The sequence below is a fragment of the Pseudomonas monteilii NBRC 103158 = DSM 14164 genome (assembly GCF_000730605.1).
GTDB lineage: Bacteria > Pseudomonadota > Gammaproteobacteria > Pseudomonadales > Pseudomonadaceae > Aquipseudomonas > Aquipseudomonas monteilii.
Genome location: NZ_BBIS01000008.1, coordinates 1 through 56,409 on the forward strand (window position 1 = coordinate 1; position 56,409 = coordinate 56,409).

The window sequence follows — 56,409 nt, forward strand, 5'->3', positions numbered from 1 at the left end:
GATCTCAAGAGCTGCGCAAATGCCGGATCAATCGCCCGGGTGATCGCGCAAAAACACCAGATGATCAGCCTTGGACTGCTCGGCACTGTAGTAGTACCCCTGCACATCAAACTGCTTGAGCTGCTCCGGGTCGCTGATGCGTTGCTGGATAACAAAGCGGCTCATCATGCCGCGGGCTTTCTTGGCGTAAAAGCTGATGATCTTGTACTGGCCGTTCTTCAGGTCCTTGAAGTCGACGTTGATCACCCGGGCCTTCAATGCGCTGCGTTTCACCGCACTGAAGTACTCGTTGCTGGCCAGGTTCAGCAGCACGTCATCACCCTGCTCGGCCAGGGCCTGGTTCAGCCATTCGCTGATGCGTGTGCCCCAGAAGGCGTACAGGTCCTTGCCGCGGGCGTTGGCCAGCTTGGTGCCCATTTCCAGGCGGTATGGCTGCATCAGGTCGAGCGGGCGCAGCAGGCCGTAGAGGCCCGAGAGCATGCGCAGGTGGTTTTGCGCATAGCTGAAGTCGTCTTCACCCAGGCTCTCGGCGTCGAGGCCGGTGTATACGTCACCCTTGAACGCCAGCAGCGCCTGCTTGGCATTGGCCGGGGTGAAGTCCGGGGTCCAGCTGCCGAAGCGGGCGGCGTTAAGGCCGGCCAGCTTGTCGGACAGGTGCATCAGTTCGCTGATCTGCGCTGGCGACAGTTCGCGCAGCTGCTGGATCAGTTCCTGAGAGTCGTCCAGGTACTGGGGCAGGGTGAAACGCTCGGTCACAGGCTTGGTGTCGTAATCGAGGGTCTTGGCGGGGGAAATCACCGTCAGCATCGGGTCGGCTCCTGGCATCGTTGGCCGTGGATTCTACGGGGTGGGCGGTGCAAGTCCAAACTATGGCGACGATAGTCACAGACCATGGGGCGGTGCAGGCGCTATAGTTCGCGTTTTGCCGTTGCGGAGCCTTCCACCGTGCGCATCGCCTTTGCCTTGCTGGCTGCTCTGTTGAGCTGTGCCGTGCAAGCCGCCCCTTCACCCCAGGTCAGCCTGGACCGCAGCCTGTGGCCCGAACAGCTGGATAGCCCCGCGCTGTTCGATGTGGCCTCGCGGGCCGAGATTCTTTCGTTCGCCCAGGTGCTGCATGAGAGCGAATTGCTGGACGATGCGGCGCTGGCGGCACGGCTGGGGTTGCGGCAGATCAATCTGCAGAAGGTGCGCCAGGTGCGGGCGCGCATGTGGCAGCGGTTATCGGAAGGTTATCAACAGGCTCAGCGCAGTTGCGAGCAGGATGCATCGTTTTGCTATCCGGTAACTTCCATGGCGGATTTACGTACTCAGGCGGCAACGTTCGCTGCTGATGTCGGCCCGTTCTATGCCGGTTGGATCGAACCGAGCCATCAGTTCCATGTGCGCTACCTGGACGAACAGCTGCGCAAGGCGGCACTGCTGCCGCAAACCAGCAGTGAGGTCGAGCGGCTGTCTTCGCGCGAGCGCAATGGTGATGAGCTGAACGACCGCATGTTCCTGCTGACCTTTGTCGGTGGGCCCGGACCTGACGGTGGTAGTACCGACTTACTGGCGGATTATCTGCGCCGGCAAAAGCTGAAGGGCACGTTCTTCGTGCTCGGAAACCGCCTGCAACAGCGCCGCGATGCCGGACCGGCGAATGCCTTGCGCCAGCTCTATAGCGGGCAGTGCGTGGGCCTCCAGGGTTGGGAATACCGCTCACACGCGCAATGGACAGGCTGGCAGGATTCGCTGCGCCGCAGCCAGGCGCGGATTCAGGCCGACCTGCCGGGCCAGTATGTACCGCTGTTCCGCCCGCCTTATGGTCAACGTCGTGCCGATGGCGAGGCCTTCATGGCTAGCCAGCAGTTGCGGGTATCGCTGTGGGATATCGATGCCCAGGACGATGGCGCTTTGAGCGCCGAGGCCTCGGCGCAGCGGGTGCTGACCTTGATGCTGTTGTGGCGCAAAGGGGTGATCCAGTTCCACGACAGCCTGCCCAAGGCCCAGCCGGCGGTGGAATGGTTGCTGCGCAATACCGCCCAAAGCGGGATTGGCTGGGAAGATTGCCGGGAATATGGATATAGCGAACAAGGGGTATGACTTCTGAGCGTAGCCCCCTCTGGCCTCGCCGCCAAGGCCTCTTCGTCAATCGGAAAAATAAACTTCAAAAAGACGTAAAAATGCTTTTTTCGGTCATGGTTTTTGCGGTATGAAGAAACCAGACAGCCGATTCCTGCAGCACAGGTGGCGTCATCCAGGCCCACCTAGGCAGGTTCGCTTCCCGCCCGTAACAACGCGGATACGGGGAGAGCGGCAGTCACTTTGCGGCGCAACAGACCGCGCCGTATGGCTTCGACATAAGGTGACCGAGTATGGATGACCAAGGACGCAACCCTTCCTCCAGCAAGCCAATCCTCTATGTGCTCGATACCAACGTCCTGATTCACGACCCCAACGCGTTACTCAACTTCGAGGAGCACCACGTCGCCATCCCGATGACGGTGCTGGAGGAACTCGACAAACTCAAGACTGGCAAACAGACCATCGCCGCGGAATGCCGCCAGGCCATCCGCCTGATCGACCAGACCCTTGGTGACGCTTCGCCCAGCGATGTCGAGCAGGGCGTACCGATCCAGCGTAACAAGAGTGGGCCCAAGGGCTTCCTGTCGATCCTGATGAGCCCGCGCAACGAACCGAGCAAGTTGCTGCCGGAAAACCTCAACGACAACATCATCATCAACACCCTGCTCGACGTACGCAGCCGGCGCACCGACCTGGACGTGGTGCTGGTCACCAAAGACATCAACATGCGCCTGAAGGCGCGCGCTTGTGGCATTGCGGCCGAGGACTACAGCACGGACCAGCTGGTCGATGACGTGTCCTTGCTGTCCAAGGGCTACCATTCGGTTACCGGCTCGTTCTGGGACCGCGTCAGCAAAGTCGACACCCGACAGGAGCGCGGCCGCACCTGGCATCGGGTGCAGATGATCGACAACCTGCCGGCGGTGCACATCAACGAGTTCATCATCGATGAGCAGGGCTTCGTCGGCTGGATCAAGGGTATCCGCAACGACGAGCTGCTATTGCTCGACCTGCACCAGGAGCCGCTGCTGCACCAGGAAGCCTGGGGCCTGAAGCCTCGCGATATCCATCAGAGCCTGGCGCTGTTCGCCCTGCTTGACCCGGACATCCACCTGGTCAACCTGACAGGCGCCGCCGGTTCCGGCAAGACCATTCTGGCCCTGGCCGCGGCCATCGAGCAGACCATGGTCAGCAAGCGCTATCGGCGCATCATCGCCACCCGCAGCGTGCAGGGGCTGGACCAGGAAATCGGCTTCCTGCCGGGCACCGAGGCCGAGAAGATGGAGCCTTGGCTGGGTGCCATCACCGACAACCTCGAAGCCTTGCACATGGATGACGAAAGTACCCATGGCAGTGTGGAGTACATCCTCGAACGCGTGCCGCTGCAGTTCAAGTCACTTAATTACATTCGTGGCCGTAGCTTCCAGCAGAGCCTGATCCTGATCGATGAGTGCCAGAACCTCACGCCGCACCAGATGAAAACCATCATCACCCGTGCAGGCTCCGGTTCCAAAGTGGTCTGCCTGGGCAACCTGGCGCAGATCGACACCCCCTACCTGTCCGCGACCAGCTCGGGCCTGACCTACCTGACCGAGCGCTTCAAGGACTTCCCCCATGGCGTGCACATCACCCTGCAGGGTGTGCCACGTTCGGTGCTGGCCGAGTACGCCGAGTCGCATCTGTAACCCTCACCGCCGGGCGGTTCGCCGCCCGGCCTCTTCACGCTTGAACCCACTGCTCAAACCTGACCCACAGGTTTACACTGGCTGTTCCCTTCACAGGAGCAGAGCAGTGCTGACACATCTTGATTCCCAGGGGCGGGCCAACATGGTCGACGTCACTGAAAAGGCCGTGACCGAGCGCGAGGCCACCGCCGAGGCGCGGGTACGCATGCTGCCGCAGACCTTGCAGATGATCGTCGACGGTGAGCACCCCAAGGGCGACGTGTTCGCCGTGGCGCGCATCGCCGGGATCCAGGCGGCGAAGAAAACCAGCGAGCTCATCCCGCTGTGCCACCCACTGATGCTGACCAGCGTCAAAGTCGAACTCAGTGCCGAAGGGCAGGACGCGGTGCGTATCGTCGCCCGTTGCAAGCTGGCCGGGCAGACCGGCGTGGAGATGGAAGCGTTGACTGCTGCCAGCGTTGCCGCGCTGACGATCTATGACATGTGCAAGGCGGTGGACAAGGGCATGGTCATCGAGCAGGTGCGTCTGCTGGAAAAGCTCGGTGGCAAGAGCGGGCACTACAAGGTGGAGGCATGATGAAGGTCAAGGTGATGTACTTCGCCCGTTACCGCGAACAGCTGGGCGTGGATGCCGAGCGCGTGGAAGGTGCGTTCAATGTGCTCGACGATGTGCGTAAGGCGTTGGTGGCCAAGGGTGGGAAGTATGCGCTGCTGGCTGAGCAAAACGTGATGTGTGCGCGCAACGAAGAGCTGTGCAGGCTCGATGAGCCGCTGGAAGAGGGCGATGAAGTGGCGTTCTTCCCGCCGGTGACCGGAGGCTGAGCATGGCGGTGCGAGTGCAGGACGGTGCGTTCGACCCCGGGGCCGAGGTCAATGCCATGCATGCGGCCAATGTCGGCGTGGGTGCGGTGGTCGGGTTTGTCGGCTACGTGCGGGATTTCAACGACGGTCGCGAAGTGGCAGGGATGTTCCTGGAGCACTATCCGGGGATGACCGAAAAGGCCTTGGCCAAGATCGTGGTGGAGGCCGAGCAGCGCTGGCCGTTGCTCAAGGTGGAGGTGCTGCACCGCATAGGGGCGCTGGAGCCGGGCGAGCCGATTGTGTTCGTGGGGGTGGCCAGTGCCCATCGGCAGGCGGCGTTCGATGCCTGCAACTTCATCATGGACTACCTGAAGACCCGGGCGCCGTTCTGGAAGAAGGAGAATACCCAGGAAGGGCCAAGGTGGGTGGAAGGGAAGCAGAGTGACCAGGATGCGGCGGGGCGCTGGTAGATAGGATATTGATGGCCGGGGCTTTGCCCCGGTTCGCGGGTAAACCCGCTCCTACCGGGACTGCGCATGACCTGAGGACAGCGCAGTACCTGTGGGAGCGGGTTTACCCGCGAAGAGGCCGGCACAGGTTAATGGTGCTTGCGCGGCACCGGCTTCAGCAGCTCATCCGGCGGCATCTCACACTTGATCTTGCGCCCCAGCAGTTCTTCGATCGCCGGCAGCTGGTAGGAGTCATCCTCCCCGGCAAAGCTGATAGACACGCCGCTGGTCCCCGCGCGGCCTGTGCGGCCAATGCGATGCACGTAGTCATCCGGGTCTTCCGGCAGGGTGAAGTTGATCACGTGGCTGATGCCATCGATGTGAATGCCGCGCCCCGCCACATCAGTCGCCACCAGCACGGTAATGCGCCCTTCGCGGAAGTTTTCCAGGGTACGAATGCGCTTGTGCTGCGGCACGTCGCCCGACAGCTGGGCGGCATTGATGCCGTCGCGCACCAGTTTTTCCTCGATGCGCCGCACTTCGTCCTTGCGGTTGGCAAACACCATCACCCGTTCCCATTTGTTCTGGGTCACCAGGTTGTACAGCAGCTTGTACTTGTCGCTGCCGGCCACGGCATACACGTGCTGCTCGACCGTTTCGCTGGCCACGTTCTCCGGCTCGATCTCGACGATGGCCGGGTTGGTGGTCCACTGCTTGGCCAGGTTCATCACGTCGTCGGTGAAGGTGGCCGAGAACAGCAGGGTCTGGCGCTCGCTTTTCGGCGGCGTCTGGCGAATGATCTGGCGTACCTGCGGGATGAAGCCCATGTCGAGCATGCGGTCGGCTTCGTCCAGCACCATCACCTCGACCATGTCCAGGTGCACTTCGCCGCGCTGGTTGAAGTCCAGCAGGCGACCCGGGGTGGCGACCAGGATGTCGCAATGGCGCGCTTCCAGGGCCTTGAGCTGCTTGTCGAAGTCCATACCGCCGACGAAGCTCATCACGTTCAGACCGGTGTACTTGGTCAGGGCGATGGCGTCCTTGGCGATTTGCACCACCAGCTCGCGGGTGGGCGCGATGATCAGCGCGCGCGGTTCACCCATGTAACGCTCTTTGGGCGGCGGCGTCTGCTGCAGCTGGGAAATGATCGAAATCAGGAACGCAGCGGTTTTGCCGGTACCGGTCTGCGCCCGGCCAATGGCGTCCTGGCCACGCAGGGTGTAACCCAGCACCTGCGCCTGGATCGGCGTGCAGTACGGGAAGCCCAGGTCGTGGATGGCGTGCATCAGCTCGTTGGACAGCTTGAAGTCGTGGAAGCGGGTTTTGCCTTCCTGCGGCTCGACCACGAAGTCTTCCGGCTTCCACAGGCTGGCCTGCGGCTTGGGCTTGCGCTCGCGACGCGGTTTTTCCTTGGCCGAGGTGTCGGCGGTTGGCGTAGCGGCGGTGGGCTGTTCGGCCTTTGGGGCAGGTTTGGCGCGTGGAGCGGCCGGTTTGGGCGCGGGCCGGGCCTCTGCAGCAGGGGCGGGCGCAGGCGGCGTCACACTGGCAGCAGGAGCGGCGGCCTGTGGCGCGGCGTCTCCCTTGCCGAATATTTTCTTGAGTGCCTTGAGCACGATCGTCTCATCAACTGGTTAAGGAATGTACGCCGGGCAGTGTAAAGCAAGAACCGGGCGCGGCGTAGTGGAATAGCCCTACAACTACAGGCGGTGCTGGCTTATTGCAGTTGCTTGGCCAGCCATTCGTGGATGTCGTTCAGCTCCTCGACCACCACTTCGTGCTCCATCGGGTACTCGTGCCAGCGGGCGGCCACGCCCCAAGTATTCAGGTACTCGAAGGCGGTGCGGCCCATGGACGGGATTACCACTGGGTCGTGCACGCCGTGCAGGCACAGAGCAGGGGTGCGTTGCTGGCACGCACTCAACTGGTGCTGGTCGTTGAAGGTGGGGGCATAGGTGGACAGGGCAATCACCCCGCCCAGTGCTTCTTGCCACTTTATATAGGCAGTGTGCAGCACCACCGCGCCACCCTGGGAGAAACCGGCCAGGAAGATACGCGACAGGTTGATGCCTTTGGCCTGCTCGGCCTTGATCAGGGCAATCACCTGTTCGGCCGATTCCTCCAGCTGCGCTTCGTCAATGGCGCGGGCCGGGGTCATGGCCTTGATGTCGTACCAGCTGGGCATGGCGTAGCCGCCATTGATGGTCACCGGGCGGGTTGGGGCCTGGGGCATGATGAAGCGGGTGCTGAGCAGGCGCTCCTGCATGAATTCGGCCACAGGTAGGAAGTCGTAACGGTCTGCACCCAGACCGTGCAACCAGATCACACAGGCATCAGCGGTTTTCTGCGGTTCGAGAATCAGCGGGTTGGTCATGACTGCTCCGAAAGTGTGCGGGTCTTGTTATGGCGTGCGTGAAAAGAAGGCACTAGAAATGATTGTCGGAAAAAGAATGTCGCAACGATACAACTTTCCCTACTTGACGAGCGCTTAAACGCTACAGCCGCGAATTTTGGTACGCGCTTTGCAATTCAACCTGTGATGCAAAGGGCAGGCCGTGACGGTAACACCCTTTGCACGCGAAGGCTGTCATAGAACAGCCCATTGCGCCAATTGACCCAATAACAAGCCAATACGGGTCGGATACGCCTCAAAAGGGTGCGGTGCAATTCCGGCTCGATACAACAAGAGCGATTTGGAGGTTGTGAATGAAGATGTTGAAAACCACCCTGGCAGTCCTGACCGCTGCCGCCGCGCTGGGCGCCGTGAGCAACGCCCAGGCTGGCGCCACCCTCGATGCGGTAAAGAAGAAGGGCTTCGTCCAGTGTGGCGTGAGCGACGGTCTTCCGGGCTTCTCGGTCCCTGATGCGCAGGGCAAGATCGTCGGTATCGACGCCGATGTGTGCCGCGCCGTGGCCGCCGCCGTGTTCGGCGATGCGACCAAGGTCAAGTTCAGCCAGCTCAACGCCAAGGAACGCTTCACCGCCCTGCAGTCGGGCGAAGTGGACGTGCTGTCGCGCAACACCACCTGGACCAGTTCGCGCGATGCCGGCATGGGCCTGGTGTTTGCCGGTGTTACCTACTATGACGGCGTAGGCTTTTTGGTCAACAAGAAGCTGGAAGTTTCCAGCGCCAAGGAGCTTGATGGCGCGACCATCTGTATCCAGGCCGGTACCACCACCGAGCTGAACGTGTCGGACTTCTTCCGCGCCAATAACCTCAAGTACACGCCGATCACCTTCGACACCTCGGACGAAAGCGCCAAGTCGCTGGAGTCGGGCCGTTGCGACGTGCTGACCTCGGACAAGTCGCAGCTGTTCGCCCAGCGCTCCAAGCTGGCCGCGCCGACCGAGTACGTGGTGCTGCCGGAGACCATCTCCAAGGAACCGCTGGGCCCGGTGGTGCGTAAAGGCGACGAGGAGTGGTTCAGCGTCGTCAAGTGGACCCTGTTCGCCATGCTCAACGCCGAAGAGGCGGGCATCACCTCGAAGAATGTCGAGGCCGAAGCCAAGGCCACCAAGAACCCGGACGTCGCCCGCCTGCTGGGCGCGGACGGTGAGTACGGCAAGGACCTCAAGCTGCCCAAAGACTGGGTAGTGCAAATCGTGAAGCAAGTCGGCAACTACGGCGAAGTGTTCGAGAAGAACCTGGGCCAGAGCACCGACCTGAAGATCGACCGTGGCATGAACGCCCTGTGGAACAACGGCGGCATCCAGTACGCGCCACCTGTGCGCTGATGGCTGCACCCTGCGGCGGCATCCCGCCGCCGCAGGCTGTTCGAATCCCTACTGTCCGGGGCATTTCATGCAAAATCAAATCGGCGCACCCAAGGGCTTGTCCCTTAACGATCCGCGTGTGCGCGCGTGGCTGTTCCAGATCCTCACGATCGTTTTCGTGGTCGGCCTGGGCTGGTACCTGTTCCACAACACGCAAACCAACCTGCAACACCGGGGGATTACCTCGGGCTTCGACTTTCTCGACCGCAGTGCCGGCTTCGGCATCGCCCAGCACCTGATTCCCTATGTGGAATCCGACAGCTATGCGCGGGTGTTCGTCATCGGCCTGCTCAATACCCTGCTGGTGACCTTCATCGGTGTCATTCTGGCGACGATCCTGGGCTTCATCATCGGTGTGGCGCGGTTGTCGCCTAACTGGATGATCAACAAGCTGGCGACCGTGTATGTGGAAACCTTCCGCAACATTCCGCCGTTGTTGCAGATCCTGTTCTGGTACTTCGCCGTGTTTCTGACCCTGCCGGGACCGCGGGGCAGCATCAACATCGACGACACCTTCTTTATCAGTAACCGTGGCCTGAACATGCCCGGCGCTTCGATGGCCGACGGCTTCTGGCCGTTCGTCGTTGCCTTGACCGTGGCGGTGGTGGCGATCGTGGTGATGGTGCGTTACGCCAACAAGCGCTTCGACGAGACCGGCGTGCCGTTTCACAAGTTCTGGGTGGGGCTGGCGTTGTTCGTCGCCATTCCGGGCCTGAGCGTGCTGCTGTTCGGCAGCCCGGTGACCTGGGAAGTGCCGCAACTGAAAGGCTTCAACTTCGTCGGTGGCTGGGTATTGATCCCCGAGCTGCTGGCGCTGACCCTGGCCCTGACGATCTATACGGCCGCCTTCATCGCCGAAATCGTGCGTTCCGGCATCCGTTCGGTCAGCCACGGCCAGACCGAAGCCGCACGCTCGTTGGGCCTGCGCGAGGGGCCGACCCTGCGCAAGGTGATCATCCCCCAGGCACTGCGGGTGATCATTCCGCCGCTGACCAGCCAATACCTGAACCTGGCGAAGAACTCGTCGCTGGCGGCCGGTATCGGCTACCCGGAGATGGTCTCGCTGTTCGCCGGTACCGTGCTCAACCAGACCGGCCAGGCCATCGAGGTGATTGCGATCACCATGAGTGTCTATCTCGCCATCAGCATCAGCATTTCGCTGCTGATGAACTGGTACAACAAGCGCATTGCGCTGATCGAGCGGTGAGGATACGCCCGTGAATGCCCATGTTTTCAAACCCGACATGCCGCCACCGGTGAAAACCGTCGGCGTGCTCGCATGGATGCGTGCCAATCTGTTTTCCAGCTGGCTCAACACGCTGCTGACCCTGTTTGCCATCTACCTGGTGTGGTTGATCGTGCCGCCGCTTATCCAGTGGGCGTTGATCGACGCCAACTGGGTCGGCACCACCCGCGCCGACTGCACTAAGGAAGGCGCCTGCTGGGTGTTCGTGCAGCAGCGCTTCGGCCAGTTCATGTACGGCTATTACCCGGCTGAGTTGCGCTGGCGCGTGGACCTGACCGTGTGGCTTGCCGTGCTCGGCGCTGCACCGCTGTTCATCAAGCGCTTCCCGCGCAAGGCCTTCTATGGCTTGGGGTTCCTGGTGCTGTACCCGATCCTGGCCTACACCCTGCTGCATGGCGGCGTGCTTGGGCTGGAAACCGTGGCTACAAGCCAGTGGGGCGGGCTGATGCTGACCTTGGTGATCGCCACCGTGGGTATCGTTGGCGCCTTGCCGCTGGGCATCCTGCTGGCCCTGGGCCGGCGTTCGCGGATGCCGGCCGTGAAGGTGGTGTGCGTGACCTTCATCGAGTTCTGGCGCGGGGTGCCGTTGATCACCGTGCTGTTCATGTCGTCGGTGATGCTGCCGCTGTTTCTGCCTGAAGGCATGAGCTTCGACAAGCTGCTGCGGGCGATGATCGGCGTGATCCTGTTCCAGTCGGCGTACATCGCCGAAGTGGTACGCGGGGGCCTGCAAGCCATTCCCAAGGGCCAGTACGAAGCCGCTGCGGCCATGGGCCTGGGCTACTGGCGCGCGATGGGCCTGGTGATTCTGCCGCAGGCGCTCAAGCTGGTTATTCCCGGCATCGTCAACACCTTCATTGCCCTGTTCAAGGACACCAGCCTGGTGATCATCATCGGTCTGTTCGACCTGCTGAACAGCGTCAAGCAAGCCGCCGCCGACCCGGCCTGGCTGGGCATGGCCACCGAGGGCTATGTGTTTGCCGCCCTGGTGTTCTGGATTTTCTGTTTCGGTATGTCCCGCTACTCCATGCACCTGGAGCGCAAGCTGGACACTGGCCACAAGCGTTAGGAGTTTCGAAATGAGTGAAGCGATCAAGCAGCCTGCTGGCCCCGAAGGCATCATCCAGATGCAGGGTGTGAACAAGTGGTATGGCCAGTTCCATGTGCTCAAGGACATCAACCTGAACGTGCGCCAGGGCGAGCGTATCGTACTGTGCGGGCCGTCCGGCTCGGGCAAGTCCACCACCATCCGTTGCCTCAACCGCCTGGAAGAACACCAGCAGGGGCGCATCGTGGTGGATGGCGTGGAACTGACCAACGACCTCAAGCAGATCGAGGCCATCCGCCGCGAGGTGGGCATGGTGTTCCAGCACTTCAACCTGTTCCCGCACCTGAGCATTCTGGAAAACTGCACCCTGGCGCCAATGTGGGTGCGCAAGATGCCCCGGCGCAAGGCTGAGGAAATTGCCATGCACTACCTGGAGCGCGTGCGCATTCCAGAGCAGGCGCACAAGTACCCGGGGCAGTTGTCCGGTGGCCAGCAGCAGCGTGTGGCGATTGCCCGTGCGCTGTGCATGAAGCCGAAGATCATGCTGTTCGACGAACCGACCTCGGCGCTGGACCCGGAAATGGTCAAGGAAGTGCTCGATACCATGGTGGGCCTGGCCGAGGATGGCATGACCATGCTCTGTGTAACCCACGAAATGGGCTTTGCCCGCACCGTGGCGAACCGGGTGATCTTCATGGACAAGGGGGAGATCGTGGAGCAGGCGGCGCCGGATGACTTCTTCGACCGGCCGCGCAGTGACCGGACCAAGTTGTTCCTCAGCCAGATCCTGCACTGATGCAAATGGGGCCGCTAAGCGGCCCCATTTTTTACTTCTCTTCTTGCGTGGCAGCCGGTGCCGGCGGCGGCCGCAGCCCCACCTCGGCAATCAGCTTCAACTGATGCCCATTGCGCATCACCTCGATGGTGATCTTCTCGTTAGGCTTGATCCGCGCCACCTGGTTCATCGACTTGCGCCCGTCGCCGGCCGGTTCGCCGTTGATGCTCAGAATCACATCACCCAGTTGCAGCCCGGCCTTGGCCGCCGGCCCTTCGCGGAAGATGCCCGCCACCACGATACCCGGGCGGTCCTTCATGCCGAACGACTCGGCCAGCTCCTGGCTCAGCGGCTGTACTTCGATGCCCAGCCAGCCACGGATCACCTGGCCATGCTCGACGATCGACTTCATCACCTCCAGCGCCAGTTTCACCGGGATGGCGAAGCCGATGCCCTGCGAACCGCCCGACTTCGAGAAAATCGCGGTATTGATGCCGATCAGGTTGCCATTGGCATCGACCAAGGCGCCCCCCGAGTTACCCGGGTTGATTGCGGCGTCGGTCTGGATGAAGTCTTCGTAGTTGTTCAGGCCCAGCTGGTTGCGGCCGGTGGCACTGATGATACCCATGGTGACGGTTTGGCCGACGCCGAACGGGTTACCGATGGCCAGCGACACATCGCCGATGTGAATGGTGTCGGAGCGGCCGATGGTGATGGCCGGCAGGTTCTTCAGGTCGATCTTCAGCACTGCCAGGTCGGTTTCCGGGTCGCTGCCGATCACTCGGGCCAGGGTTTCGCGGCCATCCTTCAAGGCCACGACGATCTGGTCGGCCCCGCTGGTGACATGGTTATTGGTCAGCAGGTAGCCCTCGGGGCTCATGATCACTGCCGAGCCCAGGCTCGACTCCCAGCGGCGCTGCTTGGGCAGGTTGTCGCCGAAGAAGCGGCGGAACTGTGGGTCTTCGAACAATGGGTGGGCGCTTTTGTTCACCACTTTGGTGGTGTACAGGTTGACCACCGCAGGCGCGGCCAGCGTCACCGCGTCGGCGTAAGACACCGGGCCCTGCATGATGCGAGTGGTTTGCGGCGCCTGTTGCAGGTTGACGTCCTGGCTGGGCAGGCCGACCCATTCCGGGAAGCGCTGGATGATCAGCATGGCGATCAGCACGCCGGTGAGCAGGGGCCAGCCAAAGTAACGAAACGCCTTGAACATGAACGAATCCTGGAAAGAGCAGGGGCCATTGGCCGCGCAGTGGGGCATGAGCGCGCGCGATCATACACCGGTTCCCCCAGTGCCGGCGACGGCCCATAATGGCCGGCATTATACGGGCGTTGCGCCCGAGAAAAGCGCAGTTTTCGAGGAGATTTTCATGGCCGTCGCTCTCAACACCCTGGTCGAGGAAGCCGAACGCTACTTGGGCAGCGCGAAGATCCAGGATTATTGCCCCAATGGCCTGCAGGTCGAAGGCCGGCCACAGGTCAGCCGCATCGTCAGCGGTGTTACCGCCAGCCAGGCGTTGCTGGATGCCGCAGTCGAGGCCGAGGCCGACCTGGTACTGGTGCACCATGGTTACTTCTGGAAGGGTGAGAACCCGTGCATCACAGGCATTCGTCAGCGTCGGCTGAAGACCCTGCTGAACAACGATATCAGCCTGCTGGCCTTTCACCTGCCGCTGGATGTGCACCCGGACGTCGGCAACAACGTGCAGCTGGCACGGCAACTGGACATCACCGTCGAAGGGCCGCTGGACCCGGAAAACCCCAAGGTGGTGGGACTGGTCGGCTCGCTGGTCGAGCCGATGACCGCGCGCGATTTTGCCCGACGGGTGCAGGAAGTGCTGGGGCGTGAGCCGTTGTTGGTGGAAGGGGAGCAGATGATCCGTCGGGTCGGCTGGTGCACCGGTGGCGGGCAGGGTTACATCGAAACGGCGATTGCGGCCGGAGTGGACCTGTACCTGACGGGTGAGGCATCCGAGCAGACCTACCACAGTGCACGCGAGAACGGCGTCAGCTTCATCGCGGCCGGGCACCATGCCACCGAGCGATATGGCGTGCAGGCGTTGGGTGATTACCTGGCGCGGCGGTTTGCCGTGGAGCACCTGTTCATCGACTGCCCGAACCCCATCTGAGATCGGTGTTGCCTTCTTCGCGGGCATGCCCGCGAAGGGCCGCAGGGCGGCCCCCGTTTCAGCCCAAACCCCCAGTCATATCGTTAGACCTTTTCGATCTAGCCCGGCTCCTAAATAGAAGAAGCCGCTGTGATAAAGTGGCTCGCTCGAACACGGCCCGCAGGCCGTCCATAAGATCGTTTTTCGTGAGTAGCCATGGTCGACAAACTGACGCACTTGAAACAGCTGGAGGCGGAGAGCATCCACATTATCCGCGAGGTGGCCGCCGAGTTCGATAACCCGGTGATGCTGTACTCGATCGGCAAGGATTCCGCCGTGATGCTGCACCTGGCGCGCAAGGCCTTCTTCCCAGGCAAGCTGCCGTTCCCGGTGATGCACGTCGACACCCAGTGGAAATTCCAGGAGATGTACAGCTTCCGCGACAAAATGGTCGAGGAAATGGGCCTGGAGCTGATCACCCACGTCAACCCCGAAGGTGTGGCGCAGGGCATCAACCCGTTCACCCATGGCAGCTCCAAGCACACCGACATCATGAAAACCCAGGGCCTGAAGCAGGCACTGGACAAGCATGGTTTCGACGCCGCCTTCGGTGGCGCGCGCCGCGACGAAGAGAAGTCGCGGGCCAAGGAGCGTGTATATTCGTTCCGGGACAGCAAGCACCGCTGGGACCCGAAAAACCAGCGCCCCGAGCTGTGGAACGTGTACAACGGCAAGGTCAACAAGGGCGAGTCGATCCGCGTCTTCCCGCTGTCGAACTGGACCGAGCTGGACATCTGGCAGTACATCTACCTCGAAGGCATCCCGATCGTGCCGCTGTACTTCGCCGCTGAGCGCGAAGTGATCGAGAAGAACGGCACCCTGATCATGATCGACGACGAGCGCATCCTTGAGCATCTCACCGATGAAGAGAAAGCGCGCATCGTCAAGAAGAAGGTGCGTTTCCGTACCCTCGGTTGCTACCCGTTGACGGGTGCTGTCGAGTCGGAAGCCGAGACCCTGACGGACATCATTCAGGAAATGCTCCTGACCCGTACGTCCGAGCGCCAGGGCCGTGTCATCGACCACGATGGCGCCGGTTCCATGGAAGACAAGAAACGCCAAGGCTACTTCTAATTTCAGGGTTACTCCATGTCGCACCAATCTGATCTGATCAGCGAGGACATCCTCGCCTACCTGGCCCAGCACGAGCGCAAGGAACTGCTGCGCTTCCTGACCTGCGGCAACGTTGACGACGGCAAGAGCACCCTGATCGGGCGCCTGCTGCACGACTCGAAGATGATCTACGAGGACCACCTCGAGGCCATCACCCGTGATTCGAAGAAAGTCGGCACCACCGGCGAAGAAGTCGACCTGGCACTGCTGGTAGACGGCCTGCAGGCCGAGCGCGAGCAGGGCATCACCATCGATGTCGCCTACCGCTACTTCTCCACCGCCAAGCGCAAGTTCATCATCGCCGACACCCCGGGCCACGAGCAGTACACCCGCAACATGGCCACCGGTGCGTCCACCTGCGACCTGGCGATCATCCTGGTCGATGCCCGCTACGGCGTGCAGACCCAGACCCGCCGCCACAGCTACATTGCTTCGTTGCTGGGCATCAAGCACATCGTGGTCGCGGTCAACAAGATGGACCTCAAAGGCTTCGATCAGGACGTCTTCGAGTCGATCAAGGCGGATTACCTGAAGTTTGCCGACGCCATCAACCTGACCCCGAGCAGCCTGCACTTCGTGCCGATGTCGGCGCTCAAGGGCGACAACGTGGTCAACCACAGCGAGCGTTCGCCGTGGTACGCCGGCCCTACGCTGATGGAAATCCTCGAAACCGTCGAAGTGTCGGCCGACCGCAACTTCACCGACCTGCGCTTCCCGGTGCAGTACGTGAACCGCCCGAACCTGAACTTCCGCGGCTTCGCCGGTACCATCGCCAGCGGCGTGGTACACAAGGGCGACGAAATCGTCGTGCTGCCGTCGGGCAAGAGCAGCCGCGTCAAGTCCATCGTCACCTATGAGGGTGAACTGGAAAACGCTGGCCCAGGCCAGGCCGTTACGCTCACCATGGAAGACGAGATCGACATCTCCCGTGGCGACCTGCTGGTACACGCCGACAACGTACCGCCGGTGACCGACCAGTTCGACGCCATGCTGGTGTGGATGGCTGAAGAGCCAATGCTGCCGGGCAAGAAGTACGACATCAAGCGCGCCACCAGCTACGTGCCGGGCTCGATTGCCAGCATCACCCACAAGGTCGATGTGAATACCCTTGAGCAGGGCGCTGCCAGCGCACTGCAACTGAACGAGATCGGCCGCGTCAAGGTGGCCCTGGACGCTTCGATCGCCCTGGACGGTTACGACAGCAACCGCACAACCGGTGCGTTCATCGTCATCGACCGCCTGACCAACGGCACCGTTGGCGCCGGCATGATCATCGCCCCGCCAGTACTGCCACACGGCAGCACCGGCCAGCATGGCAAGCAGGCTCACGTGTCGACTGAAGAGCGTGCACTGCGCTTCGGTCAGCAGCCAGCCACCGTGCTGTTCAGCGGCCTGTCCGGCGCTGGCAAGAGCACCCTGGCCTATGCCGTGGAGCGCAAGCTGTTCGACATGGGCCGTGCGGTGTACGTGCTCGACGGCCAGAACCTGCGCCACGACCTGAACAAGGGCCTGCCGCAAGACCGCGCCGGCCGCACCGAGAACTGGCGCCGCGCCGCCCATGTGGCGCGCCAGTTCAACGAAGCCGGCCTATTGACCCTGGCCGCGTTCGTGGCCCCGGACGCCGAAGGCCGTGAACAGGCCAAGGCCTTGATCGGCAAAGACCGTCTGGTAACCGTCTACGTTCAGGCTTCGCCGCTGGCTTGCCGCGAGCGTGACCCGCAAGGCCTGTACGCGGCCGGTGGCGACAACATCCCGGGTGAAAGCTTCCCGTTCGATGTGCCGCTGGATGCTGACCTGGTGATCGACACCCAGTCCACCAGCGTGGATGAAGGCGTGAAGCTGGTGCTGGACGTGCTGCGTCAGCGTGGCGCGATCTAAGCGCCGGCCTGCAATAAAAAACCCGCTTCGGCGGGTTTTTTTATGCGCGTAATCCTGGTTTGTGCGGTGCCTGTAAGAGCAACTGCCATGCTGACAATCTGAAAGTTTTCACAATCAGTGTAGGAGCGGCTTTAGCCGCGAACACCGGCAAAGCCGGTGCCATGCACCGCTGTTCACAAAGGTTCTTCGCTAGCCTCAAGGCTGGCCATGGAGTCGTCCCTGGGGACGAGCTTTCTGTCTTTCTCGACTATCTGATATTCCTCAGTCAGTACCCTGCGTGTGGAAATAACCCGAGCAACATCTTGTTTGGTTGGGCTGGTGCCGCGAGGAGGACCATCGCTCAGCCCCCAGCCGCCTGCACCAGGCCCGCCGCCCCCTCCACCAATCAGCCTCAGTTCTGCCGCTGTGGGCGCTTGTGCGCTTATATATAGCGCCTCATCGAGATAATACGTGTTGTCCCGTGCCATGTAGGTTCTCCAAGTCACTACATGGGCCAGCTTTACGTATGCCGAATTCGCTGCATGTCAGCTGCGGCCTGTCAATCGGCAGGAAGCTTCTCGGTATTCGGAAAAATCTGTCTCAGATATGTTTTTCCGACACAGGTATCACCCGTCTTTCCTTCACCGCCTTGTAGGAAAAACTCGAATAGATCTCCTTCACCCCCGGCAACCGCTGCAGCACTTCCCGAGTAAATTCCCCGAACGACTCCAGGTCCCTTGCCAGGATTTCCAGCAAAAAGTCATAGCGCCCGGAGATGTTGTGGCAGGCCACGATTTCGGGAATTTCCATCAGCCGCTGCTCGAACGCCAGCGCCATGTCCTTGGTGTGCGAGTCCATCATGATGCTGACGAACGCAGTCACGCCAAACCCCAGCGACTTGGGCGAGAGGATGGCCTGGTAGCCGGTGATGTAGCCGTTGTCTTCCAGCAGCTTGACCCGTCGCCAGCAGGGTGAGGTGGTCAGTGCCACCTGGTCGGCAAGTTCGGCGACGGTTAGGCGGGCGTTGTCCTGCAGGGCGGCAAGCAGGGCGCGGTCGGTGCGGTCGAGGCTTGAAGGCATGTTTTGCCCTCCTGGTCCGTTATTTATTGTTTTTGTTCCAGCATGCACGCAGATGCGTGGGCTACTTTGGAAAAAATCGGGCAGCTCGGTGGCATAAGCTTATAGCAAACCACAAGAGGCTGTTGCCATGCGCGACTCCCATAACAACACCGGTTTTTCCACGCGGGCCATTCACCATGGCTACGACCCGCTTTCCCATGGTGGTGCGTTGGTGCCGCCGGTGTACCAGACCGCTACCTATGCCTTCCCCACGGTCGAATACGGCGCTGCGTGCTTCGCTGGGGAGGAGGCGGGGCATTTCTACAGCCGCATCTCCAACCCCACCCTGGCACTGCTGGAACAACGCATGGCTTCACTGGAGGGCGGTGAGGCGGGGTTGGCATTGGCGTCGGGCATGGGGGCCATTACCTCGACGATCTGGACCATGCTGCGGCCTGGTGACGAGCTGATCGTCGGGCGCACGCTGTACGGCTGCACCTTCGCCTTCCTGCACCATGGCATTGGCGAATTCGGCGTGAAAATCCGCCATGTCGACCTGAACGATGCCAAGGCCCTGAAGTCGGTGATCAACAGCAAAACACGAATGATCTACTTCGAAACGCCGGCCAACCCCAACATGCAACTGGTGGATATCGCCGTGGTGGCCGAGGCGGTGCGCGGGCATGATGTACATGTGGTGGTCGACAACACCTACTGCACGCCCTACCTGCAGCGGCCGCTGGAGCTGGGAGCGGACCTGGTGGTGCATTCGGCGACCAAGTACCTCAGTGGCCACGGTGATATCACTGCCGGCCTGGTGGTGGGACGCAAGGCGCTGATTGACCGTATCCGCCTGGAAGGGTTGAAGGATATGACCGGGGCGGTCCTGTCACCCCACGACGCAGCGCTGCTGATGCGCGGGATCAAGACCTTGGCTCTGCGCATGGACCGACATTGCGCCAATGCCCAGCAGGTGGCGGAGTTTCTGGCTCGGCAGCCGCAGGTGGAGCTGATTCACTACCCGGGGTTGCCGACGTTTGCCCAGTACGAGCTGGCGCAACGCCAGATGCGTTTGCCGGGCGGCATGATCGCTTTCGAGCTCAAGGGCGGTATTGAGGCAGGGCGGCGCTTCATGAATGCGCTACAGCTGTTTGCACGGGCGGTGAGCCTGGGGGATGCCGAGTCGTTGGCACAGCACCCGGCGAGCATGACGCACTCCAGTTACACGCCGCAAGAGCGGGCACATCACGGGATATCGGAGGGGTTGGTGAGGTTGTCGGTGGGTCTGGAGGATGTGGAGGATCTATTGGCGGATGTCGAGCAGGCATTGCAGGCTTGCAAATAGGTAAACCGAAAAAGGCCTCTTGCGAGGCCTTTTTCATGCTCAGCGGATTAACGCTTGAGCCCGTAGCTCTCATCCAGCATTCCCGGCGAGTTCGGCGCTTTCGGCGCATAGTCGCGTGGCACTTCGGCGGTGTCTTTCGGCGGGGTCAGGCGGTCACGTGGGCCTTGCGGCGCTTCGGAGTGCAGTGCAGCCAGCAGGCGTTGGCGAGTGACTTCATCCAGGGCCAGGCTGTTGGCGCCTTCGGCCAGGTGATCCTGCACGTCCTGGTAGCTTTGGGTCAGTTTCTTGACCAGCACGGCGGTGCTGTTGAAGTGGGTGACCACTTCGTTCTGGTAGCTGTCGAAACGCTTCTGGATGTCATCCAGCTGACGCTGGGTGCTGCTCGGCGCGGCATTGGGCAGCAGGCGAGCGACGACGAAACCGACTACCACGCCGATGACCAGGGCCAGGGTTGGCAACAACCAAACAAGGAGCGAGAGTTCCACGAGTCCTTCCTCTATAAACGGCTTTGCTTTACGTTAACGGCTCAGACCTGCGCTGTATACCGCGAGCGATCGCAAATCAGAACAGAATTCCTCACCTAGACGAATCGACCCCTCCCGAGGTCACGGAGTAGTGCCTTGCTTGTCCGCGAAACCCCCTTGTTCATCGATGGCCCCAGCGGCCAGCTGGAAGCCTTGTACCTCGATGTGGCCGATGCCCGTGGCGCGGTGCTGATCTGCCACCCCAACCCGGTCCAGGGCGGCACCATGCTCAACAAGGTGGTCTCGACCCTGCAGCGCACCGCCCGCGATGCCGGTTACGTCACTCTGCGTTTCAATTACCGTGGCGTTGGCCAAAGCGCCGGCAGCCATGACATGGGCGCAGGCGAAGTGGCCGATGCCGAGGCTGCTGCGGCCTGGCTGCGCGAAAAGCACCTGGGCCTGCCGCTGGTGCTGATGGGTTTCTCGTTCGGCGGCTTTGTCGCCACCAGCCTGGCCGGCCGCCTGGAGGCTGCAGGCACCGAGTTGCAGCACCTGTTCATGATCGCCCCGGCAGTCATGCGCCTGACGGCCGAATTCCCGCTGCCGCAGCGCTGCCCGATCACCGTGGTGCAGCCGGATGCCGACGAAGTCGTTGCGCCGCAGCTGGTTTACGAATGGTCCGACAGCCTGTCGCGCCCCCATGAGCTGCTGAAAGTGGCAGAATGCGGACACTTCTTCCATGGCAAGCTGACCGATCTGAAGGATCTGCTGCTGCCGCGCCTTTCGAACTGAGCCAAGCCTGAATAAGCGAACACCCATGACCACGCGCATTCTTACCGGTATCACCACCACCGGCACTCCGCACCTGGGCAACTACGCCGGCGCCATCCGCCCGGCGATCCGTGCCAGCCAGCAGCCCGGTGTCGACTCGTTCTACTTCCTGGCCGACTACCATGCCCTGATCAAGTGCGACGACCCGCTGCGCATCCAGCGTTCGCGCCTGGAAATCGCCGCGACCTGGCTGGCCGGTGGCCTGGACCCGGACAAAGTGACCTTCTACCGCCAGTCCGACATCCCGGAAATCCCCGAGCTGACCTGGCTGTTGACCTGCGTTGCTGCCAAGGGCCTGCTGAACCGTGCCCATGCCTACAAGGCCTCGGTGGACAAGAACGTCGAGGCCGGCGAAGACCCGGACGCTGGCGTCACCATGGGCCTGTTCAGCTACCCGGTGCTGATGGCTGCCGACATCCTGATGTTCAACGCCAACAAGGTGCCGGTCGGTCGCGACCAGATCCAGCACGTGGAAATGGCCCGTGACATCGGCCAGCGCTTCAACCACCTGTTCGGCCAGGGCAAGGACTTCTTCGCCCTGCCGGAAGCGGTGATCGAGGAAAGCGTGGCAACCCTGCCGGGCCTGGATGGGCGCAAGATGTCCAAGAGCTATGACAACACCATCCCGTTGTTCACTAGCGCCAAGGATATGAAAGACGCCATCTCGCGCATCGTCACCGACTCGCGCGCCCCAGGCGAAGCGAAAGACCCGGACAATTCGCACCTGTTCACCCTGTTCCAGGCCTTCTCGACGCCAGCGCAATGCGCCGAGTTCCGCGAAGAGCTGTTGCAGGGCCTGGGCTGGGGCGAGGCCAAGCAACGCCTGTTCCAGCTGCTCGACGGCCAGTTGGCCGAAAAACGCGAGTACTATCACCAGTTGATCGCCCGCCCGGCGGACCTGGAAGACATCCTGCTGGCCGGCGCTGCCAAGGCCCGCAAGATCGCCACGCCATTCCTCGAACAACTGCGCGAGTCCGTAGGCCTGCGTTCGTTCCGCAGTGGCGTGCAGGCCAATACCGAAGTGAAGAAGAAAGCCGCCAAGAGCGCGCGTTTCGTCAGCTTCCGTGATGAAGATGGCAGCTTCCGCTTCCGCCTGCTGGCCGCCGACGGTGAGCAACTGCTGCTGTCGCGCAGCTTCGCCGATGGCAAGAGCGCTGGTGCCGTGAGCAAGCAACTGCAGCAAGGTGGCGAGGCCGATGTGCGTGTCGAAGGCCTGGGCTTCGGGTTGTGGCTGAACGGTGAGCAAGTTGCCGACGGGCCGCAGTTCGACAGCGCCGAGGCCCGTGATGCGGCCATTCAAAGCCTGCGTGATGCCCTGGCCCCCCAGCAGGACTGAGGCATTTCACTTGTAGGAGCGAGTTTACTCGCGAACACCGGCAACGCCGGTGCCATCCAGCGCAAAGCTGTACTGGATGAGGCATATTGACGCAAGTCTCATTGCCATTAAGCGGGCCTGTCGCTACAGTGACGGCCCGTTTTTTGTTGCCTCGCTAACGAATCATGACTCCCTTAGAACGCTATCAAGCAGATCTGAAACGTCCCGACTTCTTCCATGACGCGGCGCAGGAAACTGCGGTGCGTCACCTGCAGCGCCTGTACGACGACCTGGTGCACGCGCAGAACAACAAGCCGGGCGTGTTCGGCAAGCTGTTCGGCAAGAAGGAGCAGGCCCCGGTCAAGGGCCTGTACTTCTGGGGTGGGGTAGGGCGAGGCAAGACCTATCTGGTCGATACCTTCTACGAAGCGCTGCCGTTCAAGCAGAAGATGCGTACGCACTTCCACCGCTTCATGAAGCGTGTGCACGAGGAAATGAAAACCCTCAAGGGCGAGAAGAACCCGCTGACCATCATTGCCAAGCGTTTCAGCGAAGAAGCCAAGGTAATTTGCTTCGACGAATTCTTCGTGTCGGACATTACCGACGCCATGATCCTCGGCACCTTGATGGAAGAGCTGTTCAAGAACGGCGTGTCGCTGGTGGCTACCTCCAACATCGTGCCGGACGGCCTGTACAAGGACGGCCTGCAACGTGCGCGCTTCCTGCCGGCCATCGCCATGATCAAGCAGTACACCGACGTGGTGAACGTCGACAGCGGCGTCGACTACCGCCTGCGTCACCTGGAGCAGGCCGAGCTGTTCCACTTCCCGCTCAACGATGCGGCGCACCAGAGCATGCGCGCCAGCTTCAAGGCACTGACCCCTGAATGCACCCAGGCGGTCGAGAACGACGTGTTGATGATCGAGAACCGCCCGATCAATGCGCTGCGTACTTGCGATGACGTTGCCTGGTTCGACTTCCGCGCCCTGTGCGACGGGCCGCGTAGCCAGAACGACTACATCGAGCTGGGCAAGATTTTCCATGCCGTACTGCTGAGCAACGTGGAGCAGATGGGCGTTACCACCGACGACATCGCCCGCCGTTTCATCAACATGGTGGACGAGTTCTACGACCGTAACGTCAAGCTGATCATTTCGGCCGAGGTCGAGCTGAAGGACCTGTATACCGGTGGGCGTCTGAGCTTCGAGTTCCAGCGCACCCTGAGCCGGTTGCTGGAGATGCAGTCGCACGAATTCCTGTCGCGCGCACACAAGCCATAAGATTGCTGGGGCCGCAACGCGGCCCCATTGGTCTCAAGCCTCTTGCATGAACTGCTGCCGGTATTGGTTCGGCGACAACTCGGTGTGCTGACGGAACAGCCGCGCAAAGAAACTGGCATCGTCATAACCGACCTCATAGCTGATGGTCTTGATGCTCTTGCGTGTACTCGACAACAACCCCTTGGCTGTCTCGATCCGTAGCCGTTGCAGGTAGTGCAGCGGCTTGTCGCCCGTCGCACCCTGGAAGCGGCGCATGAAGTTGCGGATGCTCATGCCGTGGTTGCGGGCCACATCCTCGAAGCGGAACTTGTCGGCGAAGTGCTCTTCCAGCCAGTGCTGGATCTGCAGGATGATCAGGTCCTGGTGCAGCTTCTGCCCGCCAAAGCCCATACGCCCCGGGGTGTAGTTGCGCTGGACTTCGTAGAGGATGTCGCGGGCCACGGCGCGGGCCACGTTGGCGCCGCAGAAGCGTTCGATCAGGTAGATGTACAGGTCGCAGGCCGAGGTAGCGCCGCCCGCGCAATAGATATTGTCGGCGTCGGTCAGGTGCTTGTCCTGGTTCAGCCGGATCTTCGGAAAGCGCTCGGCAAAGCTGTTGAAGAAGCGCCAGTAGGTGGTCGCCTCCTTGCCATCGAGCAGGCCGGACTCGGCCAGCCAGAACACACCACTGGCCTCGGCGCACAGCACCGCGCCGCGCGCATGCTGGTCGCGCAGCCACGGTAGTACCTGTGGGTAGCGTTGCAGCAGGTTGTCGAAGTCGTCCCAGTAGGCCGGGAGGATGATCACGTCGGCATCGTCCAGGCCACCGTCGACCGGTAGCTGCACATTGCTGAAACTGTCCACAGGCTGGCCGTCGGGGCTCACCAGGCGGATTTCGAACATGGGCTGCAGGCCCAGGCCCAGCTGCTTGCTGTAGCGCAGGCTGGCGAGGTGGAAGAAATCCTTGGCTTGCATCAAGGTCGAAGCGAACACCTTGTCAATGGCCAGGATGCTGACGCGCCGCAGCGACGCGGAGGGTTGGGTAAACATCATTGTCATTGTTCTTATAGGGTAGAGTGGTCAATCACCGGCTGGATCGTCTTATTTTTTGGCGATGGTGTCTACCCCGGTACAGCGCGCGGCCTCTTCGCGGGGTTACCCGCGAAGAGGGCGTTACAGGATTGCTCAAGGCGCAGGGTTGGGCTGCTCCTGGTGAATCGCCTCGATCCCTGCCAGCAGCTCGTCGCTCAGGTTCAACTCAATGCTGGCCAGGTTGCTCTCCAGTTGCGCGAGGCTGGTCGCGCCAATGATGTTGCTGGTCACGAAAGGCTGCCGGGTCACGAATGCCAGGGCCATCTGCGCCGGGTCCAGGCCATGCTCGCGGGCCAGTTGCACGTAGCGGCTGCAGGCCGCCACGGTCTGCGGGTTGGAATAGCGGGCAAAGCGGCTGAAGAGGGTCAGGCGGGCATTCTCCGGCCGTGCACCGTTCTCGTATTTGCCCGAGAGCATGCCGAAGGCCAGCGGCGAGTAGGCCAGCAGGCCGCACTGCTCACGGATGGCCACTTCCGCCAGGCCCACCTCGAAACTGCGGTTGAGCAGGTTGTAAGGGTTCTGGATCGATACCGCCCGTGGCCAGCCACGGCTTTCGGCCAGTTGCAGAAACTTCATGGTGCCCCACGGTGTTTCGTTGGACAGGCCGACGTGGCGGATCTTGCCCGCACGCACCTGTTCGTCGAGTACTTCGAGGGTTTCTTCCAGCGGGGTGAAGTGGTCCTGTGGCAGGTGCTGGTAGCCCAGCTTGCCGAAGAAGTTGGTGCTGCGCTCCGGCCAGTGCAACTGGTACAAGTCGATGCGGTCGGTCTGCAGGCGCTTCAGGCTCTCGTCCAGTGCTGCGACGATGTGCTGACGGTTGTGTTTGAGCTGGCCGTCGCGAATGTGGCTGATGCCGTTGCCGGGGCCTGCGACCTTGCTGGCCAGCACCCAGTCGTCACGGTCGCCTTGCTCACGGAACCAGTTGCCGATGATGCGCTCGGTGGCTGCGTAGGTTTCCGGGCGGGGCGGCACCGGGTACATCTCGGCGGTGTCGATGAAGTTGACCCCGGCGGCCTTGGCCCGGGCGATCTGTTCGAAGGCTTCGGCCTGAACGTTCTGTTCGCCCCAGGTCATGGTGCCCAGGCACAGGGCGCTGACGTTGAGGTCGGTACGGCCGAGCTGGCGGTATTCCATCAGGTAGACACTCCTTGGCAAAGAAGCCCATCAAAGCAGGTTGAAATTTTTCGCGCAATCTGGATAATTCGGCCCCTCTCCGTGTGGCGGAAGTGATGCACCACCACGCAGGAAGAACCCCGTCGAACATTGGCGTGCCCGACCCGAGCCCCCAAAAGCGTCAGCGTTCGGCTGCGCGCTTGCCCTTGGCAAGCTGTGCACTATCCAGTAAGATTCGCCGTCTATTTTTCGCTGGGCGGCCTCTGAGGCTTTAGAGAATGAAAACTTTTACTGCTAAACCGGAAACAGTAAAGCGCGAGTGGTTCGTAGTTGACGCCGCTGGCCAGACCCTGGGTCGTCTGGCTACCGAAATCGCTACCCGTCTGCGTGGCAAACACAAACCAGAATACACCCCTCACGTTGACACCGGCGACTACATCGTCGTTATCAACGCCGAGCAGGTTCGTGTGACTGGTGCCAAGTCTTCCGACAAAATGTACTACTCCCACTCCGGTTTCCCGGGCGGTATCAAGGAAATCAACTTCGAGAAGTTGATCGCCAAGGCCCCAGAGCGTGTTATCGAAACCGCGGTCAAAGGCATGCTGCCTAAGAACCCGCTGGGTCGCGACATGTACCGCAAGCTGAAAGTGTACGCGGGTGCTGCTCACCCACACACTGCTCAGCAGCCTCAAGAACTGAAGATCTAACGGGAAGGTTCATTATGTCGGCGACTCAAAACTACGGCACTGGCCGTCGCAAGACCGCAACCGCTCGCGTATTCCTGCGTCCGGGTACTGGTAACATTTCCATCAACAACCGTTCTCTGGACGTGTTCTTCGGTCGCGAAACCGCTCGCATGGTTGTTCGCCAGCCACTCGAGCTGACCGAAACCGTTGAGAAGTTCGACATCTACGTCACCGTTTCCGGTGGTGGTGTCAGCGGTCAGGCCGGTGCGATCCGTCACGGTATCACCCGCGCTCTGATGGAATACGACGAAACCCTGCGTGGCGCTCTGCGTCGTGCTGGCTACGTCACCCGCGATGCTCGTGAAGTCGAGCGTAAGAAAGTGGGTCTGCGTAAAGCGCGTAAGCGTCCTCAGTACTCCAAGCGTTAATACCGCTTCGGCAGTCGAGAAAAGCCCGGTTCCTTGGAACCGGGCTTTTTTTTTGGCTTGAACTAACCTGTCAGCATGTCAGTGGCCGCTTGTCGCATAGACGCAGATCAAGCAAAACGCGGGTTGTCGCCTCTTGCGGGGTAATCACCTTGTCAGTGTGTGGATTTGTTTCTTACCATGGCGGCCAATTTTTAGTGCCATTGACACAACCTAAGTACAAGCCTGGTTCAACAGGCCAAGCAAGCTGATGGGAGAGGACTGAATGAGCAATGACGGCGTCAACGCAGGCCGGCGCCGCTTCCTCGTAGCCGCGACATCCGTGGTCGGGGCAGCGGGAGCAGTGGGGGCTGCGGTACCGTTCGTGGGGTCATGGTTTCCCAGTGCCAAGGCGAAAGCCGCGGGTGCACCGGTGAAGGTCAATATCGCCAAGGTCGAGGCCGGGCAGCAGATGGTGGCCGAGTGGCGTGGCCAGCCGGTGTTCATTGTGCGGCGAACGGAGGAAATCCTCGGTAACCTGAAAAAAATCACCGGCGACCTTTCTGATCCAGAGTCCAAGGCCTCGGTGCAGCCGGCCTACGTCGACCCTGAGGTTCGCTCGATCAAGCCGGAAATCCTCATTCTCGTCGGCCTGTGCACGCACCTGGGTTGTTCGCCCACCTTCCGCCCGGAAGTGGCGCCTGCTGATCTCGGTCCAAAGTGGGTAGGGGGCTACTTCTGCCCGTGCCACGGCTCTCACTACGACCTCGCTGGTCGCGTCTACAAGTCGCAGCCGGCACCTCTCAACCTGCCAGTGCCACCGCACTCTTACGAGTCGGACGAGATCATCGTCATCGGCGTCGACCAGGAGAACGCATGATGAGCAAGTTCATGGACTGGATTGATGCTCGCTTCCCCGCCACCAAGATGTGGGAAGACCACCTGAGCAAGTATTACGCGCCCAAGAACTTCAACTTCCTGTACTTCTTCGGCTCCCTGGCGCTGCTGGTGCTGGTCAACCAGATCGTCACCGGCGTATGGCTGACCATGAGCTTTACGCCCTCGGCGGAAGAGGCATTCGCCTCGGTCGAGTACATCATGCGTGACGTGGAATACGGCTGGATCCTGCGCTATTTGCACTCCACCGGTGCGTCGGCGTTCTTCATCGTGGTCTACCTGCACATGTTCCGTGGCCTGCTGTACGGCTCCTACCAGAAGCCACGCGAACTGGTCTGGCTGTTCGGTATGCTGATCTATCTGGCGCTGATGGCTGAAGCCTTCATGGGCTACCTGCTGCCGTGGGGGCAGATGTCGTACTGGGGTGCCCAGGTGATCATCTCGCTGTTTGGCGCCATTCCGGTGATTGGCGACGACCTCACTCAGTGGATCCGTGGCGACTACCTCATCTCGGGTATCACCCTGAACCGCTTCTTCGCCCTGCATGTGGTCGCACTGCCCATCGTCATCCTCGGCCTGGTGGTGCTGCACATCCTTGCCCTGCACGAAGTGGGTTCGAACAACCCCGATGGCGTCGACATCAAGAAGAAAAAGGACGAAAACGGCATTCCGCTGGACGGCATCCCGTTCCACCCGTACTACACCGTCAAGGACATTGTTGGCGTGGTGGTGTTCCTGTTCGTGTTCTGCGCGGTGGTGTTCTTCTTCCCTGAAATGGGCGGTTACTTCCTGGAGAAACCGAACTTCGAGCAGGCCAACGCCTTCAAGACGCCTGAGCACATTGCGCCTGTGTGGTACTTCACACCGTTCTACGCCATTTTGCGTGCGGTACCTGACAAGCTGATGGGCGTCATCGCCATGGGTGCGGCCATCGCCGTGCTGTTCGTGCTGCCCTGGCTCGACCGCAGCCCGGTGCGTTCCATGCGTTACAAGGGCTGGATCAGCAAGGTCTTCCTGCTGGTGTTCTGCGTGGCCTTCGTCATTCTCGGCGTGCTGGGCGTACTGGCGCCGACACCTGGGCGCACCTTGCTGTCGCAGGTATGCACGGTGTTGTACTTCGCCTACTTCCTGCTGATGCCGTTCTACACAAGGCTCGAGAAGACCAAACCGGTTCCGGAAAGGGTGACTGGCTGATGAAAAAGTTGATTGCAGTATTTTTGCTGGCAGTGATGCCTGCCTTTTCGTTCGCTGCCGAACCCGGCCTGGAGCTGGACAAGGTCGATATCGACCTGACCGACAAGGCCGCCATGCAGGACGGTGCGCGCACCTTTGCCAACTATTGCATGGGTTGCCACAGTGCCAAGTTCCAGCGTTACGAGCGTGTGGCCGATGACCTCGGCATCCCTCACGAACTGATGCTGGAGAAGCTGGTGTTCACCGGTGCCAAGATTGGTGACCACATGCAGATCGGCATGAAGCCCAGTGACGCCAAGACCTGGTTTGGCGCCGCGCCGCCCGACCTGACGCTGGTGGCTCGGGTGCGCGGTACCGACTGGCTGTACACCTACCTGCGTAGCTTCTATGAGGACCCGTCGCGGCCTTACGGGGTGAACAACAAGGTGTTCCCGAACGTTGGCATGCCCAACGTGCTGGTCGGCCTGCAAGGCAATCAGGTGATTGGTTGCAAGCAGGTGCAGACCGTAACCGATGGCAAGAAGCAGTTCGACCCATTGACCGGTAGCCCGATCACCCATGAAGCCTGCGACCAGCTGACCATTACGCCGAAATCCGGTACCCTGACGACCGAGCAGTTCGACGAGAAGGTCAAGAACCTGGTGACCTTCCTGGCCTATTCGGCCAACCCGGTCAAACTGGAAAGCCAGCGCATCGGTACCTATGTGTTGCTGTACCTGGCTTTCTTCTTCGTATTCGCCTACTTGCTCAAGCGTGAATACTGGAAGGACGTGCACTGATCACGCAGTAGTTTCTGGTTGTTGAACGCGCCCGGGGCGCCCCTAGCAGAAATGCCGGGGGGCGCCCCGGGCGCGTTTTCATTTACAGTTGCATAAGCATCCCGTGCGAGGAGCCGCTACATGGGCGCAACCAACAGGTTAGCCTGCTATTCCGACCCCGCTGATCACTATTCTCATCGGGTACGCCTGGTGCTAGCCGAGAAGGGCGTCACCGTACAGGTCATCGATGTCGACCCCGCCCGCCTGCCGCCCAAGCTGGTCGAGGTGAACCCTTACGGCAGCGTGCCGACCCTGGTCGACCGTGACCTGGCGTTGTATGAGTCGACCGTGGTGATGGAATACCTGGAGGAGCGTTACCCGCACCCGCCGCTGCTGCCGGTGTACCCGGTTGCGCGCGGCAACAGCCGCTTGCTGATGCACCGCATTCAGCGCGACTGGTGTGCCCTGGCCGATACCGTGCTCGATTCACGCAGCAGTGAGGCTGCCAGAACCGAAGCGCGCAAGGCCTTGCGCGAAAGCCTGACCGGCGTTTCGCCGCTGTTCAATGAATTCGCCTGTTTCATGAGCGATGAGCAAAGCCTGGTCGATTGCTGTCTACTGCCCATACTCTGGCGTTTGCCGGTGTTGGGTATCGAGTTGCCGCGGCAAGCCAAGCCGCTGCTGGATTACATGGAGCGTCAGTTCGCCCGCGAGCCTTTCCAGGCGAGCCTGTCCTCCGTAGAACGTGAAATGCGCAAGCTTTAAGGAGCCGTTGATGAACTCCAGTCGCCCCTATCTGGTTCGAGCACTGTACGAGTGGATCGTCGACAACGATTGCACGCCCCATATGCTGGTCAATGCCGAATTCCCGAAAGTTCAGGTGCCGGATGGTTTCGCCAGTGATGGCCAGATTGTCCTGAATATCTCGCCAAGTGCCGTGCGCCACCTGCACATGGACAACGAAGCGGTCAGCTTCGAGGGCCGTTTCAGTGGAGTGGCCCACTCGCTGTTCGTGCCGGTTGGCGCCATTCTGGGTATCTATGCCCGCGAAAATGGCCAGGGCATGGTCTTCGAGCTGGAGTCGCCAATGGATGGCGACGAGCTGGAAGACGATGACGTGCAGCCGGACGACGACGGGCCGCCAGAGGGGGGTGGGCAGCCGCCACGCCCAAGTGGCCGACCGAGCCTGAAAGTGGTCAAGTAACAAAAAAGGCGATCCAACCGGATCGCCTTTTTCTTTGTTGCAACGCGGGATTACAGGTCGCTGATGGTGCGTACCTGGTCCTTGTTGATGCGGGTGCGCTTGCCATCGAGTTGCTGGAATTCGTAGAAACCGGCGTCGCGGTCGAACTTCGGTGCATCGACAGCCTGGATTTCACGGCCATCGTTGAGGGTAATCAGGCTTGGGGTGGAGCAGCCGGCCAGGGTGGCGAAGGTGCCGATCAACAGGGCAGGCAGCAGAAACGTTTTCATGCGGTGTTTCCTGGGTATCTGAAAAGACAAGTGTTGTGTCTGCCCGAGCCGGCGGTAACGGGCCGGCTCCGGCAAACCGTGAATCAGTCGATGTATTCGAACAGCTTGACGATCTTCTGCACGCCCGACACGCCCTGTACCACGGCAGTGGCCGAGTTGGCCTCCTGCTGGGTTACCAGGCCGAGCAAGTAGACGATACCGTTTTCGGTAATCACCTTGATGCGCGAGCTGGGCACGGCATTGTCAGTCAGCATCTGGGTCTTGATCTTGGTGGTCAGCCAGGCGTCGTTGTTGCGTGCCAGGATGGAGGAGGGCTGCATCACCTGCAGTTCGTTGTGCACTTTCTTGACCCGCTGCACCTGGCCGGCGGTTTGCTCGGCAAGGCTCTTGAGGTCGGCGCGCGGGGTTTGTCCGGCCAGCAGGACGATGCCGTTGTAGCTGCTGACAACGATGTGCGAGCCTTTGTCCAGGTCAGGGCTGGCCTTGGAAATGTTCACGGCGGCCTTGGTCTCGATCAGCGAGTCGTCGATCTTACTGCCGATGGTGCGCGTGCCGCGATCGTCCTCGATCGGCGAATTGCGTGTAGAGGTAAGTACCGAGCTGCAACCGGTGACGCTCAGGCACAGGGTCAGGGCCATCAGGCCGAGGCGCATTGGGGTCATTCTTCACTCCCGAACAGTTGGCTGTCGATCAGGTCGCACAGGCAGTGGATCGCCAGCAGGTGGACTTCCTGGATGCGCGCGGTAACGGCGGAAGGTACGCGGATTTCCACGTCCTCGGGCAGCAGCAGCGAAGCCATGCCGCCGCCGTCGCGGCCAGTCAATGCTACGACAATCATTTCGCGGTCATGTGCGGCCTGGATCGCCTGGATCACGTTGGCCGAGTTGCCGCTGGTGGAGATCGCCAGCAGAACGTCGCCGGGCTGGCCCAAGGCGCGGATCTGCTTGGAAAAGACTTCGTTGTAGCTGTAGTCGTTGGCGATCGAGGTCAGGGTCGAGCTGTCGGTGGTCAGCGCGATGGCAGGCAGGCTCGGGCGTTCACGTTCGAAGCGGTTGAGCAGCTCGGAGGAAAAGTGCTGGGCATCGCCAGCCGATCCGCCGTTGCCGCAGGCGAGCATCTTGCCCTCGTTGAGCAGCGCATTGACCATGACCAGGCTGGCCTGCTCGATGTGCGGTGCCAGGATGTCCATTGCCTGTTGCTTGGTATCGATGCTGGCCTGGAACAGCCGGCGAATTCGGGATTGCATGTCCATCGGGTGACCTTAAGTAGGGCGGTGGCCTTTGCTACGCGCAACAACGACCGGCCCGCGATACATAGAGCAAAAAAAACGAAGTGGGTTCAGCATTCGAAGGCGTTTTTCAGCCATTGAAGCGGTCTGCCTGCATGGTGGCTGCCCTGCAGGGCGACTACGTCGAAGCGGCAGGGGTGGTTGCCCCAATGGGGCTCCTTCTGCAGGAACAGGGTGGCGGCAAGCACCAGCCGTTTCTGCTTGCGCCCGTCGATACTGTCGAGGGCGCCTCCGAAGCCCGCGTGCAACCGGTAGCGGACTTCGACGAATACTACTGTATCGGCGTCAAGCATGACCAGATCAAGCTCACCGCCTTTGCACCGCCAGTTGCGCGCCAGCAGTTGCAGACCTTGCCCCTGAAGGTACTCAAGGGCCTGGTTTTCTGCCGCTTGCCCGGCGCGGGTTGGTGATGCTGCGGCCATCAGCGCGGGGTGTCAGGCAGGCGCTTGATCTGGCCGCCGGCAAATTCGGCCCATGGCAGCTGGCGCTCGACGCGTTGGTTGGCGTTGATGCTCAGGCTGCCCGAAAGGCCCATGACGCGGTTGTCCGGCAGTGCTTTCAGCTGGCCCAGGCGCGGCGCCAGGCTGTAGGCATCAACGCCCATGGCATACAGGCGGCCCAGGCTGCCAGCGGCTTGCGGCCACTGTTGCACGACTTGCTGGCGCAGGCTGTTGCTGGTGTCGAGCAACCATGGCGTTTCGCAGAAGCGAATGCCGTTCATGTCATTGTACTGGTTGACGTCGCCGCTGGCGCTGTACAGGTTCGAGGTAGCGTAGACAGGCACGTCACCGGCGTACTGGAAGTTCAGGGTCGGCTTGATCTGCTGTGCCTGCTGTGGGGTCGAGGCGAGGAAGATGAAGTCGATGTCCTGACGGCGCGACGGTTGTGCTGCGATGCTACCGCCTACCGTGCTTTGCAGGCTCTTGGCGCGGCCCTCGCTCTGGCGCAGCTGGAACAGGTCGGCAATTTGCTGGGCCAGGGCGACGGGTTGGGCGATGCGCTCGGCGGCGAGCAGGGTGCCGCCATTGCCTTCCCAGTCCTGGCGGAAGGCGGCCAGTACGCGGTCACCCCATTCGCCACTCGGTACCAGGGCCACGGCGCGAACCATGCCGTCTGCGCGTGCGCGGCGGGCAACTTCGCGGGCCTCGTCTTCGGCAGCCAGGCCGAACTGGAACAGCTGCGGCGGCGCCTTCTGACCGGCGTCAGCGTAGTTCAGGGCCAGAGTGGTAATGGGCAGCTGAGGTTTGGCGGCCAGTTGCTTCACCAGCGGTTTTTCCAGCGGGCCGATGACCAGTTGCACGCCAGCGGCCTGGGCCTGGCGATAGAAATCATCGAGCGAGCCGATGCGCGAGCTGTCGAACACCTGCACTGCAGGCGTTGGCTGGCCGGCCTGCTGGGCCTGGAAGTGGGCGGCCATGAAGCCGTCGCGCAACGCGCGGGCAACACCGGCCAGCGGGCCTTCCTGCGGCAGCAGTAGGGCAATTTTGGTCAGCGGCTGGCTGGCCAGTTCCTTGAGCTTGGTCAGTGCCTGCGGCAGTTGCAGGGCTGCCGGGTGGTCCGGGTGCTGTTTGACCCAGGCTTCGATAGCCGCTTGCTGCTGCTCCAGGGTGCCGGCGCTTTTCACGGCGAAGGCCAGGCTGGTCCAGCCGCTCAGCGTCTGGTCGTTGGCTGGCTGCTGCAGTTGCTCTGCCGGCAGCGAGGCGACCAGTGCCCAGATGGCATCGTTGTTGGCACTGGCGGCCTGGCCGCTGAGCAGCGGGGTCAGCAGTACACGCTGTTGCGCAGCAGCCAGGGCCTGGCCGTCGGCTTCGAGGGCGGCGGCGTGCACGCTGTAGGTGCGTGCTTGCTGCTCTGCCGGAAGCTCGGTGACGCGCTGCAGGCTAGGGTGAGCCAGTGCTGTCAGGGCGGCCTTGGGTTGGTTGCGGCTCATGGCCAGTTCGGCAGCGAGGGTGCTGGCGAACACTTGCTGGGCCGGCTTGAGCGTGTCCAGCGGCACTTGCTCGAGGATGCGTGCGGCGCGTGGGAAATCCTTCTGCTTGTAGGCCAGGTCGGCTGCGCTCAGGCGCAGCAGGGCGGCGTCTTCCGCAGACTTGCTGGAAGCGGCCTTTTCGAGCAGTTGCTCGATGCTGGCATCCGGGGTGCGTGGCAGTTCGCCCAGGCTGGATGAGGGCGAGCTGGCGCAGGCTGCCAGCAGGGCAGCGAGGCAGAGGGCTGTGAGCAGCCGCAGGCAAGCGATCATGTAAAGGTCCTGTTACTCGATCAAGTTGGCCGGCAATTGTACCCAAGCACTGGCCGGGGCGCGATGTCGCCGTGTCGATCCTTCACTATAGGTGGCTTGCCGCCGGTCGCTGGTGAAGTTCTTTGCGCCCTGTTGCAGGCACTCGGGCTACAATGGCGCCTTTGATCCGAATGACAGGTGTGCGCAGTGACTGATGTGGCAGGGGCTTCGAAATCCACGGTGGGGACGCTGTATGTGGTGGCAACCCCTATCGGCAACCTCGATGACATGAGCGCCCGGGCGTTGAAGGTGCTGGCGGACGTGGCGCTGATCGCCGCCGAGGACACCCGCCATTCGGTCCGGCTGTTGCAGCACTTTGGCATCGACACGCCACTGGCGGCCTGTCATGAGCACAACGAGCGCGACGAAGGCGGGCGTTTCCTCACCAAGCTGCTGGCTGGCGAGAACGTGGCATTGGTCTCTGATGCCGGCACCCCGCTGATTTCCGACCCCGGCTACCACTTGGTGCGCCAGGCGCGGGCCGCTGGGGTGAATGTGGTGCCGGTGCCGGGTGCCTGTGCTTTGATCGCTGCGCTGTCGGCGGCCGGCTTGCCGTCGGATCGCTTCATCTTCGAGGGGTTCCTACCAGCCAAGCAGGCGGGGCGCCGGGCACGCCTGGAGCAGGTAAAGGAAGAGCCGCGCACGCTGATCTTCTATGAAGCCCCGCACCGAATCCTGGAGTGCCTTGAAGACATGGAGGCGGTTTTTGGTGGTGACCGCCCGGCATTGCTGGCGCGCGAACTGACCAAGACGTTCGAGACCCTCAAGGGCCTGCCGCTGGCTGAGTTGCGTGCCTTCGTGGCCGGCGACAGCAACCAGCAGCGCGGTGAGTGCGTGGTATTGGTGGGTGGCTGGAGTGCGCCGGAGGGCGAGCAGGCCATCAGTGCCGAGGCCCAGCGGGTGCTCGACCTGTTGTTGGCCGAGTTGCCGCTAAAGCGGGCGGCTGCACTTGCGGCTGAAATTACCGGGGTGCGCAAGAACCTGTTGTATCAACTTGCCCTTGAAAAGCAGAAAGCTGAATAGTGGCAAATTGATATAAATGCCGGTATTGCTTGTTCTTGATCGCGCGTGCCGGTAACCTTGTCGGCGGAGAGTCGATCGGACAGTCGCTGCCTGTTTTTGTTCCGCAACTTTTTGTTGTGTGAGCAGCAGGGGGAGGAAAGTCCGGGCTCCATAGGGCAGAGTGCCAGGTAACGCCTGGGAGGCGTGAGCCTACGGAAAGTGCCACAGAAAATAACCGCCTAAGCACTTCGGTGCCGGTAAGGGTGAAAAGGTGCGGTAAGAGCGCACCGCACGGCTGGCAACAGTGCGTGGCTAGGTAAACCCCACTCGGAGCAAGACCAAATAGGGTTCCATCAGGCGTGGCCCGCGTCGGAACCGGGTAGGTTGCTAGAGGCGTCCAGTGATGGCCGTCGTAGAGGAATGACTGTCCTCGACAAAACCCGGCTTACAGATCGACTCTCCACCTTTCCTTCTCTGCTTCATTCGATAGCAGATCCTCTCTGGTAATACCGAAAAAATCTTACTCTTGATAAATCACTTTAACTTCGAACTCCATTCGCTTGCGTGGGTTTGATTTTTCTCGTCTTTTTTTCTCCTTGGTAGTGCTTCCACCTTCTCTTAACGCGCTAAATCTCGGTCCTGTAAGGCTTTTCCTTATGAACGTGCCTTGACGGTGCTGCGGGCGGATTCCTATAGTGTGCGCAAGTGGCAGAAAGTGGGATGAAGTGGGTTTTCTGACACAAAAAAGCTAACATTGTGGGGAATCGCAGCCGTGTTCCGCGGAGCCAACGCCGTCAGCCTCGATGCCAAGGGTCGTCTCGCCATGCCGAGCCGGTACCGTGACGAGCTCGATTCGCGTTGCAATGGTCAACTGATCGTGACCATCGACGCCGTGGACCCCTGCTTGTGTGTTTATCCCCTCGATGAGTGGGAACAGATAGAAGCCAAGTTGCGTGCCTTGCCGTCGTTGCGTGAGGAAAACCGTCGCCTGCAGCGTTTGCTGATCGGTAATGCGGTTGACCTGGAGCTCGATGGCAGTGGCCGTTTCCTGGTGCCGCCCCGCCTGCGTGAGTACGCCAAGCTCGACAAGAAGGCGATGCTGGTGGGGCAGCTGAACAAATTCCAGCTGTGGGATGAAGATGCCTGGAACGCGGTTTCGGCAGCCGACCTTGCAGCTATTCAACAACCGGGCGCCATGCCCGACGAATTGCGTGACCTGATCCTGTGACCATAGATAGCGGCTTCAACCACATTACCGTCCTGCTCGACGAAGCTGTCGAGGCATTGGCCCTGCGCGCCGACGGTTGCTATCTGGACGGCACCTTTGGCCGTGGCGGACACAGCCGGCTGATTCTCAGCAAGCTCGGGCCGCAAGGGCGGCTGCTGGGCTTCGATAAAGATCCACAGGCGATTGCCACAGGGCAAGCGCTGGCGGCCGAAGACGGCCGCTTTGTCATTGTGCAGCGCAGCTTTGCCGAGCTGGGCGCGGAAGTGGCCGAGCGCGGCCTGCACGGCAAGGTCAGCGGCGTGTTGCTGGACCTTGGTGTGTCGTCGCCGCAACTGGATGACCCCGAGCGTGGTTTCAGCTTCCTCAATGACGGCCCGCTGGACATGCGCATGAACCCGGCCCAGGGCATCAGTGCCGCCGAGTTCATCGCCACCGCGCCGATGGAAGAAATTGCCCGCGTCTTCAAGGAGTACGGTGAAGAGCGCTTCGCCGGCCGCATGGCGCGTGCCGTGGTCGAGCGCCGTGAAAAGGAGCCTTTCACCCGTACCGCCGACCTGGCGGAAGTACTCAAGGTGGCCAACCCTGCCTGGGAAAAAGGCAAGAACCCGGCTACCCGTGCCTTCCAGGGCCTTCGCATTCACGTCAACAACGAACTGGGTGATCTGGAAGCCGGTCTTGAGGCCGCGCTCGATGCCCTCGAAGTCGGTGGCCGCCTGGCGGTGATCAGCTTCCACTCGCTGGAAGACCGTATCGTCAAGCTGTTCATGCGCAAGCTGGTCAAGGGCGAGGCCGACAACCTGCCGCGCAACCTGCCGGTACAGCACAAGGCCTTCGAGCCGAAAATCAAGCTTATCGGCAAGGCCCAGTTCGCCTCCGAAGCCGAGCTCAAGGCCAACCCACGGTCGCGTAGCGCCGTGATGCGCGTGGCGGAGAAGCTGCGGTGAGCAGGCTGTTTGCCAAACCCTTGCCAGGCGGAAGCTTCCTGATGCTTCTGCTGTTCGTTGCCGTGCTGGTTTCGGCTATCGCCGTGTCCTACAGCGCGCACTGGAACCGTCAGTTGCTCAACACCTTGTACGGTGAGCTGAACGAGCGTGACAAGGCCCAGGCCGAGTGGGGGCGTCTGATTCTTGAACAGAGCACCTGGACTGCTGCCAGCCGTATCGAGAACCTGGCTTCCGAGCAGTTGAATATGCGCGTACCTTCGGCTGACGAAGTACGGATGGTGGCGCCATGATGAAACTCGAAGGCGCACTCTACCCGTGGCGCTTCCGCGTGGTGATCGGCCTGCTGGCCATCATGGTCGGTGCCATTTGCTGGCGCATCATCGATTTGCAGGTCGTTGACCGTGACTTCCTCAAGGGGCAGGGCGACGCGCGTAGCCTGCGTCATATCCCTATTCCGGCGCACCGTGGCCTGATTACTGACCGCAACGGTGAACCGCTGGCCGTGAGCACCCCGGTTACCACCCTGTGGGCAAACCCCAAGGAAATGCAGGCGTCCAAAGACCGCTGGCCGCAGTTGGCCGCAGCGCTTGGGCAAAACCCGCAGCAGTTGACCGAGCGCCTGACCCAGCAAGCCAACAAGGAATTCATCTACCTGGTCCGCGGCCTGACCCCTGAGCAGGGCCAACATGTGCTCGACCTGAAAGTGCCCGGTGTGTACGGCCTGGAAGAATTCCGTCGCTTCTACCCGGCCGGTGATGTCACTGCGCACATGGTCGGCTTCACCGACCTCGACGACCATGGTCGCGAAGGTGTCGAGTTGGCCTACGACGAGTGGCTGGCCGGCGTGCCCGGCAAGCGCCAGGTGATCAAGGACCGGCGCGGCAGGCTGATCAAAGACATCCAGGTAACCAAGAACGCCAAGGCCGGTAAGACCTTGGCGTTGTCGATAGACCTGCGCCTGCAGTACCTGGCCACCCGCGAACTGCGCAACGCCATTGCCGAACAGGACGCCAAGGCCGGCAGCCTGGTGATCATGGACGTCAAGACCGGTGAGGTCCTGGCCATGGTCAACCAGCCGACCTACAACCCCAACAACCGCCGCAGCATGTTCCCGGCCGCCATGCGTAACCGGGCGATCATCGACGTGTTCGAGCCGGGCTCCACGGTCAAGCCGATCTCCATGAGTGCGGCGCTGCAGAGCGGCCGCTGGAAACCGACCGACAAGGTCGAGGTGTACCCGGGCAGCCTGCAGATCGGCCGCTACACCATCAAGGACGTGTCGCGCAGTGAAGGCCCGATCCTCGACCTGACCGGCATCCTGATCAACTCCAGTAACGTCGGCATGAGCAAGATCGCCTTCGATATTGGCGGTGAGGCTATCTACCGCGTCATGTCCCAGGTCGGCCTGGGTCAGTACACCGGCCTTGGCTTCCCGGGTGAGCGCGTCGGTAACCTGCCTAACCACCGCGAGTGGCGCAAGGCCGAGACCGCAACCTTGTCCTATGGCTATGGCGTGTCGGTGACCGCCCTGCAACTGGTGCATGCCTACGCGGCGCTGGCCAACGACGGCAAGATGGTGCCGCTGTCGATCCTCAAGGTCGATAAGGCGCCGGACGCTGTGCAGGCCATTCCAAAGGAAACCGCCGAAACCGTTCAGGGCATGCTGCAGCAGGTGATCGAAGCGCCGCGTGGCGTGTTCCGCGCCCAGGTGCCGTTCTATCACGTGGCCGGCAAGTCCGGTACCGCGCGTAAGGCCACCGTGGGTTCCAAGGGCTACACCGAAAACGCCTACCGCTCGCTGTTCGCCGGCTTCGGTCCGATGAGCGACCCGCGCTACGCCATCGTTGTAGTCATCGACGAGCCGGGTAAAGGCGGCTACTTCGGTGGCCTGGTTTCTGCGCCGGTATTCAGCAAGGTCATGTCCGGCACCCTGCGCCTGATGAACGTGCCGCCGGATAACCTGCCGCCACCAGCGCCAGCGGCACCCGCCGTGCAATCGCAAGTCAACGCAGCAGCCGCCAAGGGAGGGCGTGGATGATGACAATGCCATTGAGCAAACTTTTCGCCCACGCCAGCCGTGACCCGCTGATTCGTGAGCTGACCCTGGACAGCCGCAATGTACGCCCGGGTGACCTGTTCCTGGCCGTGCCGGGCGCCAAGGTAGATGGTCGTGAGCATATTGCCGATGCCCTGGCCCGTGGCGCCGCTGCCGTGGCCTACGAAGAGCAGGGCGCCAACGTGCTGCCGCTGACCGATGTGCCGCTGATTCCGGTCAAAGGCCTGATCGCTCAGTTGTCGGATATTGCCGGGCGCTTCTATGGCGAGCCCAGCCGCCAGTTGAACCTGGTGGGGGTGACCGGCACCAACGGAAAGACCAGCGTTACCCAACTGGTGGCCCAGGCGCTCGACCTGCTCGGCCAGCGCTGTGGCCTGATTGGCACCCTGGGGACCGGGTTCTACGGTGAGCTGCAGAGCGGCCGCCTGACCACGCCCGACCCGATCGCCGTACAGTCGACCCTCAACGACCTCAAGAAAGGTGGCGCAAAGGCCGTGGCCATGGAGGTTTCCTCCCATGCTCTGGAGCAGGGCCGGGTCGCCGCGCTGGAATTCGACATCGCGGTCATGACCAACCTGTCCCGCGACCACCTGGACTACCACGGCAGCATGGAGGCCTATGAGGCCGCCAAGGCCAAACTGTTCGCCTGGCCGAGCCTGCGCTGCCAGGTGGTCAACCTGGATGACAATTTCGGCCGTCGCCTGGCCGCCGATTTTGCCCGTCGCCCGAGTCTCGACCATATCGAGACCCGGTTGCTCAGCTACAGCCTGGAGAACCCGGAGGCTTCGCTGTTCTGCCGCGAAGCCGTGTTCAATGACGATGGCGTGCGCGCCACCCTGGTCACCGCCCAGGGCGAACGTACCCTGCGCAGCCAGTTGCTGGGCCGCTTCAACCTGAGCAACATGCTCGCCGCCGTGGCGACCCTGTTGGCGCTGGACTATGCGCTGGACGAAATCCTCAAGGTCACCCCGCAACTGCAAGGGCCGGTAGGCCGCATGCAGCGCCTGGGTGGCGGCGACAAGCCGCTGGTGGTGGTCGACTACGCGCACACCCCGGACGCCCTCGAGAAAGTGCTCGAAGCCCTGCGCCCGCACGCCCACGGCAAGCTGCTGTGCCTGTTCGGCTGCGGTGGCGACCGTGATCGCGGCAAGCGCCCGCTGATGGCCGAAGTGGCCGAGCGCCTGGCCGACCGCGTACTGGTCACCGATGACAACCCGCGTACCGAAGACCCGCTGCGCATTTTCGACGACATCCGCCCCGGTTTCGCCAAGCCTGCCGAGGTCGAGTTCGTCGCAGGCCGTGGTGAAGCCATCGCGCACCTGATTGCCACCGCTGCTGCCAACGACGTGATCGTGCTGGCCGGCAAAGGGCACGAGGATTATCAGGAGATCAATGGCCAGCGCCATGACTTCTCCGACCTGACCGAAGCCGAGAAGGCACTTGCAGCCTGGGAGGCTCCACATGCTTAAGCCGCTGTCACTCAGCCAGCTGACCACAGCACTGAGTGGTCAACAAATCGGTGGCGACGCCACCTTCAACGGTGTCAGCATCGACAGCCGCAGCGTCAGCGCCGGGCAACTGTTCGTCGCCTTGGCAGGTCCGCGTTTCGATGGTCATGACTACCTGGCCGATGTGAAGGCCAAAGGCGCGGTCGCTGCCCTGGTCGAGCGTGAAGTGGCCGGTGTCGATCTGCCGCAATTGCTGGTCAAGGATTGCCGGGTAGCGCTCGGTCAACTCGGTGCCTTGAACCGTGCCGCTTTCGACAAGCCTGTTGTTGCCATTACCGGTTCCAGCGGCAAGACCACCGTCAAGGAGATGCTCGCCAGCATCCTGCGTACCCGTGGCCTTGTACACGCCACCCGTGGCAACCTGAACAACGACCTCGGCGCGCCGCTGACCCTGCTGGAGATCGCCCCTGAGCACAGCGCGGCGGTGATCGAGCTGGGCGCCTCGCGCATTGGTGAAATCCGCTACACCGTCGGCCTGACGAAGCCTCAGGTGGTCATCATCAACAATGCCGGTACCGCCCACGTTGGCGAGTTCGGCGGGCCGGAAAAGATCGTTGAAGCCAAGGGCGAGATTCTCGAAGGCCTGGGCGAGGGCGGTACTGCCATCCTCAACCTGTCTGACAAGGCGTTCGACATCTGGCGCAAGCGTGCCGGCAAGCACCGCATTTTCACCTTTGCACTGGATAACCCGCAGGCAGACTTCCATGCCAGTCATATTGGTCGTGATGCCCGGGGCTGCCCGTCGTTCACCCTGCATGGGCCTGATGGCAGCGTGCCGGTGCAGCTGAACCTGCTGGGTACCCACAACGTCAGCAATGCCTTGGCCGCTGCGGCTGCCGCCCATGCCGTTGGTCTGAGCCTTAGCGGCATCGCCGCCGGCCTGGCTGCGGTACAACCGGTCAAGGGCCGCACCGTCGCGCAGATCGCGCCGAACGGTGTGCGGGTAATTGACGACAGTTACAACGCAAATCCCACCTCCATGTGCGCGGCCATTGATATACTCGCCGGCTTTTCCGGGCGCACCGTCCTGGTGCTTGGAGATATCGGCGAACTGGGGCAATGGGCGGAAGAAGGCCACCGTCAGGTGGGGGACTACGCGCGTGGCAAGGTCGATGCCCTATACGCAGTGGGTTCCAACATGACATATGCGGTCAAGGCGTTCGGCGCCAATGGTCGTCATTTCGCTACTCAAGCTGAGCTGATCGACGCCGTTAGCGCCGAAAGTGCCAGCGACACCACTATCTTGATCAAGGGCTCGCGCAGCGCTGCGATGGAAAACGTCGTGGCGGCATTGTGCGGTGCCAGCGGGGAGAAACATTAATGCTGCTGCTGTTGGCCGAGTATCTGCAACAGTTCCACAAAGGCTTCGCGGTCTTCCAGTACCTGTCCCTGCGTGGGATTCTTGGTGTACTGACCGCGTTGTCCCTGGCGCTGTGGCTGGGGCCGTGGATGATCCGTACCCTGCAAATTCGTCAGATCGGCCAGGCCGTGCGTAACGACGGCCCGCAATCGCACCTGTCCAAGTCCGGCACCCCGACCATGGGTGGCGCATTGATCCTGTCGGCCATCGCCATCAGCACGCTGCTGTGGGCTGATCTGTCCAACCGCTACGTGTGGGTGGTGCTGATCGTGACCCTGGCGTTCGGTGCCATCGGTTGGGTCGACGACTACCGTAAGGTGATCGAAAAGAACTCGCGTGGCCTGCCAAGCCGCTGGAAGTACTTCTGGCAGTCGGTGTTCGGTCTGGCTGCGGCCGTGTTCCTGTACAAGACCGCGCCGACCAGCGTCGAGACGACGTTGATCCTGCCGTTCATCAAGGACGTCACCATCCCGCTGGGCATCGGCTTCGTGGTGCTGACCTACTTCGTCATCGTCGGCTCCAGCAACGCGGTCAACCTCACCGACGGCCTCGACGGCCTGGCAATCATGCCGACGGTGATGGTCGGCGGCGCCCTGGGCATCTTCTGCTACCTGTCGGGTAACGTGAAGTTCGCCGAATACCTGCTGATCCCTTACGTGCCGGGCTCGGGTGAACTCATCGTGTTCTGCGGCGCGCTGATCGGTGCGGGCCTGGGCTTCCTGTGGTTCAACACCTACCCGGCGCAAGTGTTCATGGGTGACGTCGGTGCGCTGGCACTGGGCGCGGCGCTGGGCACTATCGCGGTCATCGTTCGCCAGGAAATCGTCTTGTTCATCATGGGCGGCATCTTCGTCATGGAAACCTTGTCGGTGGTGATCCAGGTCGCCTCCTTCAAGCTGACCGGCAAGCGCGTGTTCCGCATGGCGCCGATCCACCACCACTTTGAACTCAAGGGCTGGCCAGAGCCACGGGTGATCGTCCGCTTCTGGATCATCACCGTGATTCTGGTGCTGATTGGCCTTGCAACCCTGAAGCTGAGGTAGATGAGCGTGTCTTTGATCGCTTCCGACCAATTCCGCATCGTTGTCGGCCTCGGCAAGAGCGGTATGTCCCTGGTTCGCTTCCTGGCGAACCGGGGCATTGCCTTTGCGGTCGCCGACACCCGCGAGCAACCGCCGGAACTGGACACCCTGCGCCGTGATTACCCGCAGGTGGAAGTGCGCTGTGGTGAGCTGGACGTGGACTTCCTGTGCCGCGCCAACGAACTGTACGTAAGCCCTGGCCTGGCCCTGGCCACGCCAGCCCTGCAGCAGGCTGCTGCGCGTGGTGTGAAACTGTCCGGTGACATCGAACTGTTCGCCCGCAACGCCAAAGCGCCGATCATTGCCATCAGTGGCTCCAACGCCAAGAGCACTGTCACTACCCTGGTCGGCGAAATGGCCGCCAAGGCGGGCAAGCGTGTAGCGGTGGGTGGCAACCTCGGTACCCCGGCGCTGGACCTGCTGGCCGATGACGTCGAGCTGTACGTGCTGGAACTGTCCAGCTTCCAGTTGGAAACCACCGACCAGCTCAACGCCGAAGTGGCCACCGTGCTGAACATCAGCGAAGACCATATGGACCGCTACAGCGGCCTGCCGGCCTACCACCTGGCCAAGCACCGGATTTTCCGCGGCGCGAAGCAGGTTGTGGTCAACCGCCAGGACGCCCTGAGCCGGCCGCTGCCGGTGGAAGGCCGCCCGTGCTGGACCTTCGGTCTCAACCAGCCGGACTTCAAGGCCTTCGGCCTGCGCGAAGTGGACGGCGAGAAATACCTGGCGTTCGAGTTCCAGGCGCTGATGCCAGCGCGTGAACTGAAGATTCGTGGTGCGCACAACCAAAGCAATGCCTTGGCGGCGTTGGCCTTGGGGCATGCTGCAGGCCTGCCCTTCGAACCCATGCTAGAAGCGCTGCGCGAGTTCGGTGGCCTGGCCCATCGCTGCCAGTGGGTGCGTGAGCGCAATGGCGTGAACTGGTACGACGATTCCAAGGCCACCAACGTCGGTGCAGCCTTGGCCGCCATCGAAGGCCTGGGTGCCGATATCGAAGGCAAACTGGTCCTGATCGCCGGTGGCGACGGCAAAGGTGCCGAGTTCACGGCCTTGCGTGAGCCGGTCAAGCGCTTCTGCCGGGCCGTGGTACTGCTTGGCCGTGATGCCGAGCGCCTGGCCGAGGCCCTGGGTGATGACGTGCCACTGGTACGGGTCAAGACCCTCGATGACGCCGTGCAACAGTGTGCCGAACTGGCTCAGGCCGGCGATGCCGTGCTGCTGTCGCCCGCATGTGCCAGCCTCGACATGTTCAAGAACTTCGAAGAACGCGGGCGCCTGTTCGCCCAGGCAGCGGGAGGCCTTGCATGATCTTCGGCATCTTCAAGCCCTACCCGTCACCGCTGATCAGCGGCCGCGGCATCGACCTGGACTTCCCGATGCTGGCCGGTTGCCTGGCCTTGCTGGGCCTGGGCCTGGTGATGATCACCTCGGCGTCGTCGGAAGTGGCTGCCGTGCAGTCGGGCAACCCGCTTTATCACATGTTCCGTCACCTGGTGTACGTGTTCCTGGGCCTGGTGGCCTGTGGCGCGACCATGCTGGTGCCGATCGCCACCTGGCAGCGCATGGGCTTTTTGATGCTGCTGGGCGCCTTCGGCCTGCTGGTGCTGGTGCTGGTGCCGGGTATCGGCCGTGAGGTGAACGGTTCGATGCGCTGGATCGGTTTCAGCTTTTTCAACGTGCAGCCTTCGGAAATCGCCAAGGTGTTCGTGGTCGTCTACCTGGCCGGTTACCTGGTACGTCGGCAAACCGAGGTACGCGAGACCTGGATGGGCTTCTTCAAACCGTTCATCGTGCTGCTGCCCATGGCTGCCTTGCTGCTGATGGAGCCGGACTTCGGCGCCACCGTGGTAATGATGGGCGCCGCAGCGGCCATGCTGTTCCTGGGCGGGGTGGGGCTGTTCCGTTTCAGTCTGATGGTGGTGTTGGCGGTGCTGGCGGTGTTCGTACTGGTACAGGCGCAGCCGTACCGGATGGCGCGGCTTATCACCTTTACCGACCCGTGGTCCGACCAGTTCGGCTCGGGCTACCAGTTGACCCAGGCGCTGATTGCCTTCGGCCGTGGCGAGTGGCTGGGCGTTGGCCTGGGCAACAGCGTGCAGAAGCAGTTTTACCTGCCCGAAGCGCACACCGACTTCGTGTTCTCGGTATTGGCCGAGGAACTGGGCGTTGTCGGTTCGCTGGTCACTATCGCACTGTTCGTGTTCGTGACCGTGCGAGCCCTGTACATCGGCCTGTGGGCCGAAAAAGCCAAGCAGTTCTTTGCTGCGTATGTGGCCTTTGGCCTGGCGTTCCTGTGGATTGGCCAGTTCCTGATCAACATCGGCGTTAACGTCGGCCTGCTGCCGACCAAAGGCCTGACCCTGCCGTTCCTCAGTTACGGGGGCAGCTCGCTGGTGATCTGCTGCGCCTGCGTGGGCTTGTTGCTGCGCATCGAGTGGGAAAGCCGTACGCACCTGGGCAGCGAGGAACACGAATTCAGCGAAAGCGATTTTGCCGAGGAGACCAGTCATGGCCGCTGACGGCAAGAACGTACTGATCATGGCTGGCGGCACCGGGGGCCACGTGTTCCCGGCCCTGGCCTGTGCGCGGGAGTTCCAGGCGCGCGGTTACAGCGTGCACTGGCTGGGCACCCCGCGTGGCATTGAAAACGAGCTGGTGCCACAGGCTGGCTTGCCACTGCACCTGATTCAGGTCAGCGGCCTGCGCGGCAAAAGCAAACTGTCGCTGCTCAAGGCGCCGTTCACCCTGGTCAAGGCCGTGCTGCAGGCTCGGCGCATCATTCGCCAGATCAAGCCGGTATGCGTACTGGGCTTTGGTGGCTACGTGACCGGCCCCGGCGGTGTGGCCGCGCGGTTGTGTGGCGTGCCGCTGGTGATCCACGAACAGAACGCGCGTGCAGGTACCGCCAATCGGCTGCTGGTGCCGCTCTCGGCGCGGGTCTGCGAAGCTTTCCCGAATACCTTCGAGGCCAGCGACAAGCGTCGTACCACCGGCAACCCGGTGCGCCCGGAGTTGTTCATGGATGCGCAACGCGCCCCCTTGGCCGAGCGCCGTGCACGCCTGTTGGTGCTCGGTGGCAGCCTGGGTGCGGAACCATTGAACAAATTGTTGCCTAAGGCCCTGTCCGAAGTGCCCGCCACCCTGCGGCCAGAGGTGTTCCACCAGGCCGGCAAGCAACACGCGCCGATTACCGCCGAGCGTTATCACGAGGCGGGCGTCGAGGCTCAGGTAGAGCCCTTTATCAAGGACATGGCCCAAGCCTATGGCTGGGCCGACATGGTGGTGTGCCGGGCCGGTGCCCTGACCGTCAGCGAGCTGGCGGCAGCAGGCCTGCCCTCGATGCTGGTGCCTTTGCCCCACGCCATCGACGATCACCAGACCCACAACGCCCAATATCTGGCCCGAGAAGGCGCTGCCTTCCTGATGCCACAAGCGACAACTGGCGCAGCGCAGCTCGCTGAACGCCTGAACGAGGTGCTGATGCAACCCGAAAAACTCAACGTCATGGCAGGCACCGCACGGCGCCTGGCCAAACCTGCTGCAACCAGCACCGTGGTCGATATCTGCCTGGAGGTGGCCCATGGTTGAGAGCCAGAAAGCCATGCCCCAGCCGAAGATGGGCCGTATCCGCCGTATCCACTTCGTCGGTATCGGCGGCGTGGGCATGTGCGGTATTGCCGAAGTGCTGCTGAACCTGGGCTATGAAGTGTCCGGTTCCGACCTGAAAGCCTCGCCGGTGACCGAGCGCCTGGAATCGTTCGGTGCCGAGATCTTCGTCGGCCACCGCGCCGAAAACGCTGCCACCGCCGATGTGCTGGTGGTGTCCAGCGCCATCAACCCGGCCAACCCGGAAGTGGCCACCGCCCTGGAGCGCCGCATTCCGGTAGTGCCGCGCGCCGAGATGCTCGCCGAGCTGATGCGCTATCGCCATGGCGTGGCCGTGGCCGGTACCCATGGCAAGACCACCACCACCAGCCTGCTGGCCTCGGTGTTCGCGGCCGGCGGCCTGGACCCGACCTTCGTCATCGGTGGCCGCCTGACCGCTGCCGGTACCAATGCCCAGTTGGGCACCAGCCGCTACCTGATCGCCGAAGCGGATGAAAGCGATGCCAGCTTCCTGCACCTGCAGCCCATGGTGGCCGTGGTCACCAACATCGACGCCGACCACATGGCGACCTATGAAGGTGACTTCAACAAGCTGAAGAAAACCTTCGTCGAGTTCCTGCACAACCTGCCGTTCTACGGCCTGGCCGTGATGTGCCTGGACGACCCGGTGGTGCGCGAGATCCTGCCGCAGGTGAAGCGCCCGACCGTGACCTATGGCTTCAGCGAAGAGGCCGACATCCGCGCCATCAACGTGCGCCAGCAGGGCATGCAAACGCACTTCACCGTGCTGCGTCGCGACCGCGAGCCACTTGAGGTGTCGGTGAACATGCCCGGCAACCACAACGTGCTCAATGCCCTGGCCACCATTGCCATCGCCACTGACGAAGGCATCACCGACGAGGCCATCATCCAGGGGCTGTCCGGCTTCCAGGGTGTCGGCCGACGCTTCCAGGTGTATGGCGAACTGCCGGTCGAAGGCGGCAGCGTGATGCTGGTCGACGACTACGGCCACCACCCGACCGAAGTGGCGGCGGTGATCAAGGCCGTGCGGGGGGGCTGGCCAAGCCGCCGCCTGGTGATCGTCTACCAGCCGCACCGCTACAGCCGCACCCGCGACCTGTACGACGATTTCGTCCAGGTGCTGGGCGATGCCAACGTGCTACTGCTGATGGAGGTCTACCCGGCCGGCGAAGAGCCGATCCCTGGTGCCGACAGCCGCCAGCTGTGCCACAGCATCCGCCAGCGCGGCAAGCTGGACCCGATCTACATCGAACGTGGCGCCGAGCTGGCACCGTTGGTGAAACCACTGCTGCGTGCTGGTGACATCCTGATCTGCCAGGGTGCCGGTGATGTCGGCGGCCTGGCCCCGCAATTGATGAAAAGCCCGCTGTTCGCTGGCGCCAAGCAGGAGAAGTCGAAATGACCAGCGCCTACGAAAAGCTGCACTCGACCCTGGACGTCAAGGCGTTCGGCCGTGTCGCCGTGCTGTACGGTGGCAAGAGCGCCGAGCGTGAAGTCTCGCTGAAGTCCGGCGCTGCGGTGATCGATGCCCTGACCACTGCCGGTGTCGACGTGGTCGCCATCGATGTGGGTGACGACCTGCTCGACCGCCTGCAAAGCGAGAAGATCGACCGCGCCTTCATCATCCTCCACGGCCGTGGCGGTGAAGACGGCAGCATGCAAGGGCTGCTGGAATGCCTGGGTATTCCCTACACCGGCAGCGGTATCCTTGCTTCTGCGTTGGCCATGGACAAACTGCGCACCAAGCAGGTGTGGCAGAGCCTGGGTATTCCCACCCCGCGCCACGCCGTGTTGGCGAGTGAAAGCGATTGTTTGCAGGCCAGTACGGAACTGGGCTTCCCGCTTATCGTCAAACCCGCCCATGAAGGCTCTAGCATCGGCATGGCCAAGGTGAACAGCGCCCAGGAACTGGTCGCTGCCTGGCAGGACGCCGCCAAATACGATTCCCAGGTATTGGTGGAGCAGTGGATCCACGGCCCGGAGTTCACCATCGCAGTCTTGCGCGGTCAGGTGCTGCCGCCGATCGCCCTGGGTACGCCGCATGTGTTCTACGACTACGACGCCAAGTACATCGCCAACGATACCCAGTACCGCATCCCGTGCGGCCTGGACAGTGTCAAGGAACAGGAACTGATCGACCTGACCGCACGCGCCTGCGATGCCATCGGCATCGAAGGCTGGGGGCGTCTGGACGTGATGCAGGACGAGCAGGGCCGGTTCTGGCTGCTCGAAGTCAACACCGCACCCGGCATGACTGATCATAGCCTGGTGCCCATGGCGGCCCGCGCGGCTGGCCTGGACTTCCAGCAACTGGTGCTGGCAATCCTGGCTGAAAGCGTGGCGACGCGAGGTTAATAACCATGCAAGGCGCGATGATACGTCAGCAGCAACCCGTTACCGGCCGTAGTAAGCCGGTGCCGCGTGGTGCCAGCCGGCTGGTGGCCGACGAGCCCGTATCGGCGCGCCTGCCGCGTCCAAGCCTGGGCGGCCTCAAACGCCTGCTGTGGCCGGTGCTGCTGGTGGCGGCCGGCTTTGGGGCTTATGAGGGTGCCATTCGCCTGATGCCCTATGCCGACCGGCCGATCATCAAGATCGATGTGCAGGGTGACCTCAGCTACATCAGCCAGCAATCGGTGCAGCAGCGTATCGCGCCCTACGTGGCGGCGAGTTTCTTCAGCGTCGACCTGCCGGCGATGCGTGCGGAACTCGAACAGATGCCATGGATCGCCCACGCCGAAGTGCGCCGGGTGTGGCCCGACGAGGTGGTGATCCGCCTGGAAGAGCAGCTGCCGGTGGCACGCTGGGGGGACGAAGCCTTGCTCAACAACCAGGGCCAGGCCTTTACCCCGCGTGAACTGGCCAACTACGAGCACCTGCCGCAACTGGCCGGGCCGCAACGTGCTCAGCAACAAGTCATGCAGCAGTATCAGGTATTGAGCCAGATGCTGCGCCCCCTGGGCTTTTCCATCGCTCGCCTGGAGCTGCGCGAGCGAGGCAGCTGGTTCCTGACCACTGGCGCGAGCAGCGCGGGGCCAGGCATCGAGCTGCTGCTGGGGCGCGACCATTTGGTGGAGAAGATGCGCCGTTTCATTGCCATTTACGACAAGACACTCAAAGACCAGATCACCACTATCGCCCGCATTGATCTGCGTTACTCCAACGGACTTGCCGTTGGCTGGCGGGAACCGATTGCACCGACGACGGCCCAACCCGCCGTTGCGAAGAATTAGAGAGAGGCAGGACCATGGCAAACGCGCATAGCGGCAAAATGATCGTCGGGCTGGACATTGGCACCTCCAAGGTGGTGGCGCTGGTGGGCGAAGTGGGCGAAGACGGCACCCTGGAAATCGTCGGGATCGGTACCCATCCGTCCCGTGGCCTGAAGAAAGGCGTGGTGGTGAATATCGAGTCCACCGTGCAGTCGATCCAGCGCGCGGTGGAAGAAGCGCAGCTGATGGCCGGCTGCCGTATCCACTCGGCCTTCGTTGGCGTGGCCGGCAACCACATCCGCAGCCTGAACTCCCACGGCATCGTCGCCATCCGCGACCGCGAGGTCAGTCTGGCCGACCTGGAGCGTGTACTCGACGCCGCCCAGGCCGTGGCCATTCCGGCCGACCAGCGTGTGCTGCACACCCTGCCGCAGGACTACGTGATCGATAACCAGGAAGGCGTGCGCGAGCCACTGGGTATGTCGGGCGTGCGTCTGGAAGCCAAGGTTCACGTGGTCACCTGCGCAGTGAATGCGGCGCAGAACATCGAGAAGTGCGTACGCCGCTGTGGTCTGGAAATCGACGACATCATCCTCGAGCAGCTGGCCTCGGCGTACTCGGTGCTGACCGACGATGAAAAAGAGCTGGGCGTGTGCCTGGTGGACATCGGTGGTGGCACCACCGACATCGCCATCTTCACCGAAGGCGCCATCCGTCACACCGCAGTCATCCCGATTGCCGGTGACCAGGTGACCAACGACATCGCCATGGCCCTGCGTACCCCGACCCAGTACGCCGAAGAAATCAAGATCCGCTACGCCTGCGCCCTGGCCAAACTGGCCGGTGCCGGCGAGACCATCAAGGTGCCGAGCGTGGGCGACCGCCCACCGCGCGAGCTGTCGCGCCAGGCCCTGGCCGAGGTGGTGGAGCCACGTTACGACGAGCTCTTCACCCTGATTCAGGCCGAGCTGCGCCGCAGCGGCTACGAGGACCTGGTGCCGGCCGGCATCGTCCTCACCGGCGGCACCGCGAAGATGGAAGGTGCCGTGGAACTGGCCGAGGAAATCTTCCACATGCCGGTACGCCTGGGCGTACCGCACAGCGTTCGGGGGCTGAGCGACGTGGTGCGCAACCCGATCTATTCCACCGGCGTGGGCCTGCTCACCTACGGTCTGCTGAAGCAGTCCGAGGACATGGTCCTGACCGGTAACAGCAACAGCAGCAACAACAGCTATGGCGATGAACCGAAGGCCCCAGTACTTGAGCGCTTCAAGAAGTGGGTCCAGGGCAACTTCTAAGTTTCAAAGCAGTAGTGGTAGGCGCAACAACTAGAGAACTGTAAGGAGAGGGAAAATGTTCGAGCTCGTAGACAACGTCCCGCAAAGCCCGGTCATCAAGGTGATCGGCGTTGGTGGTGGTGGCGGCAACGCCGTCAACCACATGGTCAAGAGCAGCATCGAAGGCGTGGAATTCATTTGCGCCAACACCGATGCTCAAGCGCTGAAAAACATCGGTGCGCGTACCATCCTGCAATTGGGCACTGGCGTGACCAAGGGCCTGGGTGCCGGTGCCAATCCGGAAGTCGGCCGTCAGGCCGCGCTGGAAGACCGTGAGCGCATCGCTGAAGTGCTGCAGGGCACCAACATGGTGTTCATCACCACTGGCATGGGTGGCGGTACCGGTACCGGTGCAGCGCCGATCATTGCCGAAGTGGCCAAGGAAATGGGCATCCTCACGGTAGCCGTGGTGACCCGTCCGTTCCCGTTCGAGGGCCGCAAACGTATGCAGATCGCCGATGAAGGCATCCGCATGCTGGCCGAAAGCGTCGACTCGTTGATCACCATCCCCAACGAGAAGCTGCTGACCATCCTGGGCAAGGATGCCAGCCTGCTGTCGGCCTTCGCCAAGGCTGACGATGTTCTGGCCGGTGCCGTGCGCGGTATCTCCGATATCATCAAGCGTCCGGGCATGATCAACGTCGACTTCGCTGACGTGCGCACCGTGATGGGCGAAATGGGCATGGCCATGATGGGTACTGGCTGCGCCAGCGGCCCGAACCGTGCGCGTGAAGCCACCGAGGCTGCCATCCGCAACCCGCTGCTGGAAGACGTCAACCTGCAGGGCGCCCGCGGCATCCTGGTGAACATCACCGCAGGCCCGGATCTGTCGCTGGGTGAGTACTCCGACGTGGGTAGCATCATCGAAGCCTTCGCCTCTGACCACGCCATGGTCAAGGTTGGCACCGTGATCGACCCGGACATGCGCGACGAACTGCACGTGACCGTTGTGGCCACTGGCCTGGGCGCGCGCATCGAGAAGCCGGTCAAAGTGGTGGACAACACCCTGCAGACCGCTCAGCAGGCGTACGAAGCATCCAACCCTGCACCGGTTCGTCAGGAGCAGCCAGCGGTCAACTACCGTGACCTGGAGCGCCCGACCGTGATGCGCAACCAGGCCCATGCAGGTGCTGCCGCAGCCGCTAAACTGAACCCTCAGGACGACCTGGACTACCTCGATATCCCGGCTTTCCTGCGTCGTCAGGCTGATTAATGGAATTTATCAGGGGTATAAAGGTGATTGGTATTCATCAAAGGTTGGGTCTGTTATCATCCCCAGCCTTTGTTGATACCTGTTCGCAATTTGCGCTGAAGCGGCCAATGCCATGATTAAACAACGCACCCTGAAGAATACCATCCGTGCCACAGGTGTCGGTCTGCACTCCGGGGAGAAGGTTTACCTGACCCTCAAGCCTGCACCTGTTGACACCGGCATCGTCTTCCGCCGCGCCGACCTCGACCCTGTGGTCGAAATCCCTGCGCGTGCGGCCAACGTCGGCGAGACAACCATGTCGACGACGCTGGTCAACGGTGACGTCAAGGTCGATACGGTCGAGCACCTGCTCTCCGCCATGGCGGGCCTGGGCATCGATAACGCCTACGTCGAGCTCTCCGCCTCGGAAGTGCCGATCATGGATGGCAGCGCCGGTCCTTTTGTATTCCTGATTCAGTCTGCCGGCCTGGAAGAACAGGACGCAGCCAAGAAGTTCATCCGCATCCTGCGTGAGGTAACCGTGGAAGAGGGCGACAAGCGCGCCACGTTCCTGCCTTTCGAAGGGTTCAAAGTGAGCTTCGAGATCGACTTCGATCACCCGGTCCTCAAGGGCCAGACCCAGAGTGCAGTCGTCGACTTTTCCAGCACCTCGTTCGTGAAGGAAGTCAGCCGCGCCCGCACTTTCGGTTTCATGCGTGACATCGAGTACCTGCGCAAGCACAACCTTGCGCTGGGCGGCAGTGTCGAGAACGCCATCGTCGTCGACGAAACGGGTGTGCTTAACGAAGACGGCCTTCGTTCCGATGACGAATTCGTCAAGCACAAGATCCTCGACGCCATTGGCGACCTCTATCTGCTGGGCAACAGCCTGATCGGCGAGTTCAAGGGCTACAAGTCCGGCCACGCGCTGAACAACCAGCTGCTGCGCAAACTGATTGCCGAAACCGATGCCTGGGAAGTGGTTACGTTCGAAGATGCCAGCACGGCACCGATCTCGTACATGCGCCCTGTTGCGGCCGTGTAAGTTCGAACACTCTCTCTAGTGTTGTAATCAAGGCCACCTTCGGGTGGCCTTTTTTATGCCTTGCCGTTGGCGTGGGCGGCCAACCGTTCCAGTGCTGCACGTAGCTTGGGGTCGGTGATGCCCTCGGCTGTGTCGCGCAGGCTCTCGGCGGCGCTGTTCGAGAGTTCGGCAGCATGCCCGCCGCGCTTGGCCGGCACCAGCGGCGGCTGCACCTTGTACAGGATGCGCCGCAGGTTGCCGAAGGCTTCCATGGCCTGCAATGCCGCCAGCAGGCGCTTCTGCTGGTAGCGCAGGCGGGTTGCCCAATGGCCGTCGGTAACCACCAACAGCAAGGTGCCATCGCGCCAGGACGCGACATGGCAGTGTTCTCGGGCGGCCGGTTGCAGCTGGCTTTCCAGCAGGCGCTGCAGGTGCTCCAGGCGCTCGGCCTGGTTCAGCAGCAGGCGCAGCGGGCGCACCTGGCGGAGCAGGGCGGAAGGTGGCTGGGCGGGGGAGGGTTTGTAGGCCATGGGGTATGCATGAGGTTACGTGGTCAGCAGTTTAACACCTCTAAAGCCTTAACCGGCCTCTTCGCGGGGAGCAGAAGATAAGACTAATTCTCGATACCTTTCATGTTGCCAAGCCTTGAACTCAGGGAAAATGCCCCTATCTAAGACAAGCCCCTGCCAAAACGCTGTAATAGCATCGTGGAAATCCACCACTTTCCTCACCATCGTTTCCGGGTAGAATGCTCGTTCGCATGCGGCCTCAGGGCTGCACGGGCGACTCATGGGGCCGCCCTCCATCCCTACGTGTGGAAGATCCTGCCGATATGTTTGCGCCTTTGTTAAAGAAACTTTTTGGAAGCAAGAACGAGCGTGAAGTGAAACGCATGCTCAAGACGGTGAGTATCGTCAATGCCTTCGAAGAGAAGATGGTGGCCCTCTCCGACGAACAGCTGCGGGGCAAGACCGCAGAGTTCAAGGAGCGTTTGGCCAAAGGCGAGACATTGGACCAATTGCTGCCTGAAGCCTTCGCCGTAGCCCGTGAGGCCGGCAAACGCGTGATGGGCATGCGCCACTTCGACGTGCAGCTGATCGGCGGCATGACCCTGCACGAGGGTATGATCGCAGAAATGCGCACCGGTGAAGGCAAGACCTTGGTCGGTACCCTGGCCGTGTACCTCAACGCACTGTCCGGCAAGGGCGTGCACGTGGTCACCGTCAACGACTACTTGGCCCGCCGTGACGCCAACTGGATGCGCCCGCTGTACGAATTCCTCGGCCTGTCGGTCGGAATCGTCTCGGCGTTCCAGCCGCCGGAAGAAAAGCGCGCGGCCTATGCGTCCGACATCACCTACGGCACCAACAACGAATTCGGTTTCGACTACCTGCGCGACAACATGGCGTTCAGCCAGGACGAGAAGTTCCAGCGTGAACTGAACTTCGCCGTGATCGACGAAGTCGACTCCATCCTCATCGACGAAGCGCGCACCCCGTTGATCATCTCCGGCCAGGCCGAAGACAGCTCCAAGCTGTACATCGAGATCAACCGCCTGATCCCGCGCCTGACCCAGCACATCGAGGAAGTGGAAGGCCAGGTTACCCAGGAAGGCCACTTCACCATCGACGAGAAGAGCCGTCAGGTCGAGCTGAACGAAGCCGGTCACCAGTACATCGAGGAAATGCTCACCCAGGCCGGCCTGCTGGCCGAGGGCGAGAGCCTGTACTCCGCGCACAACCTGGGTCTGCTGACCCACGTCTACGCTGGCCTGCGCGCGCACAAGCTGTTCCACCGCAACGTCGAGTACATCGTCCAGGACGGCCAGGTACTGCTGATCGACGAACACACCGGTCGTACCATGCCGGGTCGTCGCCTGTCCGAAGGCCTGCACCAGGCCATCGAAGCCAAAGAGAACCTGAATATCCAGGCCGAGAGCCAGACCCTGGCTTCGACCACGTTCCAGAACTACTTCCGCCTGTACACCAAGCTGTCCGGCATGACCGGTACCGCTGACACCGAAGCGTTCGAGTTCCAGTCGATCTACGCCCTCAACGTGATGGTCATTCCGCCGAACAAACCACTGGCGCGTAAGGACTTCAACGACCTGGTGTACCTGACCGCCGACGAGAAATACGCTGCGATCATCGCTGACATCAAGGAAAGCATGAAGCAGGGCCGGCCGATCCTGGTGGGTACCGCGACCATCGAAACCTCCGAGCACATGTCGAACCTGCTCAAGAAAGAAGGCATCGACCACAAGGTACTGAACGCCAAGTACCACGAGAAGGAAGCCGAGATCATCGCGCAAGCCGGTGCCCCGGGTGCGCTGACCATCGCCACCAACATGGCCGGCCGTGGTACCGACATCCTGTTGGGTGGTAACTGGGAAGCCGAAGTG

At 61.9% G+C, this 56,409-nt stretch carries 55 protein-coding genes and 1 other RNA gene (1 of these 56 only partly in view); 42 read left to right on the forward strand and 14 right to left on the reverse strand.

Annotation, left to right across the window (positions count from 1 at the left end):
• Positions 1-27: 27 nt before the first annotated feature.
• Complete coding sequence (gene yaaA / locus PM2_RS02495; protein ID WP_028698622.1) at positions 28-807, reverse strand: peroxide stress protein YaaA; 780 nt, start codon at positions 805-807, stop codon at positions 28-30.
• A 138-nt stretch (positions 808-945) separates the two neighbouring features.
• Between yaaA and PM2_RS02500 the strand changes: the two genes are divergently transcribed.
• The 5 genes from PM2_RS02500 (at position 946) to moaE (ending at position 5,020) form a co-directional block, all read left to right on the forward strand.
• Positions 946-2,082, forward strand: coding sequence for a polysaccharide deacetylase family protein (locus PM2_RS02500; protein ID WP_028698621.1), 1,137 nt, complete (start codon positions 946-948; stop codon positions 2,080-2,082).
• 272 nt (positions 2,083-2,354) lie between these two features.
• Complete coding sequence (locus PM2_RS02505) at positions 2,355-3,749, forward strand: PhoH family protein (protein ID WP_012274097.1); 1,395 nt, start codon at positions 2,355-2,357, stop codon at positions 3,747-3,749.
• Between the two features lie 106 nt (positions 3,750-3,855).
• A complete protein-coding gene (moaC, locus tag PM2_RS02510) occupies positions 3,856-4,326 on the forward strand; it encodes a cyclic pyranopterin monophosphate synthase MoaC (RefSeq protein ID WP_013974145.1) in 471 nt (156 codons plus the stop codon).
• On the forward strand, positions 4,326-4,571 hold the full coding sequence (moaD, locus tag PM2_RS02515; RefSeq protein WP_016713527.1) for a molybdopterin converting factor subunit 1: 246 nt from the start codon (positions 4,326-4,328) through the stop codon (positions 4,569-4,571). The genes moaC and moaD overlap by 1 nt, the downstream gene beginning before the upstream one ends.
• A gap of 2 nt (positions 4,572-4,573) precedes the next feature.
• The gene (gene moaE, locus PM2_RS02520; RefSeq protein ID WP_016713528.1) at positions 4,574-5,020 is read left to right on the forward strand and encodes a molybdopterin synthase catalytic subunit MoaE; all 447 of its coding nucleotides are present in this window, start codon (positions 4,574-4,576) and stop codon (positions 5,018-5,020) included.
• Between the two features lie 128 nt (positions 5,021-5,148).
• On the opposite strand, the gene rhlB is transcribed toward moaE, so the two are convergent.
• Both rhlB and PM2_RS02530 read right to left on the reverse strand, forming a co-directional pair.
• Positions 5,149-6,612 (reverse strand): ATP-dependent RNA helicase RhlB, encoded by a 1,464-nt coding sequence (rhlB, locus tag PM2_RS02525; protein WP_028698620.1) that lies wholly within the window; start codon positions 6,610-6,612, stop codon positions 5,149-5,151.
• A gap of 101 nt (positions 6,613-6,713) precedes the next feature.
• Positions 6,714-7,370: an alpha/beta hydrolase gene (locus PM2_RS02530; RefSeq protein ID WP_028698619.1), complete on the reverse strand. Its 657-nt coding sequence runs from the start codon at positions 7,368-7,370 to the stop codon at positions 6,714-6,716.
• A gap of 332 nt (positions 7,371-7,702) precedes the next feature.
• Here PM2_RS02530 and PM2_RS02535 point away from each other — a divergent pair, with 332 nt between their 5' ends.
• From PM2_RS02535 to PM2_RS02550, 4 genes are all read left to right on the forward strand, one after another.
• Positions 7,703-8,731 carry an amino acid ABC transporter substrate-binding protein gene (locus PM2_RS02535; protein WP_028698618.1) on the forward strand — a complete coding sequence of 343 codons (1,029 nt, stop codon included), beginning with the start codon at positions 7,703-7,705 and terminating at the stop codon, positions 8,729-8,731.
• 67 nt (positions 8,732-8,798) lie between these two features.
• Positions 8,799-9,977 carry an amino acid ABC transporter permease gene (locus PM2_RS02540; protein ID WP_028698617.1) on the forward strand — a complete coding sequence of 393 codons (1,179 nt, stop codon included), beginning with the start codon at positions 8,799-8,801 and terminating at the stop codon, positions 9,975-9,977.
• A 10-nt stretch (positions 9,978-9,987) separates the two neighbouring features.
• Positions 9,988-11,085: an amino acid ABC transporter permease gene (locus PM2_RS02545; RefSeq protein WP_016713533.1), complete on the forward strand. Its 1,098-nt coding sequence runs from the start codon at positions 9,988-9,990 to the stop codon at positions 11,083-11,085.
• A gap of 10 nt (positions 11,086-11,095) precedes the next feature.
• Positions 11,096-11,860: an amino acid ABC transporter ATP-binding protein gene (locus PM2_RS02550; protein ID WP_003251792.1), complete on the forward strand. Its 765-nt coding sequence runs from the start codon at positions 11,096-11,098 to the stop codon at positions 11,858-11,860.
• A 31-nt stretch (positions 11,861-11,891) separates the two neighbouring features.
• Here the strand turns inward: PM2_RS02550 and algW are convergent, their stop codons facing one another.
• On the reverse strand, positions 11,892-13,052 hold the full coding sequence (gene algW, locus PM2_RS02555) for a Do family serine endopeptidase AlgW (RefSeq protein ID WP_016713534.1): 1,161 nt from the start codon (positions 13,050-13,052) through the stop codon (positions 11,892-11,894).
• 157 nt (positions 13,053-13,209) lie between these two features.
• On the opposite strand from algW, the gene PM2_RS02560 reads away from it, so the two are divergent.
• The 3 genes from PM2_RS02560 (at position 13,210) to cysN (ending at position 16,998) form a co-directional block, all read left to right on the forward strand.
• Positions 13,210-13,968, forward strand: coding sequence for a Nif3-like dinuclear metal center hexameric protein (locus tag PM2_RS02560; protein ID WP_016713535.1), 759 nt, complete (start codon positions 13,210-13,212; stop codon positions 13,966-13,968).
• Between the two features lie 195 nt (positions 13,969-14,163).
• The gene (gene cysD, locus PM2_RS02565) at positions 14,164-15,081 is read left to right on the forward strand and encodes a sulfate adenylyltransferase subunit CysD (RefSeq protein ID WP_013974136.1); all 918 of its coding nucleotides are present in this window, start codon (positions 14,164-14,166) and stop codon (positions 15,079-15,081) included.
• Positions 15,082-15,096: 15 nt separating this feature from the next.
• Complete coding sequence (gene cysN, locus PM2_RS02570) at positions 15,097-16,998, forward strand: sulfate adenylyltransferase subunit CysN (RefSeq protein WP_016713536.1); 1,902 nt, start codon at positions 15,097-15,099, stop codon at positions 16,996-16,998.
• 579 nt (positions 16,999-17,577) lie between these two features.
• Here the strand turns inward: cysN and PM2_RS02580 are convergent.
• On the reverse strand, positions 17,578-18,057 hold the full coding sequence (locus PM2_RS02580; RefSeq protein ID WP_016498026.1) for an Lrp/AsnC family transcriptional regulator: 480 nt from the start codon (positions 18,055-18,057) through the stop codon (positions 17,578-17,580).
• 127 nt (positions 18,058-18,184) lie between these two features.
• Between PM2_RS02580 and PM2_RS02585 the strand changes: the two genes are divergently transcribed.
• Positions 18,185-19,381, forward strand: a complete 1,197-nt coding sequence (locus tag PM2_RS02585) for a methionine gamma-lyase (protein WP_028698616.1) — start codon at positions 18,185-18,187, stop codon at positions 19,379-19,381.
• A 47-nt stretch (positions 19,382-19,428) separates the two neighbouring features.
• On the opposite strand, the gene PM2_RS02590 is transcribed toward PM2_RS02585, so the two are convergent.
• Entirely contained in the window at positions 19,429-19,866 is a 438-nt protein-coding gene (locus tag PM2_RS02590) for a Z-ring associated ZapG family protein (RefSeq protein ID WP_016713539.1), read from the reverse strand.
• Between the two features lie 135 nt (positions 19,867-20,001).
• Here PM2_RS02590 and PM2_RS02595 point away from each other — a divergent pair, with 135 nt between their 5' ends.
• From PM2_RS02595 to zapE, 3 genes are all read left to right on the forward strand, one after another.
• The gene (locus PM2_RS02595; protein WP_016713540.1) at positions 20,002-20,637 is read left to right on the forward strand and encodes an alpha/beta hydrolase; all 636 of its coding nucleotides are present in this window, start codon (positions 20,002-20,004) and stop codon (positions 20,635-20,637) included.
• Between the two features lie 25 nt (positions 20,638-20,662).
• Positions 20,663-22,012: a tryptophan--tRNA ligase gene (locus PM2_RS02600; protein WP_016713541.1), complete on the forward strand. Its 1,350-nt coding sequence runs from the start codon at positions 20,663-20,665 to the stop codon at positions 22,010-22,012.
• Positions 22,013-22,176: 164 nt separating this feature from the next.
• A complete protein-coding gene (gene zapE, locus PM2_RS02605; RefSeq protein WP_016713542.1) occupies positions 22,177-23,271 on the forward strand; it encodes a cell division protein ZapE in 1,095 nt (364 codons plus the stop codon).
• Between the two features lie 33 nt (positions 23,272-23,304).
• Here the strand turns inward: zapE and PM2_RS02610 are convergent, their stop codons facing one another.
• Together PM2_RS02610 and PM2_RS02615 are read right to left on the reverse strand one after the other, a co-directional pair.
• Positions 23,305-24,225, reverse strand: coding sequence for a GlxA family transcriptional regulator (locus PM2_RS02610; RefSeq protein ID WP_174442268.1), 921 nt, complete (start codon positions 24,223-24,225; stop codon positions 23,305-23,307).
• Between the two features lie 210 nt (positions 24,226-24,435).
• Positions 24,436-25,476 (reverse strand): NADP(H)-dependent aldo-keto reductase, encoded by a 1,041-nt coding sequence (locus PM2_RS02615; RefSeq protein ID WP_016713544.1) that lies wholly within the window; start codon positions 25,474-25,476, stop codon positions 24,436-24,438.
• A gap of 257 nt (positions 25,477-25,733) precedes the next feature.
• On the opposite strand from PM2_RS02615, the gene rplM reads away from it, so the two are divergent.
• The 7 genes from rplM (at position 25,734) to PM2_RS02650 (ending at position 30,598) form a co-directional block, all read left to right on the forward strand.
• Entirely contained in the window at positions 25,734-26,162 is a 429-nt protein-coding gene (gene rplM, locus PM2_RS02620; protein WP_003251819.1) for a 50S ribosomal protein L13, read from the forward strand.
• A gap of 14 nt (positions 26,163-26,176) precedes the next feature.
• Positions 26,177-26,569, forward strand: a complete 393-nt coding sequence (gene rpsI, locus PM2_RS02625; RefSeq protein ID WP_003260797.1) for a 30S ribosomal protein S9 — start codon at positions 26,177-26,179, stop codon at positions 26,567-26,569.
• Positions 26,570-26,831: 262 nt separating this feature from the next.
• A complete protein-coding gene (gene petA / locus PM2_RS02630; RefSeq protein ID WP_003251823.1) occupies positions 26,832-27,425 on the forward strand; it encodes a ubiquinol-cytochrome c reductase iron-sulfur subunit in 594 nt (197 codons plus the stop codon).
• On the forward strand, positions 27,425-28,636 hold the full coding sequence (locus PM2_RS02635; RefSeq protein ID WP_003251825.1) for a cytochrome b: 1,212 nt from the start codon (positions 27,425-27,427) through the stop codon (positions 28,634-28,636). The genes petA and PM2_RS02635 overlap by 1 nt, the downstream gene beginning before the upstream one ends.
• Complete coding sequence (locus PM2_RS02640; protein ID WP_016713545.1) at positions 28,636-29,415, forward strand: cytochrome c1; 780 nt, start codon at positions 28,636-28,638, stop codon at positions 29,413-29,415. Before PM2_RS02635 ends, PM2_RS02640 begins: the two co-directional genes overlap by 1 nt.
• A gap of 120 nt (positions 29,416-29,535) precedes the next feature.
• Positions 29,536-30,159 (forward strand): glutathione S-transferase N-terminal domain-containing protein, encoded by a 624-nt coding sequence (locus PM2_RS02645; RefSeq protein ID WP_028698614.1) that lies wholly within the window; start codon positions 29,536-29,538, stop codon positions 30,157-30,159.
• 10 nt (positions 30,160-30,169) lie between these two features.
• Entirely contained in the window at positions 30,170-30,598 is a 429-nt protein-coding gene (locus PM2_RS02650; RefSeq protein ID WP_016713547.1) for a ClpXP protease specificity-enhancing factor, read from the forward strand.
• Positions 30,599-30,648: 50 nt separating this feature from the next.
• Here PM2_RS02650 and PM2_RS02655 read toward each other — a convergent pair whose 3' ends face one another.
• The 5 genes from PM2_RS02655 to PM2_RS02675 form a co-directional block, all read right to left on the reverse strand.
• Entirely contained in the window at positions 30,649-30,867 is a 219-nt protein-coding gene (locus PM2_RS02655; RefSeq protein ID WP_016713548.1) for a YgdI/YgdR family lipoprotein, read from the reverse strand.
• An 83-nt stretch (positions 30,868-30,950) separates the two neighbouring features.
• On the reverse strand, positions 30,951-31,529 hold the full coding sequence (locus tag PM2_RS02660; protein ID WP_016713549.1) for a BON domain-containing protein: 579 nt from the start codon (positions 31,527-31,529) through the stop codon (positions 30,951-30,953).
• Positions 31,526-32,119, reverse strand: coding sequence for a phosphoheptose isomerase (locus PM2_RS02665; RefSeq protein WP_016713550.1), 594 nt, complete (start codon positions 32,117-32,119; stop codon positions 31,526-31,528). Before PM2_RS02665 ends, PM2_RS02660 begins: the two co-directional genes overlap by 4 nt.
• An 86-nt stretch (positions 32,120-32,205) precedes the next feature.
• Positions 32,206-32,577 (reverse strand): YraN family protein, encoded by a 372-nt coding sequence (locus tag PM2_RS29655; RefSeq protein ID WP_019098045.1) that lies wholly within the window; start codon positions 32,575-32,577, stop codon positions 32,206-32,208.
• Entirely contained in the window at positions 32,577-34,394 is a 1,818-nt protein-coding gene (locus tag PM2_RS02675) for a penicillin-binding protein activator (RefSeq protein ID WP_028698613.1), read from the reverse strand. Before PM2_RS02675 ends, PM2_RS29655 begins: the two co-directional genes overlap by 1 nt.
• A 186-nt stretch (positions 34,395-34,580) precedes the next feature.
• Here PM2_RS02675 and rsmI point away from each other — a divergent pair, with 186 nt between their 5' ends.
• The 18 genes from rsmI (at position 34,581) to lpxC (ending at position 54,029) form a co-directional block, all read left to right on the forward strand.
• Complete coding sequence (gene rsmI, locus PM2_RS02680; RefSeq protein WP_016713554.1) at positions 34,581-35,456, forward strand: 16S rRNA (cytidine(1402)-2'-O)-methyltransferase; 876 nt, start codon at positions 34,581-34,583, stop codon at positions 35,454-35,456.
• Between the two features lie 67 nt (positions 35,457-35,523).
• Positions 35,524-35,899, forward strand: an RNA gene (gene rnpB, locus PM2_RS29495) — RNase P RNA component class A.
• Positions 35,900-36,207: 308 nt separating this feature from the next.
• Positions 36,208-36,663: a division/cell wall cluster transcriptional repressor MraZ gene (gene mraZ, locus PM2_RS02685; protein WP_004575120.1), complete on the forward strand. Its 456-nt coding sequence runs from the start codon at positions 36,208-36,210 to the stop codon at positions 36,661-36,663.
• On the forward strand, positions 36,660-37,607 hold the full coding sequence (rsmH, locus tag PM2_RS02690; protein WP_016713555.1) for a 16S rRNA (cytosine(1402)-N(4))-methyltransferase RsmH: 948 nt from the start codon (positions 36,660-36,662) through the stop codon (positions 37,605-37,607). Before mraZ ends, rsmH begins: the two co-directional genes overlap by 4 nt.
• A complete protein-coding gene (ftsL, locus tag PM2_RS02695) occupies positions 37,604-37,897 on the forward strand; it encodes a cell division protein FtsL (protein ID WP_016713556.1) in 294 nt (97 codons plus the stop codon). The genes rsmH and ftsL overlap by 4 nt, the downstream gene beginning before the upstream one ends.
• Entirely contained in the window at positions 37,897-39,645 is a 1,749-nt protein-coding gene (locus tag PM2_RS02700) for a peptidoglycan D,D-transpeptidase FtsI family protein (RefSeq protein WP_161775512.1), read from the forward strand. Before ftsL ends, PM2_RS02700 begins: the two co-directional genes overlap by 1 nt.
• The gene (locus PM2_RS02705; RefSeq protein ID WP_016713558.1) at positions 39,642-41,132 is read left to right on the forward strand and encodes a UDP-N-acetylmuramoyl-L-alanyl-D-glutamate--2,6-diaminopimelate ligase; all 1,491 of its coding nucleotides are present in this window, start codon (positions 39,642-39,644) and stop codon (positions 41,130-41,132) included. The genes PM2_RS02700 and PM2_RS02705 overlap by 4 nt, the downstream gene beginning before the upstream one ends.
• Complete coding sequence (locus tag PM2_RS02710) at positions 41,125-42,492, forward strand: UDP-N-acetylmuramoyl-tripeptide--D-alanyl-D-alanine ligase (protein WP_016713559.1); 1,368 nt, start codon at positions 41,125-41,127, stop codon at positions 42,490-42,492. The genes PM2_RS02705 and PM2_RS02710 overlap by 8 nt, the downstream gene beginning before the upstream one ends.
• On the forward strand, positions 42,492-43,574 hold the full coding sequence (gene mraY, locus PM2_RS02715) for a phospho-N-acetylmuramoyl-pentapeptide-transferase (RefSeq protein WP_016713560.1): 1,083 nt from the start codon (positions 42,492-42,494) through the stop codon (positions 43,572-43,574). The genes PM2_RS02710 and mraY overlap by 1 nt, the downstream gene beginning before the upstream one ends.
• A 6-nt stretch (positions 43,575-43,580) precedes the next feature.
• Entirely contained in the window at positions 43,581-44,927 is a 1,347-nt protein-coding gene (gene murD / locus PM2_RS02720; RefSeq protein WP_028698611.1) for a UDP-N-acetylmuramoyl-L-alanine--D-glutamate ligase, read from the forward strand.
• A complete protein-coding gene (ftsW, locus tag PM2_RS02725) occupies positions 44,924-46,138 on the forward strand; it encodes a putative lipid II flippase FtsW (RefSeq protein WP_016713562.1) in 1,215 nt (404 codons plus the stop codon). Before murD ends, ftsW begins: the two co-directional genes overlap by 4 nt.
• On the forward strand, positions 46,128-47,207 hold the full coding sequence (murG, locus tag PM2_RS02730; protein ID WP_016713563.1) for an undecaprenyldiphospho-muramoylpentapeptide beta-N-acetylglucosaminyltransferase: 1,080 nt from the start codon (positions 46,128-46,130) through the stop codon (positions 47,205-47,207). Before ftsW ends, murG begins: the two co-directional genes overlap by 11 nt.
• Positions 47,200-48,648 carry a UDP-N-acetylmuramate--L-alanine ligase gene (murC, locus tag PM2_RS02735; protein ID WP_016713564.1) on the forward strand — a complete coding sequence of 483 codons (1,449 nt, stop codon included), beginning with the start codon at positions 47,200-47,202 and terminating at the stop codon, positions 48,646-48,648. Before murG ends, murC begins: the two co-directional genes overlap by 8 nt.
• On the forward strand, positions 48,645-49,601 hold the full coding sequence (locus tag PM2_RS02740) for a D-alanine--D-alanine ligase (protein WP_028698610.1): 957 nt from the start codon (positions 48,645-48,647) through the stop codon (positions 49,599-49,601). Before murC ends, PM2_RS02740 begins: the two co-directional genes overlap by 4 nt.
• A gap of 5 nt (positions 49,602-49,606) precedes the next feature.
• Positions 49,607-50,476, forward strand: a complete 870-nt coding sequence (locus PM2_RS02745; RefSeq protein ID WP_028698609.1) for a cell division protein FtsQ/DivIB — start codon at positions 49,607-49,609, stop codon at positions 50,474-50,476.
• A 14-nt stretch (positions 50,477-50,490) separates the two neighbouring features.
• The gene (ftsA, locus tag PM2_RS02750; protein WP_016713566.1) at positions 50,491-51,753 is read left to right on the forward strand and encodes a cell division protein FtsA; all 1,263 of its coding nucleotides are present in this window, start codon (positions 50,491-50,493) and stop codon (positions 51,751-51,753) included.
• Positions 51,754-51,808: 55 nt separating this feature from the next.
• Positions 51,809-53,005 (forward strand): cell division protein FtsZ, encoded by a 1,197-nt coding sequence (gene ftsZ, locus PM2_RS02755; RefSeq protein WP_003251871.1) that lies wholly within the window; start codon positions 51,809-51,811, stop codon positions 53,003-53,005.
• Positions 53,006-53,117: 112 nt separating this feature from the next.
• Entirely contained in the window at positions 53,118-54,029 is a 912-nt protein-coding gene (lpxC, locus tag PM2_RS02760; RefSeq protein ID WP_016713567.1) for a UDP-3-O-acyl-N-acetylglucosamine deacetylase, read from the forward strand.
• A gap of 53 nt (positions 54,030-54,082) precedes the next feature.
• On the opposite strand, the gene PM2_RS02765 is transcribed toward lpxC, so the two are convergent.
• Complete coding sequence (locus PM2_RS02765; protein WP_016713568.1) at positions 54,083-54,538, reverse strand: DUF721 domain-containing protein; 456 nt, start codon at positions 54,536-54,538, stop codon at positions 54,083-54,085.
• A gap of 302 nt (positions 54,539-54,840) precedes the next feature.
• Here PM2_RS02765 and secA point away from each other — a divergent pair, with 302 nt between their 5' ends.
• On the forward strand, positions 54,841-56,409 hold the 5' portion of the coding sequence (gene secA / locus PM2_RS02770) for a preprotein translocase subunit SecA (protein ID WP_016713569.1). It continues 1,167 nt past the right edge of the window; the window shows 1,569 of its 2,736 coding nt (coding positions 1-1,569); its start codon is at positions 54,841-54,843; its stop codon lies off the right edge, out of view.

Excerpts from the sequence above, each read along its gene's own strand:
- petA (WP_003251823.1), top strand. The coding sequence starts at position 26,832 with ATGAGCAATGACGGCGTCAACGCAGGCCGGCGCCGCTTCCTCGTAGCC.
- PM2_RS02635 (WP_003251825.1), top strand. The coding sequence starts at position 27,425 with ATGAGCAAGTTCATGGACTGGATTGATGCTCGCTTCCCCGCCACCAAG.
- PM2_RS02660 (WP_016713549.1), bottom strand. The coding sequence starts at position 31,529 with ATGACCCCAATGCGCCTCGGCCTGATGGCCCTGACCCTGTGCCTGAGC.
- rpsI (WP_003260797.1), top strand. The coding sequence starts at position 26,177 with ATGTCGGCGACTCAAAACTACGGCACTGGCCGTCGCAAGACCGCAACC.
- yaaA (WP_028698622.1), bottom strand. The coding sequence starts at position 807 with ATGCTGACGGTGATTTCCCCCGCCAAGACCCTCGATTACGACACCAAG.
- PM2_RS02600 (WP_016713541.1), top strand. The coding sequence starts at position 20,663 with ATGACCACGCGCATTCTTACCGGTATCACCACCACCGGCACTCCGCAC.
- PM2_RS02585 (WP_028698616.1), top strand. The coding sequence starts at position 18,185 with ATGCGCGACTCCCATAACAACACCGGTTTTTCCACGCGGGCCATTCAC.
- PM2_RS02675 (WP_028698613.1), bottom strand. The coding sequence starts at position 34,394 with ATGATCGCTTGCCTGCGGCTGCTCACAGCCCTCTGCCTCGCTGCCCTG.
- algW (WP_016713534.1), bottom strand. The coding sequence starts at position 13,052 with ATGTTCAAGGCGTTTCGTTACTTTGGCTGGCCCCTGCTCACCGGCGTG.
- ftsW (WP_016713562.1), top strand. The coding sequence starts at position 44,924 with ATGATCTTCGGCATCTTCAAGCCCTACCCGTCACCGCTGATCAGCGGC.
- murG (WP_016713563.1), top strand. The coding sequence starts at position 46,128 with ATGGCCGCTGACGGCAAGAACGTACTGATCATGGCTGGCGGCACCGGG.
- lpxC (WP_016713567.1), top strand. The coding sequence starts at position 53,118 with ATGATTAAACAACGCACCCTGAAGAATACCATCCGTGCCACAGGTGTC.
- PM2_RS02615 (WP_016713544.1), bottom strand. The coding sequence starts at position 25,476 with ATGGAATACCGCCAGCTCGGCCGTACCGACCTCAACGTCAGCGCCCTG.
- PM2_RS02765 (WP_016713568.1), bottom strand. The coding sequence starts at position 54,538 with ATGGCCTACAAACCCTCCCCCGCCCAGCCACCTTCCGCCCTGCTCCGC.
- cysN (WP_016713536.1), top strand. The coding sequence starts at position 15,097 with ATGTCGCACCAATCTGATCTGATCAGCGAGGACATCCTCGCCTACCTG.
- PM2_RS02710 (WP_016713559.1), top strand. The coding sequence starts at position 41,125 with ATGCTTAAGCCGCTGTCACTCAGCCAGCTGACCACAGCACTGAGTGGT.
- PM2_RS02700 (WP_161775512.1), top strand. The coding sequence starts at position 37,897 with ATGAAACTCGAAGGCGCACTCTACCCGTGGCGCTTCCGCGTGGTGATC.
- PM2_RS02665 (WP_016713550.1), bottom strand. The coding sequence starts at position 32,119 with ATGGACATGCAATCCCGAATTCGCCGGCTGTTCCAGGCCAGCATCGAT.
- PM2_RS02745 (WP_028698609.1), top strand. The coding sequence starts at position 49,607 with ATGCAAGGCGCGATGATACGTCAGCAGCAACCCGTTACCGGCCGTAGT.
- PM2_RS02610 (WP_174442268.1), bottom strand. The coding sequence starts at position 24,225 with ATGCAAGCCAAGGATTTCTTCCACCTCGCCAGCCTGCGCTACAGCAAG.
- PM2_RS02540 (WP_028698617.1), top strand. The coding sequence starts at position 8,799 with ATGCAAAATCAAATCGGCGCACCCAAGGGCTTGTCCCTTAACGATCCG.
- rplM (WP_003251819.1), top strand. The coding sequence starts at position 25,734 with ATGAAAACTTTTACTGCTAAACCGGAAACAGTAAAGCGCGAGTGGTTC.
- PM2_RS29655 (WP_019098045.1), bottom strand. The coding sequence starts at position 32,577 with ATGGCCGCAGCATCACCAACCCGCGCCGGGCAAGCGGCAGAAAACCAG.
- PM2_RS02650 (WP_016713547.1), top strand. The coding sequence starts at position 30,170 with ATGAACTCCAGTCGCCCCTATCTGGTTCGAGCACTGTACGAGTGGATC.
- PM2_RS02640 (WP_016713545.1), top strand. The coding sequence starts at position 28,636 with ATGAAAAAGTTGATTGCAGTATTTTTGCTGGCAGTGATGCCTGCCTTT.
- PM2_RS02505 (WP_012274097.1), top strand. The coding sequence starts at position 2,355 with ATGGATGACCAAGGACGCAACCCTTCCTCCAGCAAGCCAATCCTCTAT.
- PM2_RS02550 (WP_003251792.1), top strand. The coding sequence starts at position 11,096 with ATGAGTGAAGCGATCAAGCAGCCTGCTGGCCCCGAAGGCATCATCCAG.
- PM2_RS02705 (WP_016713558.1), top strand. The coding sequence starts at position 39,642 with ATGATGACAATGCCATTGAGCAAACTTTTCGCCCACGCCAGCCGTGAC.
- PM2_RS02645 (WP_028698614.1), top strand. The coding sequence starts at position 29,536 with ATGGGCGCAACCAACAGGTTAGCCTGCTATTCCGACCCCGCTGATCAC.
- moaE (WP_016713528.1), top strand. The coding sequence starts at position 4,574 with ATGGCGGTGCGAGTGCAGGACGGTGCGTTCGACCCCGGGGCCGAGGTC.
- PM2_RS02740 (WP_028698610.1), top strand. The coding sequence starts at position 48,645 with ATGACCAGCGCCTACGAAAAGCTGCACTCGACCCTGGACGTCAAGGCG.
- PM2_RS02530 (WP_028698619.1), bottom strand. The coding sequence starts at position 7,370 with ATGACCAACCCGCTGATTCTCGAACCGCAGAAAACCGCTGATGCCTGT.
- cysD (WP_013974136.1), top strand. The coding sequence starts at position 14,164 with ATGGTCGACAAACTGACGCACTTGAAACAGCTGGAGGCGGAGAGCATC.
- PM2_RS02560 (WP_016713535.1), top strand. The coding sequence starts at position 13,210 with ATGGCCGTCGCTCTCAACACCCTGGTCGAGGAAGCCGAACGCTACTTG.
- mraY (WP_016713560.1), top strand. The coding sequence starts at position 42,492 with ATGCTGCTGCTGTTGGCCGAGTATCTGCAACAGTTCCACAAAGGCTTC.
- PM2_RS02655 (WP_016713548.1), bottom strand. The coding sequence starts at position 30,867 with ATGAAAACGTTTCTGCTGCCTGCCCTGTTGATCGGCACCTTCGCCACC.
- PM2_RS02535 (WP_028698618.1), top strand. The coding sequence starts at position 7,703 with ATGAAGATGTTGAAAACCACCCTGGCAGTCCTGACCGCTGCCGCCGCG.
- ftsZ (WP_003251871.1), top strand. The coding sequence starts at position 51,809 with ATGTTCGAGCTCGTAGACAACGTCCCGCAAAGCCCGGTCATCAAGGTG.
- zapE (WP_016713542.1), top strand. The coding sequence starts at position 22,177 with ATGACTCCCTTAGAACGCTATCAAGCAGATCTGAAACGTCCCGACTTC.
- murC (WP_016713564.1), top strand. The coding sequence starts at position 47,200 with ATGGTTGAGAGCCAGAAAGCCATGCCCCAGCCGAAGATGGGCCGTATC.
- moaD (WP_016713527.1), top strand. The coding sequence starts at position 4,326 with ATGAAGGTCAAGGTGATGTACTTCGCCCGTTACCGCGAACAGCTGGGC.
- ftsA (WP_016713566.1), top strand. The coding sequence starts at position 50,491 with ATGGCAAACGCGCATAGCGGCAAAATGATCGTCGGGCTGGACATTGGC.
- PM2_RS02580 (WP_016498026.1), bottom strand. The coding sequence starts at position 18,057 with ATGCCTTCAAGCCTCGACCGCACCGACCGCGCCCTGCTTGCCGCCCTG.